The sequence below is a fragment of the Cupriavidus sp. HY129 genome, assembly GCF_059492215.1.
Genome location: NZ_CP083254.1, coordinates 3,482,945 through 3,540,615, shown reverse-complemented (window position 1 = coordinate 3,540,615; position 57,671 = coordinate 3,482,945). Strand labels below are relative to the sequence as shown.

General features: G+C 64.8%; 47 protein-coding genes and 1 tRNA gene (2 of these 48 running past the window's edge). 21 read left to right on the top strand and 27 right to left on the bottom strand.

Annotation, left to right across the window (positions count from 1 at the left end; translation table 11 throughout):
• Positions 1-757 carry the 5' portion of a cache domain-containing protein gene (locus K6G35_RS16260; protein ID WP_286882267.1) on the bottom strand. The gene continues 632 nt to the left of window position 1, outside the view, so 757 of the gene's 1,389 nt are visible here — the first part of the coding sequence; the start codon lies at positions 755-757; its stop codon lies beyond the left edge, outside the window.
• Between the two features lie 387 nt (positions 758-1,144).
• Here K6G35_RS16260 and K6G35_RS16255 point away from each other — a divergent pair, with 387 nt between their 5' ends.
• From K6G35_RS16255 to K6G35_RS16245, 3 genes are all read left to right on the top strand, one after another.
• Complete coding sequence (locus K6G35_RS16255; protein WP_495675948.1) at positions 1,145-3,220, top strand: carbon starvation CstA family protein; 2,076 nt, start codon at positions 1,145-1,147, stop codon at positions 3,218-3,220.
• A gap of 16 nt (positions 3,221-3,236) precedes the next feature.
• Positions 3,237-3,431 carry a YbdD/YjiX family protein gene (locus tag K6G35_RS16250; protein ID WP_008642754.1) on the top strand — a complete coding sequence of 65 codons (195 nt, stop codon included), beginning with the start codon at positions 3,237-3,239 and terminating at the stop codon, positions 3,429-3,431.
• Positions 3,432-3,667: 236 nt separating this feature from the next.
• Entirely contained in the window at positions 3,668-4,111 is a 444-nt protein-coding gene (locus tag K6G35_RS16245; protein ID WP_008642753.1) for a membrane protein, read from the top strand.
• Between the two features lie 129 nt (positions 4,112-4,240).
• Here K6G35_RS16245 and K6G35_RS16240 read toward each other — a convergent pair whose 3' ends face one another.
• Positions 4,241-4,489: a hypothetical protein gene (locus K6G35_RS16240; RefSeq protein WP_008642752.1), complete on the bottom strand. Its 249-nt coding sequence runs from the start codon at positions 4,487-4,489 to the stop codon at positions 4,241-4,243.
• A 192-nt stretch (positions 4,490-4,681) separates the two neighbouring features.
• Between K6G35_RS16240 and K6G35_RS16235 the strand changes: the two genes are divergently transcribed.
• Positions 4,682-5,614 (top strand): LysR family transcriptional regulator, encoded by a 933-nt coding sequence (locus K6G35_RS16235; RefSeq protein ID WP_008642751.1) that lies wholly within the window; start codon positions 4,682-4,684, stop codon positions 5,612-5,614.
• A 58-nt stretch (positions 5,615-5,672) separates the two neighbouring features.
• Here K6G35_RS16235 and K6G35_RS16230 read toward each other — a convergent pair whose 3' ends face one another.
• The 4 genes from K6G35_RS16230 to K6G35_RS16215 form a co-directional block, all read right to left on the bottom strand.
• Positions 5,673-8,348 carry a DNA topoisomerase III gene (locus K6G35_RS16230; RefSeq protein WP_008642749.1) on the bottom strand — a complete coding sequence of 892 codons (2,676 nt, stop codon included), beginning with the start codon at positions 8,346-8,348 and terminating at the stop codon, positions 5,673-5,675.
• Between the two features lie 175 nt (positions 8,349-8,523).
• Positions 8,524-8,913 carry a thioredoxin family protein gene (locus K6G35_RS16225; protein WP_186425579.1) on the bottom strand — a complete coding sequence of 130 codons (390 nt, stop codon included), beginning with the start codon at positions 8,911-8,913 and terminating at the stop codon, positions 8,524-8,526.
• Positions 8,914-8,949: 36 nt separating this feature from the next.
• On the bottom strand, positions 8,950-10,065 hold the full coding sequence (gene dprA, locus K6G35_RS16220; RefSeq protein ID WP_495675947.1) for a DNA-processing protein DprA: 1,116 nt from the start codon (positions 10,063-10,065) through the stop codon (positions 8,950-8,952).
• A 38-nt stretch (positions 10,066-10,103) separates the two neighbouring features.
• Complete coding sequence (locus K6G35_RS16215; protein WP_024569234.1) at positions 10,104-11,279, bottom strand: LysM peptidoglycan-binding domain-containing protein; 1,176 nt, start codon at positions 11,277-11,279, stop codon at positions 10,104-10,106.
• Between the two features lie 164 nt (positions 11,280-11,443).
• Between K6G35_RS16215 and def the strand changes: the two genes are divergently transcribed.
• The 8 genes from def (at position 11,444) to K6G35_RS16175 (ending at position 19,834) form a co-directional block, all read left to right on the top strand.
• Positions 11,444-11,950 (top strand): peptide deformylase, encoded by a 507-nt coding sequence (def, locus tag K6G35_RS16210; RefSeq protein WP_008641024.1) that lies wholly within the window; start codon positions 11,444-11,446, stop codon positions 11,948-11,950.
• Positions 11,951-12,065: 115 nt separating this feature from the next.
• Entirely contained in the window at positions 12,066-13,064 is a 999-nt protein-coding gene (gene fmt, locus K6G35_RS16205) for a methionyl-tRNA formyltransferase (protein ID WP_495675946.1), read from the top strand.
• 164 nt (positions 13,065-13,228) lie between these two features.
• A complete protein-coding gene (gene htpX / locus K6G35_RS16200; RefSeq protein ID WP_008641022.1) occupies positions 13,229-14,089 on the top strand; it encodes a zinc metalloprotease HtpX in 861 nt (286 codons plus the stop codon).
• Between the two features lie 145 nt (positions 14,090-14,234).
• Positions 14,235-15,608 carry a 16S rRNA (cytosine(967)-C(5))-methyltransferase RsmB gene (rsmB, locus tag K6G35_RS16195; RefSeq protein WP_495675945.1) on the top strand — a complete coding sequence of 458 codons (1,374 nt, stop codon included), beginning with the start codon at positions 14,235-14,237 and terminating at the stop codon, positions 15,606-15,608.
• A gap of 9 nt (positions 15,609-15,617) precedes the next feature.
• Positions 15,618-16,448 carry a DUF4390 domain-containing protein gene (locus K6G35_RS16190; RefSeq protein WP_008641019.1) on the top strand — a complete coding sequence of 277 codons (831 nt, stop codon included), beginning with the start codon at positions 15,618-15,620 and terminating at the stop codon, positions 16,446-16,448.
• On the top strand, positions 16,445-18,928 hold the full coding sequence (locus tag K6G35_RS16185; protein WP_008641018.1) for a sensor histidine kinase: 2,484 nt from the start codon (positions 16,445-16,447) through the stop codon (positions 18,926-18,928). Before K6G35_RS16190 ends, K6G35_RS16185 begins: the two co-directional genes overlap by 4 nt.
• Before the next feature lie 56 nt (positions 18,929-18,984).
• Positions 18,985-19,701 (top strand): response regulator, encoded by a 717-nt coding sequence (locus tag K6G35_RS16180; protein WP_495675944.1) that lies wholly within the window; start codon positions 18,985-18,987, stop codon positions 19,699-19,701.
• A gap of 57 nt (positions 19,702-19,758) precedes the next feature.
• A tRNA-Phe gene (locus K6G35_RS16175) sits at positions 19,759-19,834 on the top strand.
• Positions 19,835-19,951: 117 nt separating this feature from the next.
• Here K6G35_RS16175 and K6G35_RS16170 read toward each other — a convergent pair.
• From K6G35_RS16170 to K6G35_RS16160, 3 genes are read right to left on the bottom strand one after another with little or no spacing between them, the layout of a single operon-like run.
• Complete coding sequence (locus K6G35_RS16170) at positions 19,952-21,337, bottom strand: sodium:solute symporter family protein (RefSeq protein ID WP_495675943.1); 1,386 nt, start codon at positions 21,335-21,337, stop codon at positions 19,952-19,954.
• An 18-nt stretch (positions 21,338-21,355) separates the two neighbouring features.
• On the bottom strand, positions 21,356-21,565 hold the full coding sequence (locus tag K6G35_RS16165) for a DUF3311 domain-containing protein (RefSeq protein ID WP_008641015.1): 210 nt from the start codon (positions 21,563-21,565) through the stop codon (positions 21,356-21,358).
• 13 nt (positions 21,566-21,578) lie between these two features.
• Entirely contained in the window at positions 21,579-23,000 is a 1,422-nt protein-coding gene (locus tag K6G35_RS16160; protein WP_495676362.1) for an amidase family protein, read from the bottom strand.
• Positions 23,001-23,193: 193 nt separating this feature from the next.
• Between K6G35_RS16160 and K6G35_RS16155 the strand changes: the two genes are divergently transcribed.
• The gene (locus K6G35_RS16155; protein WP_495675942.1) at positions 23,194-24,102 is read left to right on the top strand and encodes a LysR substrate-binding domain-containing protein; all 909 of its coding nucleotides are present in this window, start codon (positions 23,194-23,196) and stop codon (positions 24,100-24,102) included.
• A gap of 9 nt (positions 24,103-24,111) precedes the next feature.
• Here the strand turns inward: K6G35_RS16155 and K6G35_RS16150 are convergent, their stop codons facing one another.
• The 6 genes from K6G35_RS16150 to K6G35_RS16125 form a co-directional block, all read right to left on the bottom strand.
• A complete protein-coding gene (locus K6G35_RS16150; protein ID WP_495675941.1) occupies positions 24,112-25,593 on the bottom strand; it encodes a dihydrolipoyl dehydrogenase family protein in 1,482 nt (493 codons plus the stop codon).
• Positions 25,594-25,674: 81 nt separating this feature from the next.
• The gene (locus K6G35_RS16145; RefSeq protein ID WP_495675940.1) at positions 25,675-26,586 is read right to left on the bottom strand and encodes a patatin-like phospholipase family protein; all 912 of its coding nucleotides are present in this window, start codon (positions 26,584-26,586) and stop codon (positions 25,675-25,677) included.
• An 8-nt stretch (positions 26,587-26,594) separates the two neighbouring features.
• Entirely contained in the window at positions 26,595-27,011 is a 417-nt protein-coding gene (locus K6G35_RS16140) for a PaaI family thioesterase (RefSeq protein WP_008641008.1), read from the bottom strand.
• Between the two features lie 105 nt (positions 27,012-27,116).
• Positions 27,117-28,631 carry a tripartite tricarboxylate transporter permease gene (locus K6G35_RS16135; protein WP_008641007.1) on the bottom strand — a complete coding sequence of 505 codons (1,515 nt, stop codon included), beginning with the start codon at positions 28,629-28,631 and terminating at the stop codon, positions 27,117-27,119.
• Positions 28,632-28,659: 28 nt separating this feature from the next.
• Positions 28,660-29,133 (bottom strand): tripartite tricarboxylate transporter TctB family protein, encoded by a 474-nt coding sequence (locus K6G35_RS16130; protein WP_008641005.1) that lies wholly within the window; start codon positions 29,131-29,133, stop codon positions 28,660-28,662.
• A gap of 229 nt (positions 29,134-29,362) precedes the next feature.
• Positions 29,363-30,331 carry a Bug family tripartite tricarboxylate transporter substrate binding protein gene (locus K6G35_RS16125; RefSeq protein ID WP_008641004.1) on the bottom strand — a complete coding sequence of 323 codons (969 nt, stop codon included), beginning with the start codon at positions 30,329-30,331 and terminating at the stop codon, positions 29,363-29,365.
• A 412-nt stretch (positions 30,332-30,743) separates the two neighbouring features.
• Here K6G35_RS16125 and K6G35_RS16120 point away from each other — a divergent pair, with 412 nt between their 5' ends.
• The gene (locus tag K6G35_RS16120; protein ID WP_495675939.1) at positions 30,744-31,238 is read left to right on the top strand and encodes a hypothetical protein; all 495 of its coding nucleotides are present in this window, start codon (positions 30,744-30,746) and stop codon (positions 31,236-31,238) included.
• Between the two features lie 61 nt (positions 31,239-31,299).
• On the opposite strand, the gene K6G35_RS16115 is transcribed toward K6G35_RS16120, so the two are convergent.
• The 5 genes from K6G35_RS16115 to K6G35_RS16095 form a co-directional block, all read right to left on the bottom strand.
• Positions 31,300-33,081 (bottom strand): cellulose biosynthesis regulator YedQ, encoded by a 1,782-nt coding sequence (locus K6G35_RS16115; RefSeq protein WP_495675938.1) that lies wholly within the window; start codon positions 33,079-33,081, stop codon positions 31,300-31,302.
• Positions 33,082-33,225: 144 nt separating this feature from the next.
• Positions 33,226-34,422, bottom strand: coding sequence for an MFS transporter (locus tag K6G35_RS16110; protein WP_008640996.1), 1,197 nt, complete (start codon positions 34,420-34,422; stop codon positions 33,226-33,228).
• 60 nt (positions 34,423-34,482) lie between these two features.
• Entirely contained in the window at positions 34,483-35,664 is a 1,182-nt protein-coding gene (gene dinB, locus K6G35_RS16105) for a DNA polymerase IV (protein ID WP_035881155.1), read from the bottom strand.
• A gap of 115 nt (positions 35,665-35,779) precedes the next feature.
• Positions 35,780-36,694, bottom strand: a complete 915-nt coding sequence (rarD, locus tag K6G35_RS16100; protein WP_495676361.1) for an EamA family transporter RarD — start codon at positions 36,692-36,694, stop codon at positions 35,780-35,782.
• A gap of 150 nt (positions 36,695-36,844) precedes the next feature.
• Positions 36,845-37,984, bottom strand: coding sequence for a TRAP transporter substrate-binding protein (locus K6G35_RS16095; protein ID WP_011517961.1), 1,140 nt, complete (start codon positions 37,982-37,984; stop codon positions 36,845-36,847).
• 336 nt (positions 37,985-38,320) lie between these two features.
• Here K6G35_RS16095 and K6G35_RS16090 point away from each other — a divergent pair, with 336 nt between their 5' ends.
• Complete coding sequence (locus tag K6G35_RS16090; protein WP_495675937.1) at positions 38,321-40,060, top strand: carbohydrate porin; 1,740 nt, start codon at positions 38,321-38,323, stop codon at positions 40,058-40,060.
• Here K6G35_RS16090 and K6G35_RS16085 read toward each other — a convergent pair.
• From K6G35_RS16085 to K6G35_RS16075, 3 genes are all read right to left on the bottom strand, one after another.
• Positions 40,044-40,796 (bottom strand): aquaporin, encoded by a 753-nt coding sequence (locus K6G35_RS16085; protein WP_495675936.1) that lies wholly within the window; start codon positions 40,794-40,796, stop codon positions 40,044-40,046. The two genes, K6G35_RS16090 and K6G35_RS16085, sit on opposite strands and share 17 nt — an antisense overlap.
• Before the next feature lie 294 nt (positions 40,797-41,090).
• On the bottom strand, positions 41,091-41,984 hold the full coding sequence (locus tag K6G35_RS16080; RefSeq protein WP_186425470.1) for a DUF2272 domain-containing protein: 894 nt from the start codon (positions 41,982-41,984) through the stop codon (positions 41,091-41,093).
• Positions 41,985-42,309: 325 nt separating this feature from the next.
• A complete protein-coding gene (locus K6G35_RS16075; RefSeq protein WP_008640984.1) occupies positions 42,310-42,588 on the bottom strand; it encodes an HU family DNA-binding protein in 279 nt (92 codons plus the stop codon).
• An 834-nt stretch (positions 42,589-43,422) separates the two neighbouring features.
• Between K6G35_RS16075 and K6G35_RS16070 the strand changes: the two genes are divergently transcribed.
• Positions 43,423-43,935 (top strand): SET domain-containing protein, encoded by a 513-nt coding sequence (locus tag K6G35_RS16070; protein WP_008640983.1) that lies wholly within the window; start codon positions 43,423-43,425, stop codon positions 43,933-43,935.
• Positions 43,936-43,968: 33 nt separating this feature from the next.
• Here K6G35_RS16070 and K6G35_RS16065 read toward each other — a convergent pair whose 3' ends face one another.
• The 4 genes from K6G35_RS16065 to phhA form a co-directional block, all read right to left on the bottom strand.
• A complete protein-coding gene (locus tag K6G35_RS16065; RefSeq protein WP_008640982.1) occupies positions 43,969-45,651 on the bottom strand; it encodes a sensor histidine kinase in 1,683 nt (560 codons plus the stop codon).
• Between the two features lie 34 nt (positions 45,652-45,685).
• Entirely contained in the window at positions 45,686-46,390 is a 705-nt protein-coding gene (locus K6G35_RS16060) for a response regulator transcription factor (RefSeq protein WP_008640981.1), read from the bottom strand.
• Positions 46,391-46,490: 100 nt separating this feature from the next.
• Positions 46,491-46,790 carry a 4a-hydroxytetrahydrobiopterin dehydratase gene (locus tag K6G35_RS16055; protein WP_017514891.1) on the bottom strand — a complete coding sequence of 100 codons (300 nt, stop codon included), beginning with the start codon at positions 46,788-46,790 and terminating at the stop codon, positions 46,491-46,493.
• 112 nt (positions 46,791-46,902) lie between these two features.
• On the bottom strand, positions 46,903-47,835 hold the full coding sequence (gene phhA / locus K6G35_RS16050; protein WP_186425468.1) for a phenylalanine 4-monooxygenase: 933 nt from the start codon (positions 47,833-47,835) through the stop codon (positions 46,903-46,905).
• A 138-nt stretch (positions 47,836-47,973) separates the two neighbouring features.
• Between phhA and K6G35_RS16045 the strand changes: the two genes are divergently transcribed.
• The 5 genes from K6G35_RS16045 to K6G35_RS16025 form a co-directional block, all read left to right on the top strand.
• Positions 47,974-48,453, top strand: coding sequence for an Lrp/AsnC family transcriptional regulator (locus tag K6G35_RS16045; protein WP_008640978.1), 480 nt, complete (start codon positions 47,974-47,976; stop codon positions 48,451-48,453).
• Between the two features lie 93 nt (positions 48,454-48,546).
• Positions 48,547-54,525, top strand: coding sequence for an alpha-2-macroglobulin family protein (locus tag K6G35_RS16040; protein ID WP_495675935.1), 5,979 nt, complete (start codon positions 48,547-48,549; stop codon positions 54,523-54,525).
• Positions 54,522-55,223 carry a lysoplasmalogenase gene (locus K6G35_RS16035; protein WP_008640976.1) on the top strand — a complete coding sequence of 234 codons (702 nt, stop codon included), beginning with the start codon at positions 54,522-54,524 and terminating at the stop codon, positions 55,221-55,223. The genes K6G35_RS16040 and K6G35_RS16035 overlap by 4 nt, the downstream gene beginning before the upstream one ends.
• A gap of 16 nt (positions 55,224-55,239) precedes the next feature.
• Positions 55,240-57,447, top strand: coding sequence for a penicillin-binding protein 1C (gene pbpC, locus K6G35_RS16030; protein WP_495676360.1), 2,208 nt, complete (start codon positions 55,240-55,242; stop codon positions 57,445-57,447).
• A gap of 60 nt (positions 57,448-57,507) precedes the next feature.
• A protein-coding gene (locus K6G35_RS16025; protein WP_454035722.1) for an aldo/keto reductase crosses the window boundary here: on the top strand, positions 57,508-57,671 show its 5' end (the start). It continues 835 nt past the right edge of the window; the window shows 164 of its 999 coding nt (coding positions 1-164); the start codon lies at positions 57,508-57,510; its stop codon lies beyond the right edge, outside the window.

Here is a 57,671-nt window from a genome sequence, read left to right as displayed (position 1 = left end):
ATCGCGCGCGTTCCTCTTCCTGCGACTGCACCACACGCTGGGCAAGCTGCCGTAGCTTGGCGTCGGCCTCACGGTGTTCGCTGACGTTGAGCGCCAGGCCGCTGGCGGCCACCAGCAGGATACTGATGGCGGCGATCACGCCGATCCAGGCCATGGTTTCGCGGATGTCGGTCTCGGCGCGCGCGTCGAGCTGGCGCAGCGTCTGCTCTACGTCGTCAAGATAAATGCCCGTGCCGAGCATCCAGTTCCAGGCCGGCACGGCGACCACATAGCCCAGCTTGGGCGCCACCTGCTGCGAGGACGGCTTTTTCCACAGATAACGCACCGAGCCACCGCCCGCCTTGGCGGCAGCCACCAGCTTCTGGATTGTCAGCGCTCCTTCGGGGTCGCGCATCAGCCAGAGGTCCTGGCCCACAAGTTCGGGCTGGCGCGGGTGCATCAGGTTGCGCCCCTGCAGGTCATACAGGAAGAAATAGCCGTCCCGGCCGTAATCGAGCCGCGCCAGCGCGTCCATGGCGGCCTGCCGGGTGGCCTCGTCCGTGCGGCCGGATTTGACCATCGGCGCGATCGCGCTTTGCGCCAGCTCTACGTAGTGGCGCAGCTCGGTTTCCTTGCTTTGCAGGTAGGCGGCCTCCACCAGCATGCGCTCGTGCCGGACCAGCGCAGTGGCCTGGAAACGGACGGCCAGCGCGATGCCGAGCATGGCAACGGCCAGCGGCGCCACGGCAAGCAAAAGTATCTTTTGGCGGAGTTTCATCTGAACCGGGGGTAAACACCGACGCCGGGAAGACCGCATGAAACCGTCGATCTACGCACTACTACGCAGGTGCGTTGCGTAGTTCCGCGCTTGTGGCGGCCTGGGCGGGTGTCAATACTACACGCCGGATTGATCCGGGGGCCCCGCCCTTGGCGCGATCTGACACAATTGGTGTGCCTCGATCCACTGCGAATCTCGGTGATCTCGCTGTCGAGCGCACTGACCACCTGCACGACAAGATCCGGTTCAGACGAGAACAGACCGGGCGCCGCGGACATCCAGGAGGCAATCTTCCAAGCGATCGTCGGCGGCCGCCATCCGGCACGCCCCCGCTGCCCGCCTCCCGTCGCCGCAGGCCTTTTCAGCCGGTCTGAGGAGACCCTTCAAATGAATCGCATCGGACAACACCTGTTGTGGCTGGCCGTCGCCGTGCTCGGCGCCTTCGCCTTTGCCACTGTCGCGCTGTCGCGTGGCGAGGCCGTCAGTGCCCTGTGGATCGTGGTTGCCGCGCTCTGCATCTACCTGATCGCCTACCGCTACTACAGCCGCTTCATCGCCGACAAGGTGATGCAGCTCGACCCCAATCGCATGACGCCCGCCTGGCGCCACAACGATGGCCTGGACTACGTGCCGACCAACAAGGCGGTGCTGTTCGGCCACCATTTCGCCGCCATCGCCGGCGCCGGGCCGCTGGTGGGCCCCGTGCTGGCCGCGCAAATGGGCTATATGCCGGGCATGTTGTGGATTCTGGCCGGCGTGGTATTCGCCGGTGCGGTGCAGGATTTCATGATCCTGTTCATCTCCACGCGCCGCGACGGCCGTTCGCTGGGCGACCTGGTCAAGTCCGAAATGGGCACCGTGCCGGGCATGATCGCCCTGTTCGGCTGCTTCATGATCATGATCATCATCCTGGCGGTGCTGGCGCTGATCGTGGTGAAGGCACTGGCCGGCTCGCCGTGGGGCACGTTCACCGTGGCGGTGACAATTCCCATCGCGCTGTTCATGGGCATCTACACGCGCTACATCCGTCCGGGCCGCATCGGCGAAGTGTCGGTCATCGGCTTCGTGCTGCTGATGCTCGCCATTATCGGCGGCCAGTACGTACATGAAAGCGCTGTGCTGGCGCCGCTGTTCACGTACGACGGCAAGGCCCTGACATGGATGCTGATCATCTACGGCTTTATCGCCGCCGTGCTGCCGGTGTGGCTGCTGCTGGCCCCGCGTGACTACCTGTCGACCTTCCTGAAGATCGGCACGATCATCGCACTGGCCATCGGCATCCTGATCGTCGCGCCGGAACTGAAGATGCCGGCGTTCACGCAGTTCGCGCAGGGTGGCGGCCCGGTGTGGTCGGGCAACCTGTTCCCGTTCCTCTTCATCACGATCGCCTGCGGCGCTGTTTCGGGCTTCCACGCGCTGATCTCGTCGGGCACCACGCCGAAGCTGCTGGAAAATGAATCGCACGCGCGCTTCATTGGCTACGGCGCGATGCTGGCCGAGTCGTTCGTCGCCATCATGGCGCTGGTGGCCGCCTCGGTGATCGAGCCGGGCGTGTACTTCGCGATGAACAGCCCGGCGGCCGTGATCGGCAATACGCCGGAAGCCGTGGCGCACGTGGTCTCCACCTGGGGCTTCGTGATCACGCCGGACGTGCTGATCCAGACCGCCAAGGACGTGGGCGAGAACACGATCATCTCGCGCGCCGGTGGCGCCCCGACGCTGGCCGTCGGCATCGCCCACATCCTGCATCAGGTGGTGGGTGGCCAGGCCATGATGGCCTTCTGGTACCACTTCGCGATCCTGTTCGAAGCGCTGTTCATCCTGACCGCCGTGGACGCGGGCACCCGTGCCGGCCGCTTCATGCTGCAGGATCTGCTGGGCAGCTTCGTGCCGTCCCTGCAACGTACTGACTCGCTGCCGGCCAACCTGATCGCCACCGCGCTGACCGTGGCGGCCTGGGGCTACTTCCTGTACCAGGGCGTGGTCGATCCGCTGGGCGGCATCAACACGCTGTGGCCGCTGTTCGGTATCTCCAACCAGATGCTGGCCGCCGTGGCGCTGGTGCTGAGCACCTGCGTGCTGGTCAAGATGAAGCGCGGGCAGTACGCCTGGGTAACGCTGCTGCCGACCTGCTGGCTGCTGATCTGCACGCTAACCGCCGGCTGGCAGAAGCTGTTCGACGCCGATCCGAAGGTCAGCTTCCTGACCCACGCATCGAAGTTCAGCGCCGCGATCGCCGAAGGCAAGGTACTGGCTCCGGCCAAGACGATGGAGCAGATGCAGCGCATCGTCTTCAACGACTACCTGGATGCCGGCCTGTGCGCGCTGTTCATGTTCGTGGTGCTGTCGATCGTGTTCTATGGGTTCAAGACCGCGATGTCGGCCCGCGCCATCTCGAAGCGCACGGACCGCGAAACGCCGTTCGAGCCGATGCCTGCCCAGGCTTCGGCAGGGTCGCACTGATCACCTGGAGGCCATCATGCTGGAACAGCTCGGAACCATGGGACGTTACCTGGGCCAGTCGCTGCGTCTGATGGTCGGCCTGCCCGACTATCAGACCTACGTGGCCCATATGGAAAGCACCCACCCCGACCGCGAGCCGATGACGTACGAGGAATTCTTCCGCGAGCGTCAGGAGGCGCGCTACGGTGGCGGACAGGGAAAGTGCTGCTGACCAGACTCACCTGACGCCTCTGGCGCTGGCAAGACAAGGCGACCCACCTGGGTCGCCTTTTTTATTGGCGGCCATATGCGACGTAAATGCCATATGGCGTTGCGCCAGCACATCGACTGCTAACGCCTTGATACCGTTTCTGCAGAGGGTTACAGGGCCTCACAACTCGTTACAGCAACGGGGGGACTCCTTCTCTACACTCTCGAACCAGATACCCGCCATATAAAGGAAAAACGATGTCTCGTCCTCTTCGCAACCTGACCCTGGCCCTTGCCCTTTCGGCAGCTGCGCTGCCGGTGTTCGCAGGGGGAGATCTGAACAACGCACTGGGCGGTGGCCTGGGCGGCGTCGCTGGCGCCGCGGTGGGCGGCGCGCTGGGTGGTAGCACCGGCGCCGTGATCGGTGGTGCCGTGGGCGGTGGTGCCGGTGGCGCCATCACTTCGAACCGTCGCGAACGCACCGGCGCCATCATTGGTGGCGCACTGGGCGGCGGTGCAGGTACAGCGGCCGGCAACGCCATGGGCGGCCGTACCGGCGGCCTGGTTGGCGCTGGCCTGGGTGGCGCTGCAGGCGCGGCGCTGGGTGGCAATGTGTCGCGCAGCAACTCGTACGACGATGATCGTCGATACAACCGTGGGTACAAGCGCAGCAAGCACCGTCACCACCACCACGACGACTGAGTCACAAAGGAATAGACTACGGGCCCTGAACGGGCCCGTTTTCTTTTGTCCGGCCGGTCTCTGGCCGAAGCCCAAACAAAAAGCCCATACCGGCGAGGGTACGGGCTTTTGCGGAATGCCTGGCTGGGATCAGAGCTTGGCGCCGTCCGAGTAGACGTCGAAGCCCTTCGCGCCATCGGTGTACGTGTCAAACTTGCCGCTCTTGGCGCCGTCGGTGTAGGTATCGAACTTGCCGGCCTTGGCGCCATCGGTGTAGGTGTCAAACTTGCCTGCCTTGGCACCGTCGGTGTAGGTATCGAACTTGCCTGCCTTGGCGAAGGCGGGAGCTGCCGACAGGGCAACGGTCAGGGCAGCGATCAGGGCGAATTGGCGCTTCATGATGGAATCCTTTTTCACATTCAAGGATGCCGGTGGTCCCAGGACCGGTGCTGCAATGCGGCATCAGATGGTGCGATATTAGGCATTTCCCTGATATGAATAAATAGCGCCGTCCACAATGATTGGTTGTGCTTTCAACAATAAATCACCCGGATCGTGTAAAAATTCACCGGTGAACAGGGAGACTATGTCATGGATCGGCTTCAATCGATGCGCGTCTTCGCCAAAGTCGTCGAACTGGGCAGTTTTGCCCGTGCGGCGCAGCAATTGGAAATGTCCAATGCGGTCGTGACGCGCTATGTCGCTGATCTGGAAAGCCATCTCGGCACCCGGTTGCTGAACCGGACCACCCGAAGCCTCTCCCTGACCGACGCCGGCGAGACGTATCTGCAGCGCTGTTCGCAGATTCTCGAAGACGTGGAGGAAGCCGAGTCGATCGTTGCCGCGCGCAGCCAGTCACTATCCGGCACGCTACGGCTTGTCACCCCGGTCATGTTCGGCCTGCATCTGCTGCCGCAGATCCTGGAACGCTTCCAGCAGCTGTATCCCGAGGTCGTTTTCGACGTGCAGCTTTCGGACCGAATGATCGACATCGTCGAGGAAGGGCGGGACGTAGGCGTGATGCTGTCCGATCTCGGGCTCGGCTCGCACCTCGTGGCGCGCCCGCTGATCTCCGCCGAAGTCATTCTTTGCGCCTCGCCGGGCTATCTGCGCGAACACCCGCCGCTGCGCAATGCGCATGACCTGTCCAACCACCGCGCCATCGCGATGCGGCTGCCCAACGCCGAGCACGAATGGACACTGTCCGGCCCCGAAGGCGAGGTGACCGTGCCGATTCGCCCAGGCCTGCTGTGCAGCAATGCCGAACTGGCGCACCAGGCGGCGCTGACCAATATGGGCATCGCGATGCTGTCGTCGTACCTGGCACGACCGAACATCGAGGCAGGGCGGCTGACGCATATCCTGCCCCAGTACCAGTTGCCGCGCCGCGACGTGAGCGTGGTCTATCCAAGCCGCAAGTTCCTGCCGACCAAGGTCAGGGCCTTCATCGACTTCCTGCTGGAGGAAAGCCAGCAACGGGCGGTGGACACGGAGAACAAGCCGCAGATGACCGCGGCAAAATGAAAACGGCGGGGCTCACGCCCCGCCGTTTTACCTTCCCGTGATGCCAGAAGGTGAGTGATTACTCTTCGGCGTCGGCTGTCTGCTTTGTGGTTGCGCGCGTCTTCTTGGCAGCAGCCGTCTTTGTAGCAGCCGTCTTTGTCGCCGTCTTCGTGGCGGCCTTCTTCGCTGCCGGCGCCTTCTTGGCGGCCACCTTTGCAGGCGCCGACTCTGCCTTGGCCGCCGACTTGGCCGCAGGCTTCGCGGTCTTGGCCGCCGCGCCCGCCTTGGGTTCACGCGCCTCAAACTCGAAACCGATCTTGCCGTCCGGCTGCTTGACCAGGAAAGCCTTGAAGTTGCGGCCCGTACGCGACGACTTGAAGCCAGTCAGCAGGTCGGTCTTGCCATCCGTCAGCAGCTTGCCGATCTGCTCACGCGAGATTTCCTGCTGCAGGATGATCTTGCCGCTGGTGAAGTCGCACGATTTCGCACTGCCCACGGCGTTCTCGCAGACGTACTTCATGCCGTGCTCGTAGACCGAGCCGCCGCACTTCGGACACTTGCCGACCGGGGTCTGTTCGCTGAAGTCCACCGGTTCGCCATCGCCTTCGTCGTCGTTCTGGCCGAAGTCGAACTCCATCTTCCAGTTGCCGTCGTCATCCTTGGCCAACTTCAGGATGGCCGCGAACGGCCGGCCCATCTTGCTGCGGAATCCCTGCAACGGGCCGATTTCCTTCTTCAGCAGCAGTTCCTCGACTTCCTCGATCTCGAACTGGCGGCCGCCAGGGATCTTGCTGATCGAGAATTCGCAGGCCGTGCAGGCGAAGCGACGGTAGTTCTCCTTGACCTGGCCACCGCACTGCGGGCACGGCGTGTCGAGCGTCGCGTAATCGCCCGGAATCGTGTCGTTGTCGTATTCCTTGGCACGCTTGACGATCTGCTGCGTCATCTGCGCGATCTCGCGCATGAACTCGTCACGCTTTAGACGTCCGCGCTCGATCTGCGACAGCTTGTGTTCCCACTCACCCGTCAGCTCGGCCTGGGTCAGTTCCTCCACACCCAGTCCGCGCAACAGCGTCATCAGCTGGAACGCCTTGGCCGTGGGAATCAGCTCGCGGCCTTCGCGGACCAGATACTTCTCAGCCAGCAGGCCTTCGATGATGGCCGCGCGCGTGGCCGGCGTGCCCAGGCCCTTGCCTGCCATCGCCTCGCGTAGCGCATCGTCGTCCACGAGCTTGCCGGCACCTTCCATGGCCGACAGCAGCGTCGCTTCGTTATAGCGGGCCGGCGGGCGCGTGGTCAGGCCGACGGACTCGACCTTGTCGGTCTTGACCTTCTCGTCCTTCTGCACCGGCACCAGATTGGCGTCCTTGTCGTCCTTGCCCTGTGCCTCGCGGCCGTAGATCACCAGCCAGCCCGGATTGACCAGGATCTTGCCCTCGGTCTTGAAGTGGTGGCCGGCAACCTCGGTGATCCGCGTGGTCACCTGGAACTCGGCGGTCGGGAAGAACACGGCCAGGAAACGTCGCACGACCAGGTCGTACAGTTTCTGTTCGGGCTCGGACAGGTTCTTGGGCGCCTGCAGGGTCGGGATGATAGCGAAGTGATCGCTGATCTTGCTGTTGTCGAAGATCCGCTTGTTCGGCTTCACCCAGCCGCTCGACAGAATTTTCTTCGCGTGCGGCAGATAGTTCGGCGAGCTGTCGGCCAGCATGTCCATGGTCTGCTTGACCGTGTCCAGGTAGTCCTCCGGCAGCGCGCGCGCGTCGGTACGCGGGTACGTCAGCACCTTGTGCTTTTCGTACAGCGCCTGGGCCAGGCCCAGCGTGTTCTTGGCCGAGAATCCGAAGCGCGAGTTGGCTTCGCGCTGCAGCGTGGTCAGGTCGAACAGGGCAGGCGACTGCTGCGTCGACGGCTTGGATTCCTCGGTGACCGTGCCTTGCTTGTCACGGCAGGCCGCCACGATGCTCTTGGCTTCCGCCTCGCTCCACAGGCGCGAGTCGCGCGCCTCGGGATCGAACTCGTTCTTCTTGAACTTCGGGTCGAACCAGCGGCCTTCGTAGAGGCCCGCGGCGGCGATGAACTCGGCCCGCACCTCCCAGTAGTCGCGGGGGACGAAGTGTTTGATCTTCTCCTCGCGCTCGACCACGATCGACAGCGTCGGCGTCTGTACCCGGCCCACGGTGGTCAGGAAGAAGCCGCCGCCCTTGCTGTTGAAGGCCGTCATGGCGCGCGTGCCGTTGATGCCGACCAGCCAGTCGGCTTCGGAACGGCAGCGGGCCGCGTCGGCCAGCGGGAGCATTTCCTCGTCCTCGCGCAGCGCGGCAAACCCGTCGCGGATGGCCTGCGGCGTCATTGACTGCAGCCACAGGCGGCGCACCGGCTGCTTGGCCTTGGCCTGCTGGGCGATCAGTCGGAAGATCAGTTCCCCTTCGCGCCCCGCGTCACAGGCATTGATCAGCGCGGTCACGTCCTTGCGCTTGATCAGGCGGTTCAGCACCTTGAGGCGTGACTCGGTCTTGGCGATCGGGCGCAGATCGAAGTGCGGCGGGATCACCGGCAGATTGGCGAAGCTCCACTTGCCACGCTTCACCTCGTAATCGTCGGGCGCCGCGATCTCTACCAAGTGACCGACGGCCGAGGACAGCACGTAGTCGTCGCTCTCGAAATACTCGTCGTGCTTGGTAAAGCCCCCGAGGGCGCGCGCGATATCGGCGGCGACCGATGGCTTTTCCGCGATGATGAGGGCTTTAGACATTCAACGGGTCCTTGTGGCACCACTGCGCAAGGGCAGTGCGCGCCTCTTGAAATTCACGACAAACTATGTAAACAGCACGGCTGGGCTTTGAGGCGCCAATAATAAGCGCGGTTCGGACGGCGGTGCAAGCTGATGCCACGCCCAAACGCGGCACCACGCAACGCCGGCCGGCTTCCTACCCAAGCAACCAGTCGAGCACTTGAGGAATCTCCGACGCCGTTGCCGGCATCGCACTACCACGCGCCAGCATCCGGTCCAGAACTTCCAGGTGGGGCAACACCGTTCCGTAAAAGTGCGGTGCCCCTCCGGCAATGGGCTGAATCAATACAGTAGGAAAGTTTTCGATATCGATGTCCTCACCCAGCCGATCGGCATGGGTTTCGATATCGACCCAGACGAAACAGTCGTCCGGATAGCGTGCCGCCAACGCCGCAAACCCGCTCACATATTCCTTGCAGGTCCCACACCAGTCCGCGCACAGGCAGGCAACCAGACGGCCGCCTGGGCGCGCCGCCAATGCCTGACGGATGGCTGCGAGATCTCGCTCGGGGAAGTAAACGGTCATTGCGCGCAAAAAATGAGACGGTTGCGATACCGCGGATCATGCCAGACGTCGGTAACGATTGCCGGCCATGCGTTCGACCGTCCCCCCAAGCTCAAGCTCCAGAAGCATTGCCGCCGCCACGTGCGGCGCGAGACCGGATCGCTCGCACAACGCATCGAACGTGACAGGATCATAGGCGAGGGCGGCGCCGAACGGATCACCAGGCGTTGGCGCCGAATCGGGTACGGTTACTGGAGAGACTGAAGCCACCCCGCCCGGATCGCCGAACTCCTCGAACACGTCGGCCGGTGTCTCGACCAGCTTGGCTCCCTGACGGATCAGCTTGTGGCAGCCTCGGGCCAGCTCGGCGTGGATCGATCCCGGCATCGCGAATACCTCCCTGCCGATCTCGGACGCCAGCCGCGCCGTGATCAGCGAACCCGACCGCTCCGCCGCTTCCACCACCAGCACGCCGCGAGACAGGGCCGCAATGATACGGTTGCGACGCGGAAAGTGGTTCGGCAACCCGGGCGTGCCCAGTGCAAACTCGCTGACGATGGCACCGCCCGCGTCGACGATCCGATGTGCCAGCGCATGATGCCTGCCCGGGTAGACGATATCGGCGCCCGTCCCGATCACGGCCACAGTGCCGCCCGGCCCCTCAAGTGCCCCGGCGTGGGCTGCGGCGTCGATGCCGAGCGCAAGGCCGGACACCACTGTCCATCCGGCATTGGAAAACGCCGATGCAAACGCCTGGGCATCGCGCGCGCCTTGCGTTGTCGCCTTGCGCGCGCCGACCATGCCAAGCGCTGGACCAGCCAGACGGTTGGGGTCTCCATTGATATAGAGCAGCAGGGGAGGGTCGGCCAGATCGAGCAGCCCCACCGGATAACCGGCATCGGCCATCGTGACCATGGCGTGGCGGGCATCGGCCAGCCACGCAAGCGTGCAGTCGATCAACGCCGACATGGCGGCATCCGGCGGCGCGTTCAATACACACGCCACCTTGGCATCCACCACTTCACGCAGGCTTGCCAGGTTCTGGGCGAGCACAGTCTGCGGCAGGCCGAACTTCGCCAGCAGGCGTCGTCCGGCCAGTGCGCTGACGCCCGGCGTCGCCGTCAGCCGCAGCCAGGCTGCGACCTCGGCGGGATCGCGAGTCGAATCGGTCATCGGCAACGATGCGGCGCGTGGCAGGGCACGCGCCCTGGTCAGCGCGGCGTCGAGGCGATATCGCCAACCTTCATCACGTTGGACGCGTCGGTCACCAGCGCGTACGCAACGCCCGGGAACACGCGGTAGACGTACGCGAGACCGTAGCGATCATCGGGCAACTCGATAGCGCGATTGCCATCGGTCGGATCGGCGACGTGGCCACCATCGCTCGAGAGCGCCAGCACGTGGCCCGGCTCCAGACCGGCGTTGGCGCCAATGTTGAGCACCACGATCTGCTTGGCGCCGCCATAGCGCACGCCGCCATACACGGCGGCGACACGTCCCTCGACTTCACCATCGGGAGCATGCGGCACATAGCGGATCAGCTCGCGCTGCGGCTGCGGCAGCAACAGCGATCCCGGACCGATCTCCTGCAGGGACTGGGTGGCCTGGACCGTGGTCACCGCGTTGGGGCCCTCGGGTCCGCGCGTCACGCGCACGCTGCCTTCGTAAGCCGCCTCGAAGCCGATGACCCGGCCGGTGACCGGATCGAGCACGGGGCTGGCCGGCCGGAATGCCTGCCAGTCGCTGCCGAGCGAGGCGTCGGCCGGCGCAATGCCACGCGCGTAGGCCATGTCACCGCGCCCCATATAGACACGGGCGTCGGGCAGAGCGACGATGCGCGCCGAGGTATCCACCGTGCCCTGGTCAACGACGAGCGGTCGGATCAGGAACGGCTCGATATCGCTGGAGGCAATGCTCTGGATGGCCTCGCCGTCGCCACCATTCCCGCGAATGCGCGGGGACAGGCGGACGTCGCCGCTGGCACCGCCCGGAGGGTTGGTGGACAGGTAGGCGCGGCCATCGCGCTGGACCAGATAGAGAATCTGGCCCGGATAGATCAGGTGAGGATTGTGGACCTGCTGCCGGTTCATGCCCCACAGCTGGGGCCAGCGCCAGGGCTGGCGCAGGTACTGTCCGGAAATGCCCCAAAGCGTGTCGCCCGAACGCACCGTATACTGACTGGGCGCATTGGGCGAGAGATCGGCAACGGGGATGCCCTGCTGTGCCGTGCGATCGGCCTCCGCAAGCTGGACCGGCGAGACGCTCAGGTCAGCGGCCTGAACCGCCATGGTCATCCCAGTTGTGATCCCTGCGACACTCAAGATGGCGAGGGTGAACGCGTGCAGCCTGCGGCCCGACGCCGCCTGTTCTTTGGTAAGATCGCGCATTTTCCTGAACCGGTCGGGAGAACGACCGGATTGACCCTAGGTAGAGCGTGCCTGCTGCGGCGCGCCTTGAATTTTTGTACTAGCGCCCCGATTCTGCATGGAAACCCCGGTCGCCGCAACGGCGGCCGGACCGTGGACAGCACCCGGCGTTGCGCCCGAGCATCATGGCAAAACTCGACATCCTCACCTACCCCGATCCTCGCCTGCACAAAGTGGCCAAGCCCGTGGAGGTGGTGGACGACCGCATCCGCCAGCTCGTGAAAGACATGGCCGAAACCATGTACGAAGCGCCCGGCATTGGCCTGGCCGCGACGCAAGTGGACGTGCACGAGCGCGTGATCGTGATCGACATTTCCGAGAGCCGGGATGAGTTGATGGTGTTCATCAACCCCGAGGTCACTTGGGCCAGCGAGAACCGCAAGGTATGGGAAGAGGGCTGCCTGTCGGTGCCCGAAGTCTATGACCGCGTGGAGCGCCCGGATCGCGTCAAGGTACGCGCGCTCGACGAGAAGGGCGAAACGTTCGAGCTCGACGCCGACGATCTGCTCGCTGTATGTATACAGCACGAGATCGATCACCTCGACGGCAAGGTATTCGTGGAATATCTGTCGCCACTCAAGCTCCAACGCATCAAGAGCAAACTCCAGAAGCGCGTGCGCTCACGCATGTAAGGATGTAACAATCGCGCGGAAGCGGAAACGCCTCTGCTAAGGTTACAGCTTCCGAAGAACACATACGTACCCGGCCGCTATGCGGCCGGTGTCGTTTTCATTGCGGAATATCGTCATGACCCAAGCCCAGCCACTGCGCGTCGCTTTTGCGGGAACGCCGGAATTCGCGCGCGTCGCCCTTGAGGCCATTCACGCCGCCGGATTTCCGGTGGTCGCCGTGCTGACCCAGCCAGACCGGCCCGCCGGCCGGGGCATGCAATTGCAGGCCAGCCCGGTCAAACGGTTTGCCATCGAGGCCGGCTTGGGCCCGGTGCTGCAGCCACGCTCGTTGCGCCGCCAGGGCAAGTATCCGGAGGAAGCCGGCGCGGCCGTCGACACGCTCGCGGAAATCGCGCCCGATGTGATGGTGGTGGCCGCCTACGGGCTGATTCTGCCGACCGAAGTCCTTGAGTTGCCGCGCCATGGCTGCCTGAATATCCATGCCTCGTTGCTGCCGCGGTGGCGCGGCGCCGCGCCGATCCATCGCGCGATCGAGGCGGGCGACCCGGAGACCGGCATCACGCTGATGCAGATGGACGAGGGGCTCGACACCGGCGCGATGCTGTCGCGCGAGTCCACGCCGATCGGCCCGCAGGACAGTACCGGCACGCTGCACGACACACTGGCCGCGCTCGGCGGGCGCATGATCGTGGATGCGCTGCGCCAGCTCGCCGCGGGCCAGCCGCTCACCGCCACGCCGCAGCCCGAAGCCGGCGTCACCTACGCGGAGAAGATCGCCAAAGATGAGGCACCGCTCGACCTGACGCGCCCGGCCACCGAACTGGCGAACCAGATCCGCGCCTTCAACCCGTTCCCGGGCGCCACGGTGCAAGTGGGCGATACCGTCATCAAGTGCTGGCAGGCGCTGCCGCTGGCCGCCGCCACCAGCCTGCCGCATCCCCCGGGCACGATCCTGGCCGCCGACTCAGCCGGCGTGATCATCGCCTGCGGCAATGGCAGCGCCCTGCAGGTCACCGAGCTGCAGAAGCCCGGCGGCCGGCGCCAGCCAGCGCAACAGTTCCTGCAGGCCATGCCGCTGCCACCGGGAACGCGCTGCCTGATTGCCGGCGCCTAGCAGGTACTCCATGGCGAGCGCCGCAGCAATGTGACCCCGGGTTATCACAATGCGTAAAACGTCGCCTCCGGCATTGAATTTCCACGGTTCGCACCCTATCTAACCGTTATCGTGTCCACGCAGGGGCGTGGCACGCGACTGACAGACGATCTGGAGATCAAGCCATGTTCAACTGGGTCAAGACCTTCATGCTGATGGCCGCGATCACGGCGCTGTTCGTTGTGATCGGCGGCATGATCGGCGGACGCAACGGCATGACATTCGCCCTGCTGATCGCGCTCGGCATGAACTTCTTCTCCTACTGGTTCTCGGACAAGATGGTCCTGCGCATGTACAACGCGCAGGAAGTGGATGCCAGCACCGCGCCGCAGTTCTACAACATGGTGCACGAGCTTTCGCAGCGTGCCGGCCTGCCGATGCCGCGCGTGTACCTGATCAACGAGGATGCGCCAAACGCGTTTGCCACTGGCCGCAATCCCGAACACGCCGCGGTGGCCGCCACCACGGGCATCCTGCGGGTGCTCTCGGACCGCGAACTGCGCGGCGTGATGGCCCACGAACTCGCGCACGTGAAGCATCGCGACATCCTGACCTCGACCATCGCCGCGACGATGGCCGGCGCCATTTCCGCGCTGGCCAATATGGCGATGTTCTTCGGCGGGCGCGACGAGAACGGCAACCGCTCGAATCCGATTGCCGCCATCGCCGTGGCGATCCTGGCGCCGCTGGCCGCATCGCTGATCCAGATGGCGATCTCGCGGGCACGCGAATTCGAGGCCGACCGCGGCGGCGCGGAGATCAGCGGAGACCCGCAGGCCCTGGCCAGCGCGCTCGACAAGATCCATCGCTACGCCCAGGGCATTCCGTTCCAGGCCGCCGAGGAGCATCCGGCCACGGCGCAGATGATGATCATGAATCCGCTCTCGGGCGGCGGGATCGCGAACCTGTTCTCGACCCACCCCGCCACGGAGGAACGGATCGCGCGCCTGATGCAGATGGCACAGACCGGCACCTACCCGGCCTGACGCGCATTGCCACGTTTCCGGGGGCTCATGCCCGGTAACAGGTAAACTGCCCGCTGTGTTCCGTCAGGAGCCGGCGGGCTTTTTCGTATCCGCACGGGCCCGACGGCCCGTACCACCCGTTTTTTGCAGATTTCCGGTATTTCCCATGCGCCTGCCACCAGATTCCCTTGCCTTCCAGATGCTCGGCGCCGCCGCTGCAGTACGCGGCGTCCATGAAGGCACGGCCCTGCCGCAAGCCATCGAGGACGCCACCAACCTGCTGCGCCTGGACCGCGTGCGCGATGCCGCGACGCGCGGCGCCATCCAGGACCTGGCCTACCGCACCGTGCGGCAGTTCGGCGCCACGCGCGCCCTGGTGACGCAACTGGTCACCCGCCCTCCCGGCGCGCTGGTCGATTCCCTGCTGGCCGTGGCGCTCGCGCTGCTGCTAGAAGGCGAGGAGGGCGATCGTAGCAAGGTCGGACGCGGCGGCTACTCCGACTTCACCGTCGTCGATCAGGCCGTCAGCGCAGCAGCCTCGGAGCCGAAGACCGCCCACGCGCGCGGGCTCGTCAACGCAGTACTGCGCCGGTTCCTGCGTGAGCGCAAGGCCCTGATGGACGCGATCGCCAAGGACGAGGAAGCACGCTGGAACCTGCCCACGTGGTGGCTTGAGCAACTCCGCGCCGCATACCCGGATCGATGGACGGCATTGGCAGAGAGCGTCAATGCCCGCCCGCCAATGACGCTGCGCGTCAACACCAAGCGCCTGTCGGTCGACGAATACCTGAAGGAACTGGCCAACGCGGGCATGGCGGGCACCGCCATCGGCCCTCAGGCCGTGCGGCTGGTTCGGGCATTTCCGGTATCGCAGGTGCCAGGCTTCGCCACCGGCGATGTCTCCGTACAGGATGCCGGCGCCCAGCTTGCCGCGCCGCTCTGCGAAGTTGCCGACGGGATGCGCGTGCTGGACGCCTGTGCGGCCCCCGGGGGCAAGACCGGCCATCTGCTCGAACTGGCCGATATCCACGTGACCGCCGTGGAAAGCGATGCGGAGCGCGCCGCGCGCATTCATGAGAATCTGGCCCGCCTGGACCAGCGTGCCGAGGTCATCGTTGGCGATGCCAGCCGCCCGCAGGACTGGTGGGATGGCCAGCAGTTCGACCGCATTCTGGCCGATGTGCCGTGCTCGGCGTCGGGCATCGTCCGACGCCATCCCGATATCCGCTGGCTGCGCCGCGAATCGGACATCGCGAAGCTTGTCAATGAGCAACGTCGCATCGTGTCGCAATTGTGGTCGCTCCTTAAGCCAGGCGGCATTCTGGTCTATGTGACCTGTTCTATTTTCCCAACGGAGGGCGAAGAGCAGGCGCTCTGGTTTGGTGCCCAGCTCCCAGATGCGATACGATTGCAGGCGCCCGGGCAGCTCCTGCCCGGCACGAAGGCGCAGGAGACGGCCGGCACCGACATGGCCGGCCAGCCAAGCCTGCCATCGGATCACGATGGCTTCTACTACGCCCGCTTCCAGAAACGCGCCTGAATTCCACCGATGCTGAGCACGCCGCGCCTGTTCGACCTACGTGTCCCCGGTCACGCGTTGCGCGAGTGCCCGGCAGACTCGCTGGTGAACACACTCCGCGCATGGTGCGCGGCCACGATGATGATGCTGATGCTGATGGTGCTTGCCCCGCACGCATCGGCGCAGCTCATCGAGACTACCGAGGCCCGCATCGAGTACCAGGACGGCGGGTTCGATCTCGCCGCGTCGTTCGACTTCGACCTGCCGCCCGCGCTGGAAGACGCCCTGCACAAGGGCATCTCGCTCTATTTCGTCGTCGACTTCCAGCTCACGCGCCCACGCTGGTACTGGTTCGACGAGAAGCCGGTCAACACCATGCGCACGGTGCGCATTTCCTATCAGCCGTTGACGCGCCAGTACCGCGTGTCGACCGGTGGCCTGCAATTACCGTTCAGCCGTCTCAAGAGCGCGCTGCAGTTCATCCAGCAAGTACGCGGCTGGCGCGTGTTCGAACGCAACCAGGTCAGGCTCGGCGAGACCTATCACGCCGAAACACGGATGCGCCTGGACCTGTCCCAGCTACCGAAGCCGTTCCAGATCAACGCCGTGAATACGCGTGAGTGGAACCTGTCGTCGGAGTGGAAGCGCTTCAACTACACGGTGCCGACCAACCTCGACGCACCGCCGCCACCGGCCCCGGTAGCACCGCCGCCCGTTGCGCCACCCGCACCGCCGGCCATGCCCGGCTCGTCACCAACGCCCGCTTCGGCCGTCAGCGCGGAACCACGCACGCAGTTCTCGCAAACGCTGTCGAATGCGTTGTCCACGAACCAACTGGTCCAGCCGGTAAGCCAGCCATGAACGGCAATCCGTGGGACAGCAGATTCCGACGCCTGCTCTATCGCGTCGTGGTGGGCATCATCGTCTTCCTGGCGTTGGTACTGGTGGGACTGCTAGCCGGGGCCTCGGCCAATACCGAGTTCTTCGACCGCTATTTCACGCTGCTCTTCAAGATCAACCTCGTTGTCGGCGCCTTGCTGGTGCTGACCGTGGGCGCGCTCGCGTTGACGCTCTGGCTGCGCTATCGCCGCGGCAAGTTCGGCACGCGGCTGATGTCGAAGCTGGCCGTGTTCTTCGGCGTGGTCGGCGTATTGCCGGGCGTTCTGATCTATCTGGTCTCGCTGCAGTTCGTTTCCCGCAGTATCGAGTCGTGGTTCGACGTGCGCGTGGAAACCGCGCTCGAGGCCGGCCTCAATCTCGGCCGCTCCACCATCGACAGCCAGTTGGCCGATCTGCAGGGCAAGGCGCGCTTGATGGCCGACCAGCTGACCGGCTCGAGCGGCATGGCAACGTCGCTGCAACTGAACCGCCTGCGCGAGCAGTACGGCGTACAGGAAGCCGCGATCTTCACCGGCAGCGGACGCGTGCTGGCAACGGCGTCGAGCAGCTATGCGTCGCTGGTGCCGGACCTGCCATCCGGCGTGCTGGCAGAGCAGGCACGCATGGCCGGAGGCTATGCGGCAGTGGAAGGTGGCACCGATCCGTCGACTGGCGACAAACCGCAGCCCAATGTCGATAGCAGCCATCTCTACCGGCTGCGCGTGATCATTCCGCTGGGACCCGCGCCGAGCGCGGCAGCCTCCGACGATCAGGCACAGGCCACTGCAAGTGCTGCCGTGGCCGCGGCGGCGCGTACCCAGCATCCCCCGCCGAAACTCGGCCTGCCCGTGCCGAGTAGTCGTTGGGCAGGCTCGGGCCTGTCCGTGGAGCGTCGCCCCGAGGATGCGCCCGCCACGGGCTTCGGCCTGGTGGGCGACACTGTGCGAGAGGAGCGATACCTGCAGGTCCTGCACCCGGTACCTGGCGTGCTCGCGCGCAATGCCGACGAGGTCCAGCGGGCCTATCAGGAATATCAGGAAAAGGCGCTGGGCCGCACCGGCCTGCGCAAGATGTACATCGGCACGCTGACGCTGACGCTGTTCCTCGCCGTGTTCATCGCCGTGATGCTGGCGCTGCTGCTGGGTGGCCAGCTAGCCCGCCCGCTGCTGATGCTGCTGCAGGGTACGAAGGAAGTGGCGGAGGGCGACCTCTCTCCCAAGCGTGAGCTCAAAAGCCGCGACGAACTCGGGATGCTGACCCAGCAGTTCAACCAGATGACACGTCAGCTTTCTGAAGCGCGCATCGCCGTGGAAGAGAATCGCAGTGCGCTCGAGCAGTCGAAGGCGTATCTGGAAAGCGTGCTGCGGAATCTGACCGCAGGTGTGCTCGTGTTCGACCGGCGCTTTGTGCTGATCACTACCAACCCCGGCGCCGAGCGCATCTTTCGCCAGCCGCTCAACGGTGTGCTGGGCCACCCGGTGGAACAGATCCCCGGCATGAACGACTTCGCGGAGATCGTGCGTCAGGCATTTTCCGAGCAGACCACCAGCGAGGTCCTGGGGGGCGCGCAGCACTGGCAGAAGCAGATCGAGTTGCCGCAGGGCGACGAGGAGCAGCCGCTCACACTGCTGGTTCGCGGCGCGCATCTTCCTGGCGGCAGCCATGACGAACCGGGCTACGTGGTGGTGTTCGACGATATCTCCGACGTGATCTCGGCACAGCGTTCGGTGGCCTGGGGAGAAGTGGCGCGCCGTCTTGCCCACGAGATCAAGAATCCGCTGACACCGATCCAGCTATCGGCGGAACGGCTGCAGATGAAGCTGTCCCCTAAACTTGAGACGTCGGATGCCGAAGTACTGAAACGTGGGGCTGCGACAATCGTCAACCAGGTGGCGGCGATGAAGCGCATGGTCGATGATTTCCGCGACTACGCGCGCACGCCGCCGGCTGTGATGCAGTCGCTGCCGCTCAACGGCCTGGTGTCGGAAGTCCTGCATCTCTACGGCATCGATGACCCTGCCGTGCACGAGCACCCCGTGATCCATCCGACGCTGGACACGGATATGCCTGAAATCAAAGGCGATCCGACCCAACTCAGGCAAGTGATTCACAACCTGTTGCAAAATGCCCAGGATGCGGTGGCGGAAAACGTTGCGGCCGGTAGGGCGGCGCCCCATATCACTCTGCACACCGAGACTGTAGAATACAAAGATTCTGCCGGCGAAGACCGGCAAGCCGTCAAGCTGTCCATAGCGGACAATGGCCCCGGCTTCGCACCACGGATTCTGAGCCGCGCGTTCGAACCCTATGTGACCACGAAGGCCAAGGGCACGGGTCTCGGGCTGGCGATGGTGAAAAAGATCATTGACGAACATGGCGCACGCATCGAGGTGCGCAATCGCATGAACGGCACCGAGATCATTGGCGCTCAGATCTCGATCCTGTTCGTTAAGCTGGCATAGTCAATCTTGCGCACCGGCAACGTCCGGTGACGCTGCGGTGGGGTTAAGAGGAACGTATGGCAACCATCCTCGTAGTCGATGACGAAATGGGTATCCGGGAGCTGCTCTCGGAAATCCTGAGCGACGAAGGCCACGTGGTCGAAGTGGCGGAGAACGCCCAGCAGGCACGCGAGTTCCGTGCAGGCGCGACGCCGGACCTGGTGCTGCTCGATATCTGGATGCCGGATACGGACGGCGTGACGCTGCTCAAGGAGTGGTCGGCACAGGGCTTCCTGACCATGCCGGTCATCATGATGTCCGGCCATGCGACGATCGACACGGCCGTCGAAGCCACCAAGATCGGCGCGCTCAACTTCCTTGAGAAGCCGATCGCGCTGCAGAAGCTGCTGTCCGCCGTCGAGGCAGGGCTGGCCCGTGGCGTCGAGCGCCCACGTGCCGCGCCTTCCGTGGTGGCCACACCTGCCGCCGTCAGCACGGGCGAAGCCGCGGTCTCCGCGATGGCAACTGCCGAAGTACCGGCCGAGGCCATCGCGAACGGCACGGCTACCCGCGGTGTGCCCGAAGGTGAAATGCAGTTCTCGTTCGACATGCCGCTGCGTGAAGCGCGCGACCTGTTCGAGCGTGCGTACTTCGAGTACCACCTGGTGCGCGAACACGGCAGCATGACCCGAGTGGCGGAGAAGACCGGTCTGGAGCGTACCCACCTGTACCGCAAGCTCAAGCAGCTGGGCGTGGAACTGGGCCGCAACAAGCCCGAGCCGACCGAGCAATAAGTGGCTCGACAAAACGCTTGACGAACCAGTTTTGCGCAGTTATAGTTTCGCTTCTTTGGCCCGGTAGCTCAGTCGGTAGAGCAGAGGATTGAAAATCCTTGTGTCGGCGGTTCGATTCCGTCCCAGGCCACCAGATTCAAGCAAAACGGACGCTTCGGCGTCCGTTTTGCTTTTTGCGTTCTGCATTCGGTCGGTTGGAATCGGGCGATGCCCGACCCCGCGACCATCAAGCATCTGGCCTGCTGTGCGACTACGCCGTCGCCTGAAGCCCCTTCGGGGTACGAAGCAGGTTCAGCACCACCATCACCACGACGTTCGCCGCGAGGCAGGGCAGTCCAAGGTTGATGCCACCCAGATCCACCTTCTCGAGATACAGCACGACCGCCATCAACTGGCCGGTCAGGATGCCCAGCACCACCGCGCTTGGCCTGACACGTAGCGAGAACAGGATGACGATCATCCCTGGCAGGAACTGCGTCACGCCGTAGTACGTGGTGTTGATCAGCGTGAGCATCAGGTTCGGCGCCATCAGCGTCATCAGGATTGACACGATCAGGTACACGACGATCACCCCCTTTGCACCCGCCTTCTGCCTGGACTCTGGCAGGTGCGGCAGCAGGTTGCGCGTGACGATGGGACCGATCGCCAGACACATGCCCGTCAGCACCAGCAGGCCCGACAGCGCCGCGGCCGCCGCCACCAGGCCCAGTAGCCAGGAGGGCAACAGGTGGGTGGCCGCCACGAAGAAGGCCTCGTTCGCCGTTGCAAGCGTGTCGCTGCGCGTCAGCGCGTAGTACGACGCCAGTACCAGGAACGGATACATCAGCATGTACAGCGGCATGGCCACTTGCGTGCGGCGGATCGTATCGGCGCTTTTCGCCGTGTAGATGAACTGCACCGAGATCGGCATCATGTAGAAGCCAAGCGACTGGAACAGGATCGTGCTCATCGAAAAGCGTAGCTGCTCGTCGTTCATCCGGTTGCTGACCTGCTCGCTCGCCACGTGGAAGACCTTCGCCACGCCGACCTCGCCCGCAACCGCCAGACCCGTCACCACGATCGCCACCACCATCAGCACGTCCTTGAGCACCGCCACGTAGGCCGACGAACGCACGCCGGATATGGCGATGTACGTGAAGGCGAGCACCGCCGCGATCAGGACCAGATGGAGCGGCTGGAAGCTCCAGCCTAGCCCCCGGAACGCGGCGATCAGGCCCGTGAACTGTAGCTGCGCCATCGGCAACAGGAACAGGATCGACGACAGCGCGACCACGAACTCCACGGCGCGGTTGTCGAAGTGGCCCTTGAACAGGTCAGCCAGTGTGATGGCATTGAAGCGCTGGCCGGCCTCCCATATCTTCGGCGCCAGGAAGTATCCAAGCGGATAGGCCAGCAGGATATAGCCCAGGAACCAGATGCCGTAGGTCGGCCCCTTCGCGTAGATGCCGCCGGCGAAGCCCACCATCGTGGCCACGCTGTAGATCTCGCCAGCCGCCAGGAAGAACACGAGGAACGCGCCGAACTGCCGGGACGCGACGAAGAAGTCATGAGCGCTTTGCGACCCCGTTCCCTTGCGCGAACGCAGGGCCAGGTACAGCGACAGGACGATGAAGCCGAGGAAAACCGCTGTCGACATAAGAGTGGCTCCCGGAAGTCAGGCGTCCAGCCGACGCTCGGCGTCGACAGGACGATCGAAGAAGCGCCAGCAGACGTAGAGGCACACCGACGTCAGCACGAACCAGGCGAACATCCACGCATAGATGAATGGCACGCCGAGCACGAAGGTGTCCACCGACGCAACCCAGGGCAGCAGCCCCAGCACGCCAACGTAGGGAATGCCGATGCCGATCAGTAGCTTGAGCATGACCGGACTCCTTTCAGCGCGCGGCCGACGTCTGGGGATCGATCGGCGTCATCACGCCGCAGCGCGCCTCGATGGCCTCGCCCGCGGACAGGATCAGGCTTTCCTGAAAGCGTCCGGCTACCAGTTGCACACCCATTGGCAAGCCTCCTGCCAATCCAGTGGGCACGGACAGCCCGGGCAGGCCGAGAATTGCCGTTGCGAGCATCGGACTCTGCGCGTCGAGGATGTGGCGCGCGGCATCAGCGCCCTGACGGTCCGCGTCGATCAGGAACGGGCGTTGCCAGGACACGGGCATCAGCAGCAGCGGGTAGCGTTCGAAGAACTGCTGCCACTCGCGCAGCAGCGTGGTGCGTCGCGCCAGGGCGTTCATGTATCCGGCGAGATCCAGCGATGCTGTCTGACGTCGTTGGGTGCCGATGGCAGCGCGCACGGCATCGTCGCCCTCACGCTCGATGATGTCGCCCAGGCCAGCGGCCAGTTCGTTCATCGTCAGTGCCAGCCACAGGTCGGTCGCCTCCTGCAATCGAGGTGGCACGACTTCCTCTATCACGCAGCCGGCATCCTCAAGCCAGCGGGCCGCCTGCCTTACGGCGGCCGTGACCGCTTCGTCAGCCGTGAAGCCCGGCAGGGTTGCGCAGACAGCAATGCGTGTCGGAAAGGTCTTGTGAGCGCTACCAACCGAGGCCGAAGCCTGCCAGGGGTCACGGCTGTCCGGCGCGGCCATCGCGGTCAGCGCCAGACGCAGGTCGCCTACCGTGCGTGCGAGCGGCCCCTGCACGGACGATAGCTGCGCGCCCATCGTGCGCTCACGCAACTGCGAGGGATTGAAGGCCGGCACCAGACCCTGTGTCGGGCGCAGCCCGGCAACACCGCAAGCATAGGCCGGATAGCGAATCGAGCCGCCCTGGTCATTGCCGTGCGCGATGGCGCCGATACCGGCCGCCACCGCAGCCGAGGCGCCGCCGCTGGACCCGCCCGGTGTATGGCTGGCGTTCCACGGATTGAGGGTACGGCCATGCAGGTCGTTGTCAGTGAACCAGCGCAGCGAGAATGCCGGCGTGTTGGTGCGGCCGATGATCACGGCGCCGGCCTTGCGGAGATTGGCAACCACCGGGCTGTCCACGCTGGCCACCGTGTCCTGGAACGCCACCACGCCATTGGTCGTGGCACGGCCCGCCATGTCGACGTTGACCTTCACCGTCACGGGAACACCATGCAGCGGCCCAAGCGACTCGCCCCGGGCCAGCGCCGCATCGGCGTCGGCCGCTGCCTGCATCGCCTCGTACGCCAGCACGTCGACGACGGCATTGATCGACGGATTGACAGCGTCCAGTCGGGCCAGGCTACTGGCAACAACCTCCACCGACGATACCTCGCGCTTTGCGATCTGGCTGGCCGCCTCGGCCGCGCTCCAACGCCACAGCTCGTTGCTCACGTTGCTCATGCGTCTGTCTCCTGTTTCCGTGTTTTGAGTTTTGTGTTCGGCCGCCTGTGGGGCTGACGGCACGTCGGAGAAAGACTAGTCCGCTATGATGCATACCAAAAGACAATACTTTTCCGATGGTGACCACTAGGAGTTGTCATCATTTGCGGCGCGGCAGGACACCTGCCCTGGGGAGACAACACACATGCGGGACCATCAATTGAAAGCGTGGCTGCGGCTGGTCGAAACCGGCAGCATCCGTGGCGCCGCGCGCAGTCTGCACCTGAGCCAGGCAGCGATCACGAAGGCCATTCGCGAACTGGAAGAAGACCTCGATGCGCCGCTGATCGTCAGAAGCTCGCGCGGTATCACGCTCACCGAGTGCGGCCGCCAGCTGACCGTCCGCGCGCGGCAGTCGCAGAACCAGCTCACGCTCGCGCGCCAGGACATCCGTCAGCTGATGGGCGGTGAAAAAGCCCGCGTGTCGGTCGCGGTGACGCCGATGGTCTTCCTGAGTGTGCTCCCCGATGTCCTGCGAGATTTCCGGCGCAGCATGCCACTGGCCGACCTGACGCTCGAAGAGGGCCTGATGCCCGCGGTATTGCCCGCGCTGCGCGCCGGCACGGTCGACTTCGCGATTGCCGCGCTGATTCCGGAAACGCTGGGCAGCGAGTTCGATTTCGAGCCCTTGAAGATGCTCGACGTCATGATCGCGGGCCGCCGTGGACACCCGCTGGCCAACGCCACGCGCTGGGAAGAACTGGTGGAGTGCGACTGGCTGATGCAGCTATCGCCAGGCAGCCAGCACACCTTCCTGCTCGATCAGTTGCAGCAACTCGGCCTGCCGCTTCCCCGGCGCATCATCAAGACCAATACGTTTGGCGTGACGTCGAGTCTGCTGGTCAGCACCGATGCGGTGTCGACGATCCCGAGCAGCATCCTGAAGGTGGGTCCCCAGTCGGAGCAGCTCACGCGCATTCCCGTGGACGTACCGCTGCGGCCCCTGGTGCTCGGCATCGTGACGCTGCGCGACAACCCGCTCTCGCTGGCCGCCACGCGATTCTCGAACCTGTTTCGCGAAGCACTGTCGCGCGTGAATCCGGCGCTGGACTAGTTCGCATCCCTAGCCGAACAGTTCCTCCGCCACCGTGGGATGCAGTGGCATCGTCGTCTTCAGATGCGCATCTTTCACGCCGAGGCGCAGTGCGACGGCAAAGGTCTGGATGATCTCCGGCGCGGCGTTGTCCATCAGGTGCGCACCCAGCACCCGCCCGCTGCGCGCGTTGAACACCAGCTTGAATACCGATGGCTGCGCCACACCGCCGAAGCGGTTCTCCAGCGACACGAATCGCTTGATCTCGGTGCGCACGCGATCGGCTCTACCGCCTGCGGCTTCGATCGCCTGTGCCTCAGTCAATCCCACCGCTCCGATCGCGGGTTCGCTGAACACGGCGGTCGGCACGAAATCGAAATCGGCGATATCACCACGTTTGCCGAACAACCGGTCGGCAAGCCAGCGCCCCTGCGCGATGGCTACCGGCGTCAGATGCAGATTCCGATCCATGCAGTCGCCGATCGCATGGATCGAGCGCACCGTGGTGCGGAACTGCCGATCGACGCAAATGCCGCCGCGTTCGCCAAGCTGCACGCCAAGCGCATCGAGCCCGAGTTCGGCGATGCTGGGCCGGCGCCCGATCGCCGCGAGCATCGCCTGTGCGCGCACGGTCTGCGTGCGGCCAGGATTGTTCTGCTGCGTGTAGCAGACTTCCGTCGCGCCGTTGGCCTGCGACAGCATCGTCACGTCGGCCCTGAAATGGAGTCGCACGCCCTTTGCCGCGAGTGCCTCGGCCAGCGCCGCGGCAATATCGTGATCGAACTTCGGCAGCAGGCGATCTCCGCGCACCAGCAGGTCCACTTTCACGCCATAGCGCGAGAGAATCGACGCCATCTCCACGGCAATGTAGCCGCCGCCGATCACGGCGATCGATGCAGGCACGGTCTGCCAGGTGAAAACGTCATCGGACGAACTCGCCAGTTCGCCGCCCGGAACGGGCAGGGCGAGGGGATGCGCGCCAGTGGCGATCAGCGTCTTGCGCGTGCGGATGATCTCGTTGCCGACCACCACCTCGTCCGCTCCACTGAGCCGCGCATCGCCATGCAGGATCTCGACGCCGGCCTCATTGAGCCGCTGCGCGTACGACGCATTGAGCCGCGCCACTTCGGCATTCACGCGCACACTGGCATCACGCCAGTCTTCCTTGCCGCCGGTATGCGACAGGCACGTCGAGAGGATCGACGCCCAGTTCGCGCCATAGGAAAGCATCTTCTTTGGCACGCAACCGCGATTCACGCAGGTGCCGCCAATGGCGTCGCGCTCGACCAGTATCACGCGTGCGCCATGCGATGCCGCGCGGCGCGCCGCGGCCACGCCACCGGAGCCTGCGCCGATCACGACGAAATCCGCTTCACGCGTGGTGGGCCGCACGGAACGCTTGCGGCGCGGCACACGCTCGACAACCGGCTCCGCGCTAACCTCGCTAGCGCGGCGCCGGGCTTTTGCCGTTGTCTTCGTGGTGGTCGCCGTTGATGCCTGACGCTTAGTCATTCATGCCTCCTTGCCTGGCAGCCCTTGGCCGCATTGCACATTGCACACACGATCGACCGGCGCCAATCTGGCGCATACCACTCAAGACGCCGGCAACAATTCCTCTCTGATCTCGGGCCACTCGCGCAGGAACGTTTCCGCATCGCGGCAGCCCAGGTCGTACGCATGCGTCATCGCCTCGGGCCGGGTGTAATCCCAGCTCGAAATCGGCACACGCATCGACGGTTGCAGATACAGGCGACGCTGGCCGTCCACCTCGAGCACGAAGCGGCGCGGGCGTGGATACAGCCTGGTCACCAGCACCAGCACATTGCCCGGCGTGGCATCGAGCGCATCGACGGGGACGTTGTCGACCAGCCCGCCGTCGAGCACCGCGCGGCCACCCCGGCGAAGTACTGGCGTGAACGGTGGCGTCGATGCCGATTGCAGCAGCAGATCGGCCAGATCCTCGGGCGACCGGCAATCCTGCGCGCGCACGAACTCCGGATGAAAGCCAAGCTTGCGGCCCAGCCTCGGATGCAGTGTCTTGAGCAGGTGCTTGTCGATGTTGTACGCGAGCAGTCCGGCCGCTACGGCCAGACGCGGGCCGCTCCAGCGCGGGATATGCGCGACGCCGATGCGAATCTCCGGCGCTTCCTGCAATCGCTCCAGACGGCTGTCGCCAAACAGCGAAAGCAATGCGTTGCGATAGATGCCGTAGTGCGGAAATACGCGTTCGCGCCGCAGCAGGTTGCCCCAGTACGCATTGCGCGAATTGTTGGCCAGCACCTCGCGGTAGTAGGCCATGGTCTGCTTCGAATCATTGGCGTAGACCATGCACGCCGTCGCCGCGCCCGCCGAGATGCCGGCGATCACGCGCGGCCGCAGTTTCAGCTCTGGCTCCACGGTGTCCCACCATCCGGCCTGCCACCAGCAGCGGTTGCCACCACCAGCGAAAACGATCTGGTCGAACGGCTGCGTACCTGTCGAAGGGAGGGAAGTGGAGGTCGACATGCCGGCGTTCAAAGCAGCGCGTAGGTGGTAGTGGCCTGCACGGCGAGCTTGCCGTCCTTGCCAGTGAGTTCGATCTCGCCGAACACCACGGTCTTGCCGAGCCGCAACACGTTGGCGCGCACAAGCACATCGCCGTCGATCACGGGACGCATGAAGTTGGTGGTGAGGCTGACGGTCGTCATCGGGCGGAAGTTGCCCAGGGCGTTCGCGATGGCGACGATCATCGCCGTGTCCGCCGCGGACATCAGCACCTGCCCGCACACCACGCCGCCGGCGTGGCGAAGGCTTTCGCTGAAAGGCAGACGCAGTGTCACGCCATCGGCATCGACGGCTTCGGCACGCAGGCCAAGCTCACGCACCCAGGGGGCCAGCACGCGTTCGAGCGTGGCGTCGATGTCGGCTAGCGTGAAAGTGGATTCGGGCACGGTCCGTGTCTCCTCGGCGCACGATGTTGTTTGCGCCAATGATACAGGGGGCCGAAGCCCCCTGCCCAAACCCGCCGGGCCGCCCCGAAGGGCGGAACCTGGGATTTATGCCGCGTTGTCCGCTTCCGCGCGCGCGGTCGTGCGGCTGGCGTGCCAGCGCAGCAGACGCGGGAGCACCACCACCGCCACGGTCATGGCCAGGATGGTTGCCGAGATCGGCTGCTTGATGAACAGGCTCCAGTCGCCCTGACCAATCGACAGCGCATTGCGAAGCTGCTTCTCGGCCATCGGCCCCAGAATCAGGCCGACGATGACTGGCGCGGTCGGGAAATCGAAGCGGCGCATCGCCATGCCGAGCAGGCCGATCACGAACAGCAGCAGCAGATCGAACCACGACTGGCGGATGCCATACGCACCCAGGCCGGCGAAGATCAGAATGCCACCGTACAGCAGCGGCGTCGGCACGCGCAGCATGCGCACCCACAGGCCGATTGCCGGCAGGTTCAGCACCAGCAGCATCACGTTGCCGATATACAGCGAAGCGAGCAGGCCCCACACCAGATCGCCCGAGGTCTGGAACAGCATCGGACCCGGTTGCAGGTTGTAGTTCTGGAACGCCGCCAGCAGGATTGCCGTGGTGTTCGAAGTCGGGATGCCCAGCGTCAGCAGCGGGGCCAGCGTGGCGGTCACCGCGGCGTTGTTGGCGGCCTCGGGGCCAGCCACGCCTTCGATCGCGCCAACGCGGCCGAACTCGTCCTTGTGGTCGGACAGCTTCTTCTCGGCGGCATACGACAGGAACGTCGGAATCTCCGCGCCGCCGGCCGGAATCAGGCCGAACGGGAAGCCGATAACCGTGCCGCGAATCCAGGCCGGCACCGAGCGCTTCCAGTCCGACTTGTTCATGTGGACCGAGCTCAGTTTGTTGAACGAGCCTTCGGGCTGCGGGAAGAAGGCGTTGAACAGCGCCTCGCCCACTGCGAACAGGCCCACGGCCACCACGACGATGTCGATACCATCGTAGAGTTCCTGCACGTCCATCGAATAGCGTGTCTGGCCGGACAGCGAATCCATGCCGATCAGGCCGATACCAAGACCCAGGAACAGGCTGGTCATGCCGCGCAGCAGCGACGAACCGAGCACGGCCGAAACGGTCGTGAAGGCCAGCAGCATGATCATGAAGTACTCGCCCGGGCCAAACTGCAGCGCCACGTCGGCAGCCACCGGCGCGAACATCGACAGCAGCACCGTGGCGATCGTGCCGGCCACGAAGGAACCGATCGCGGCCGTGGCCAGCGCGGGGCCCGCACGGCCGTTCTTGGCCATCAGGTTGCCTTCCATCGCGGTGACCATCGTGGACGACTCGCCCGGCGTGTTCATCAGGATCGAGGTCGTCGAGCCACCGTACATCGCGCCGTAGTAGATGCCGGCGAACATGATCAGCGCGGCGGTCGGTTCCACCTTCGCGGTCAGCGGCAGCAGCATCGCCACGGTCAGCGCCGGGCCGATGCCCGGCAGCACGCCGATCGCGGTGCCCAGGAAGCAGCCCACCAGGGCCCACATCAGGTTAAGCGGCGTGATGGCCACGGCAAAGCCGTGCATCAACTGGTTCAAGGTATCCATGTTTCGTTCCTCCCGTTGGGGTGCGGGCTCAGAAGCCCGCTACCGGCAGCAGCGGCAGGTTGATGCCGAGCAAGAATTCGAACAGCGCCCACATCGGCACCGTGATGAGCAGGCCGATCAGCGCGTCACGCACGATGCGGCGGCTGCCATAGCCACGCGCCACGCACACCATCATCAGCGTCGACGAGAACACGAAGCCCAGCGTGCCGATCAGCGCCATGTTGGCCACCAGCCCCAACGCCACCCACAGGAAGCCCTTGAAGTTGTGCGGCGCCGACGGCAGTTCGGCATCCTCTTCGGGCATGTTGCGGAAGCCGCCGCGCACGCCTTGCCACGTCAGCAGCGCGCCGCACACCGCCAGGCCGATGGCCACCAGCGTGGGGACGAAGCGCGGCGACAGGCCGGCATAGCCTTCATCGCCGGAAATACCCGGCAATCCGGCAAAGAAGAAGGCGGACACCGCCAGGATGGCGACGCCGATGGAGACGTGGGATGGTTTCATGATGGGGCTCTCGGATGGTCCTGCCACCCGCACGGTCACGGGGCCCGGTGACGATATGGTTTGTTTTTTCGGTGCATCGCAGGTGGCGGCACCGGGCCCCGTGCCGCTCTCCGCACCGCCGGACATGACGGTCGGCGGCCGGGCGGGAACGACAGGGTGAAACGAACTTCCGCGTGCTTGCTGGTCGTCGGGGACCGCGGCTTGCGCGCCGGGCCCCTGTGGAGCGGTCTTACTTGGCGACGCCGAGTTCGCGCAGCGTGCCACCCAGGCGGGCGGATTCCGCGTCGACGAACTTGCCGAACTCGTCGCCGGTCAGCAGGAACGGCGTCCAGTCGTTCTTCTGCAGCGCGTCCTTCCAGACCGGGTTCTCGGTGCCCTTGACCACGGCGTCGATCATCGCCTTGCGCTGTTCGGCCGAGATGCCAGGCGCGCCATAAACACCGCGCCAGTTGTAGATCTCGACGTTGATGCCTTGCTCCTTGAGCGTCGGGATATCGGCGGTGCGATCCTTCGACGTCACGGCCAGCGCGCGCATCTTGCCGGTCTTGATGAACGGCAGGAACTCGGACACGCCAGCGATACCGACGGTCACGTGACCGCCCAGGATCGATGCCGAGGCTTCACCACCGCCCTGGAACGGCACATAGTTGATCTTCTTCGGGTCCACGCCAGCTTCCTTGGCGATCAGGCCAGCCAGGATGTGGTCGATCGAACCCTTCGAACCGCCGCCCCAGCTCACGCTGCCCGGATTGGCCTTCAGCTGCGTGGTCAGGTCCTTGATCGACTTGATCGGCGAGCTGGCCGGCACCGTCAGCACCATCGTGTCCGCGAACAGGCGCGCGATCGGCGTGGCGTTCTTCAGGGTCACCGGCGGGTGGTTCGTCTCGATCGCGCCGACCATCACGGCGCCGGTCACGATCAGCGCGTTCGGGTTGCCCTTGTCGGTGTTGACGAACTGGGTCAGGCCGATGGTGCCGCCCGCGCCGCCCTTGTTGTCATAGGAGGCGCTCTTGGCCGCGCCAGCTGCCACCATTGCCGCGCCGATGGTGCGGCCAGTCTGGTCGAAACCGCCACCGGGGTTGGCGCCAATCATGACCTTGAGGGAGTCCACAGCGTAGGCCGGAGCGGCCACCACGGCGGCGGCCAGCGTCGCGGAGGCGACGAAGGCGTGCGTGAAACGGGCGAACGAGCGATTCATCAATGCTGTCTCCTGTCTTTATTGGAATGTTGTGGTTGTACTGAGAGAACGGCCACGATGTATTTGGCCAGACTGCCGAAGGCATGGACATCGGCGATCATGGCCCGAATTCTAGATGGCCGAAACTGTCAAATGCCTGTCAAAACGTCAGCAAATGTGTTGGGGTTTACGTGGTGTTGTTTGCTTTGTCTGCCGTCGCAGGTCGTTGCCGCTGTCGCATTTCGGCATCGCCGGCTGGGGGGGAAATCTGATCTAAACATCTTTGACTTGGCGGCCGACATACATCTCACTACGATGGATTTCAGTTGCCTGCCGCACGGACGGAGCAATGACAAGAACGATCCGGACCGACGCACGACGATGCGAATCGGCCGATAAAACAGAAGTTTCAATGGGTGTCACTGGGGTCAAGATGGATACGATAATCAAGGCGTCGGACGGCTGGGTGCCGGAACTTGGCGCGGCAAGCGATCGCGGCCTGTGGAAAAGCACCATGGCAGCGGCCAACCAGGCGCTGGAAGCGGCCAAAGGCATGCAGGCGGCCGTCAGCCAGTCGCTCAAGCTCCAGCGCAAGATCACCGCGCTGCGTGACGAACTGCACCGCATGGAAGCCGAACGCGATCTCTATCGCGACCTGCATTCCCGCACGATCGACGAACTCAATCACACGCTCGACCTGAGCCCCGCCGAATGGCAGCGCCTGCGCGCGGAGAACGAGACGCTGCAGATCCGCCATCGCGCCTACAAGCTGCTGGTGCAGCACTACGCGCGCAACGGCCTGGCGATTGAACCCGCAGTCTTCGCCGAGCAACGCAGCCGCGTTCAGCAACACATCCTGTTTCAGCGTCGCAAAGGGATTCCGGTGTCGGTCATCACTGCCGACGACATCGCGTTTCTCGTGCGCTGAGTTGAAATGCGCAATGGATTTGCGCGGGGCGCACTTGCCGTATCCCCGCGCAAGGAGCTGGTCATGAATTGCCTTGTCGCTGCATCGATGGCACCGCTGCACTACCGGCCGGCGCATCCGGCGCATCCGGCGCATCCGTTGCGCATACCCGATTGCGCCCCGCTTCCTTGGCGACATAGAGCCGGCGGTCGGCCACTGCCAGCATGGCGTCGAGTGTCTGGCATCCGTCGGTCCCGGCTTCTGCAACACCAATAGACACGGTGAAGCGGATGCGTCCGTCGCCCGCGTCGGGGTGCGGCGCGTCGGGTGCAGCCTCGACGGACGCGGCTTCCACGGCCAGGCGCAGGCGCTCGGCCGCTGCCACGGCTTCAACCGCCGAGGCGCCCGGGAGCAGTACCGCGAATTCCTCGCCGCCAAGGCGGGCTGGAAAATCGATCTCGCGCAAGTGCTTGCGCATCAGTTCCGCCATCGCCATGAGCACGCAATCGCCGCTGGCGTGGCCCCATTTGTCGTTCACGCGCTTGAAGAAGTCAATGTCGAGCATCAGCATGGCCAGCGGCGTGCCATCGCGCTGCCGGCGGGCCGTCTCTTTTTTGAACTGTTCGCTAAAGCGGCGCCGGTTGGCGAGTTGCGTCAAGGGATCGGTCTCGGCCATCTGCTGGAGTTTCCTGCCGGCGGCCAGATAGTGGTCAAACAGCAGCGTCACCACACGCAGCGTGACATACATCAGCACAGGCAGCAGGAACCAGATCGTCAGCAATGGCAAGCTGAGGCGCCGGGCCACCGTCGCATAGACATCGTATTCGTCGAGCGTGTCCACCATTAGCCAGTTTCCGGCATTGCCCACGCGCTGGAAATACACATACTGGCCGTTGACGTGCCGCATGCCCGTGCCTTGCGAGATGAGGTCCGACACCGCCGTATTGCGCAGGTCCCCGGCGAAATCGTCGGGCCAGCGCAGATTGGTCTTGCCTCCGGTCTGACTCGAGACGATGACATTGCCGTTGCGGTCCAGCAGGTAGCGATGAGACCCCAGGATCTCCGGCAAGCCAATCAGGTCACGCAGACGGCGAATCTCCAGGTCCACGGCCACCACGCCACGGAAGCGTTGCGCGACGTAGACCGGCACGCTCAGTGTGGTGCGCAGTTGCGTGCTTTCGAATTGCGTGTAGACCTGCGCCCAGCGCATTTCGTGGCTGGGGTCGCGATCGGGAAGCAGGCTGCGGTAATAGTCGATCCCGCTGAAGCGTTTGATCAGGGCAGGAGCCCTGTCCGGTGGCAACGCGGGATATGTCACGTAAAAGCCGTTGGTCGAGATGAACGTCACCGTGCCATCGGGACGGTCGCTGCGCTGGCTGACGCCCAGCACATGGCTGAGCTGACGCGCCGCCTGCAGATCCGCCCGCAAGTCCTCGTCGCGCCGTTCGAAACCCTGCAGTCCTTTCAGGATCTGGGGCGACACCCCCACGATCGGCGCGTCGCCAAGCGGCACCTGCAATTCCCAGACAGGTTCATTGCGTGCCGCATAGGCACGTTCGATATCGCCGTCAGTAGACGCTTTCGTACCCTGCTGGAGTTCGAGAAGCTGCTGCGCGTAATCGCGCACGAACGATAGCTTGAACCGTTCCGCATTGATAACCGCTTCCGCGCCAAGTGCGCGCAGCGCCAGATCGTGTTGATGCAGGATCAGGACGCGCTCGCGCAGCAGGTACAGGTCGCGCATCGCCACGACAAGCATCAGCAGCATCGCCAGGCCAAATCCCACCACCACCACGCGCTGCGGATATATCAGTGCCGCACGCGGCAGCCAGCGCGGCCGCGGAAGCAGTTTGTGCCATGCCATTGGACGTCTCCGGCAAGCCCGCATCTTGCGGGTACTGCGACGACGGATTCAGGAATGATGGTACCGATATGCTGGCACAGTGTAGAGCACACGACGACGTCTGGCGCACGGGAGACGAACGTCTTCCGCCTGATTCAACCGCGGTCAGGTGCTTGCAGGCTCGGTTCGGAAATAGAGCAGGGCGACGGCCGGCAAGGCGAAGCCGATCCAGCTCGCCAGCGGCCAGCCGGCACGCGCATAGGCCCATGCGCCAACCGACGAGCCAATCGCGCCGCCGACGAAGAAGATGGCCATGTAGAGCCCATTCAGGCGGCTGCGATGCTCCGCGGACAAAGAGAAGATCGCGCGCTGCCCGATCACCAGGTTGGCCGACACGGCAAAGTCGAGCACGACGGCCGCGACGGTCAAGGCCACCAGTGACATGAGCGAACCTTCGACGCCGATGCGGCTCAGCAGGAAAGAGCCGGCGCCCAGCGCCAGTGCGATGGCGGTCATCTGGCGGCTGTGGCCACGATCGGCATAGCGGCCGGCCATCGGCGCGGCAATCGCGCCGGCCACGCCCACGAGCGCGAACACGGCGATGCCGGTCTGGGACATGTGGAAGGCAGGCCCGGCCAGGTACAGCGGCGTGGTGGTCCAGAACAGGCTGAATACGCCGAACATGCTTGCCTGGTACATCGCGCGCCGCCGCAGCACCGGCTGCGTGCGCAACAGGTGCCCCATCGAACCAAGCATCTCGACATAGTTCACGCCGGGCGCCGGCTGGCGCTGCGGCAGCTTGCGCGACAGCACCACGCCAAGCAGCACCATGGCCACGGCCGACGCGGCGAAGATCGTATGCCAGCCGAACAGGTCCGCCACCAGGCTCGATACCGGGCGCGCCAGCATGATGCCCATCAGCAGACCGCTGGTCACGTTGCCGACGGCCCGGCCGCGCGCATGTTCGGGGGCGAGGTGTGCCGCGAACGGCACCAGTACCTGCACCGCCACCGAGCACAAGCCTATTGCGCAACCGGCGATCAGGAACACGCTCGCGTGGGTAGCGAGCGCTGCCGCGACCAATGCCACCGCGCAGCCGGCGATCAGCGTCAGTACAAGCTTGCGGTTCTCGACGATATCGCCCAAAGGCACCAGCAGCAGCAGCCCCACGCAATAGCCGATCTGGATCAGCGTGACGATCAGGCCGGCGATCTCGGGAGAAAGCTGGAGCGCCCGCGCGATCGGACCGACCAGTGGCTGGGCGTAGTAGAGATTGGCGACGATCATGCCGCACGCGGTGGCCAGGAGGGGAGTGATCCAGGCAGCAGGGGCGTCGGCGCGTTGGGCGGTGGCGGATGTCATGGCCGCCGATTCTACCGGGACATAGATAGGCCCGTATGACACAGGGGATTCAAACCCGCTTCAACGGAAAACAGGGGAATCCGGCTCGGCGTCGAAGCGCAATTCCTCCTGGACCGGCGCGGGGTCATCGCCCTGATCGGCGGCCGGGATCAACGCGCTGACGCGTACGCCGAGCAGCCGGATGCGTCGTTCCAGCGGGATACGTTTGAGGCACTCGGTGGCGCCATGCCGGATCGTCGCGCCGTCCGCGGTGTGGGCGGTCAGCGTCAGGTCGCGCGTGACGGTGTGGAAGTCGTCGAAACGCAGCTTGATGCCGACGGTGCGCCCCACATAGCCCTTGCGCCGCAGATCTTCGGCCACGCGCATGCAAAGCCGGGTGAATTGCTCGGACAGTACGGGACGATCGCTGCGCGGATGCAGATCACGCTCGAACGTGGTTTCGCGGCTCATCGACTTGGGTTCGGAGCTGACCACGACCTGCCGCTCGTCGCGCCCATTCGCCACTTCGGCCAGCCAGCTTGCGTAATTGCGGCCGAAATGGGCCTGCAGCAGCGCGGTGTCGGCCTCCGCCAATTGCCCCACGGTCTCGATGCCGATCGCCGCCAGCTTTTCCGCCGCCTTGGGGCCGATGCCATTGACCTTGCGGGCCGCCAGCGGCCAGATTCGTGTCGGGATATCGGCCGGCGTCAGGATCGTCAAGCCGTCGGGCTTGTCGAGTTCGGAACCGATCTTGGCCAGCAGCTTGTTTGGCGCCACGCAGATCGAACAGGTCAGCCCGGTGGCCGCGTTCACGGCTGCCTTGATGCGGGCCGCCACATCGCGCGCCTCGCCATCAACATCAGTCAGATCGATATATATCTCGTCGATTCCGCGATCTTCTATTTGTTCGGTGAATGATCTGACTGCAGCCTTGAACAACCCGGAGTAACGCCGGTAGGCGTCGAAGTCGGTCGGCAACAGGATTGCGTCGGGTGCGAGCTTGGCAGCCTTCATCATCCCCATGGCGGAGAACACGCCAAGCGCGCGGGCCTCGTAGGTGGACGTGGTCACGACGCCGCGTCCGGCGTAATCGCGCAGACGCGCATAACGGCGTGTGCCGTCGGGCAGGACCTCGGGCACGGCGTTGCGACCGCCCCCGATCACGACGGCCTGGCCGCGCAAATCCGGGTAGCGCAACAGTTCGACGGACGCATAGAAGGCATCCATGTCGAGATGGGCGATGCGCCGTGCGGATAAGGACATGGACGAAAGGGAGAATCGAGTACTGTATAAACGTACAGTATAGTGCCGCGCCCGGATTTTGCGGAGGGCCTGTCAGCGGCCTCTCTCGCAAACCATCAATTTAATAGATTTAAGTTCATATACTTTTACCGACTTCATTCTTAACGCTAATAGTTTTCCGCTGCAGGAGCTTGCTGACAAGCAGGCCTTCGGCCGCGTAGATGGCCAGCGATACCCAGATCAGCGCATAGCCAATCTGCTTTTGCGGCGGAAACGGCTCGTGATATAGCCAGATGCCGAGCGCCAGTTGCAGTGTCGGGCCGGCGTACTGCAGCAGCCCGAGCAACGACAGCGGAATGCGCCGCGCGCCTGCCGCGAAGAACAGCAGCGGCACGGCGGTAATCGGACCCGCCATTGCCAGCAGCACCTGCGTACCCGGTGCTGCGGCGCGCGTGGTGTCCTGACCCGTCAGAAACAGAAAGGCGAGCGCGGCGGCGGCAAACGGAAACAGCAGTAGTGTTTCCAGCGACAGCCCTTCCAGCGCCCCCAGGGCACCGGTCTTGCGCAACAGTCCATAGCCGCCGAACGATGCCGCCAGGCCGAGCGCGATCCACGGCAGCTGCCCGGCCGTCACCGTGAGCCAGATCACCCCCGCCGCAGCAATCGCGATCGATAGCCATTGCACGGGGCGCAGCCGCTCGTGCAGCAGCAACACGCCAAGCAGCACGCTGAACAAGGGATTGATGAAGTAGCCCAGGCTGGCGTCGACCACCCGATCGGCGGAAACGGCCCAGATATAAAGGAACCAGTTGCAGCAGAGCAGGGCCGCGCTGGCTCCGAAATTGAGCACCAGGCGTGGATTGGCCGCCACCTCGCGAAGCCAGCCGAAATGCCGGCGCCACAGCAGGATCGCCCCAAGAAACACGAGCGACCACACCATGCGATGCAGCAGGATTTCCAGCGGCGCAACGCCGTGCAGGGATTTGATGTAGAGGGGCAGCAGGCCCCAGATGATGTACGCGAGCAGCGCGTAGAAGATGCCGAGTTGCATGGGGAAATGTCCCGGGTAGATGTCCGGTTGTGGGCGGATTCTACCGGGGCGGGAGAAAGCGCGTGTGAGCGCCTTGCGGGCGTGGCTAGCGGATAAAGTGCCGGCCCTCTCCACTCGCCCCTCTCCGCGCGGGAGAGGGGCGTTTGCTGCTTACAGCTTGCGGGCGAAGCTGAACTGCGAGAATGCCTGCTCGGCCACGTTGAACCACGCGGCTTCGTTGTTACGGAACACGCGCCAGTCGTCGAAGATCTTCTTGAACGACGGGTTCTTGGCGCTTTCGTCCGCGTAGGCTTCCTGGGTGGCCTTGAAGCAGGCTTCCATGATTTCCTTCGAGAACGGACGCAGCTTCACGCCGTTTTCCAGCAGACGGGCCAGCGCCTGCGGGTTCACGGTGTCGTACTTCGCCATCATGTTCGTATGGGCCTCGATGGTGGCCGTTTCGAGCGCGCGCTTGTACAGCGCGGGCAGCTTCTCGAACTCGGGTGCCGACGCATAGAACGAGAGCTGAGCGCTGCCTTCCCACCAGCCCGGGTAGTAGTAGTACGGCGCCACCTTGTAGAAGCCGAGCTTCTCGTCGTCGTACGGGCCCACCCATTCGGCTGCGTCGATCGTGCCCTTTTCCAGCGCCGGGTAGATATCGCCACCGGCGATCTGCTGCGGCACCACGCCCAGGCGCGACAGCACCACGCCAGCAAACCCGGCGATGCGGTACTTCAGGCCCTGCAGATCCGCCACGCTCTTGATTTCCTTGCGGAACCAGCCACCCATCTGCGCATTGGTGTTGCCGCCCAGGAAGTTGACGACGTTGTATTCCTTGAAGAACTCGCGCATCAGCTTCATGCCGTTACCCTGCAGCATCCAGGCGTTCTGCTGGCGCGCGGTCAGGCCGAACGGAATCGTCGTATCGAAGCACAGCGTCGGGTTCTTGCCGAAGTAGTAGTAGCCGGCGGTATGGCCGATCTGCACGGTCTGGTTCTGCACGGCGTCCAGCACCTGCAGGCCCGGCACGATTTCACCTGCGGCAAATACCTTGATGTTGAACTTGCCGTCCGTCAGTTCCTTCACACGTTGCGCCAGCAGTTCGCCGCCGCCATAGATGGTGTCCAGCGACTTCGGAAAGCTCGAAGCCATCCGCCATTCCACTGCCGGGTTGCTGCCGATGACAGCAGGGGCGGCTGGGGCGCTGGCCGATGCTGCCGGCGCGGCGGGCTTTTCTTCCTTGCCGCAGGCGGCGAGCGCTCCGGTGGCGGCCACGGCGGACGCTTTCAACAGGAAGGAACGACGTTCCATGGACATCTCCTCGTTATTGATATGTATGTATGCAGAACTGTCGGGAATCCGGATGTGTTGTCGGAAAGACAGGCCGGTCGATTATAGCGGTGGCGTTTTGGGCACGGAGCCCCATCAGAATGGGGGTTTTCGCTAGGAATTCGCACTTCTGCAACGGATAACGGGCATGTTCGGAAATGATGCACGGGGCATGGCCGGATCGTCCCGCAGCCTTTCGTAATGTGAAAAGCTGGGCATTTCGGCGGATTTTGTAACCCACCTTGTAGTCCAACAGTTCACCTGATAAAACCTGAGCCCTTGTTCCGGTGTTCGTACCAAACCGGTTTCGTCGTTGCCATGCTGCGTCCTGCTTTGCGCCCCCATCGTCTGCTTGCCCGTCGTCGCCTCACGTTTGCCGTACTGGCCGCGTGGGGACTGGGTGCGTGCGCGCATACCGGCAGTTCCGTCACCCCGCCACCGTTCATCGCGGAGAGCACGGTGCCGCCCGCTGCCTCGGTGATGGCGTCCCTGGAGCCAGCGGCGGCAGTTCCTGAATCAGTTGCCGCACCGGCAGCTTCGGCACCTTCAGCCGATCCGCTTGGCGACCTGATTCTGTCGTCTGCACCGACGGATGCGGCTGCCAAGCCCGCCGAGGCGGCCAGTTCGCCCGAGGCCTCGCCGCCCGCTAACGCGGCAACTTCCCCGGAAGCAGCCACGCCCGCTGATAGCGCGAAGCCCGTCGAAGCGACGAATGCCGTCGATCCGGATTTCGTCGGCCCGCCCGACTCGCTGGCGCCGCCGCCACCACCTCCGCCGCCGCTCGTCCTGTTCCCGCACCGCCTGGGAGAGTTCCCCGCGCAGGCCGCTGCGCCGCAAGGGGAAGGGACCGGCGACCCTGCATCCGCGCAAACCCCTTCCGACGCCCCGCCGGTCCTGCGCTCGCAGTTGCCGGCAGGCGATCTGGCCGGGGATTCGGTCTGGCAGCTCGGCTACAGCGGCCGTGCGGCCGTGGAGGACCGGTCAGGCCTGCAGCACGCCTGCACCGCCGGTGGCACGCCTTCGGCCGGCTTTGGCAAGGGGCTTGCCTGCACCAGCTCGGGCGAGGTCAAGATTCGCGAGTCTCTGGTGGATATGGGAGGCGGCACGCAGGTCCAGCTCGTCGCGCAGGCCAAGGGCACCGATACGACATCGGTCAACGGCAATGCCGCGGCGGTGGACCCTTACGCGCTGGTGCAGAACTTCTATACCTCCGTCAGTGGCCTCTCGGGAACACCCATGCTGCAGGAAGCCAGCGTCTGGGCTGGCCGCCGCGACAGCAATCCATTCCTGATGTCGTCGGGCCTGCTGCCACCGAGTTCGCCATCGATGCGTTTCGGCGTCGACAACGCCAAATTGGGCGACTTTGGACTGAGTTATCAATACACCGCACGTAACGAACTAAATGGCGCCAAGCTGCCCAGCTATCACACAGTCCGATCGGCACCGATCGGCACCAATGACAAGGGTTCGGTCCAGGTAGGCTTCACCCGCGTGGAAGCCATGCAGGAAATCGAGAATTCGGGCGGCGCATGGTGGGCATCGGCCATGCACGAGCAGAAGGGCGTGCTCTATGGCACCAATCGGCTTGGCCTGCAGTATGGACAGGGGTCGCGCGTGGCCATGACCGGCTATTCGGGCATGGGCAACGATCTGTCACGCGTCCGCGTGTCCGATTCGGTGGAATGGAAGAGCCGGACAGGCCTGGCGGGTTCGGTGGAGTCCAGCCTGCAGCTCGATCATTCCGGCGTTGGCACGCTGCAATGGGCCGCCACGCGCGTCCGGCCAGCATTCGTCGCCAACGACCAGTTCCGGCTGACGTTCGAGGTCGCGCACGACCAGATCTCGTCGGGGTTTGGCGTTGGCGGGCAGCGCACGGCGTTCACCGTGGCACCGACACTTACGCTCGGCAAATCGGCCGGCAACGCCAACCTGCGTGCGTTCTATACCTACAGCCGTGCCAATGATGTGGATGGCATCACCTTCGCCTCGCCAGCCGATGCCTGGGCATCCCAGACATCCGGCTCGATCTTCGGCGTCCAGCTCAATCGGCGCTGGTAAGCTCCGTGCGGCCTTGCCAGCGTTGGGCTGGCGGGTTTGAGACCGCTGCCATGGGTGCAGGGCAGAGCCACTGGAACAGCAACGCGGCATTCGTTGCACCACATATCTGCGCCAGAATAAACATCGGAACATCAATCCCACGAATACCAGTAAAGGTATCGGTCAGCGCGCAGGCAATTGTCAGCGCCGGATTGGCGAATGACGTGGACGATGTGAACCAGTATCCGGCGGTGATATAGCCCGCCACGACAAATGGCACGAGTCCCGGCCGATGGCGGCTGGTGGCCAGACCCAGCCCAATCAGCCCGAACGTCGCCAGAAATTCGCTCCACCACATGGGCGGACCCGTGCGCGCCTGTGTGGCCGCGGCCAGCAGCGGCAGACCGAACATGGCGTGCGCGGCCATCACGCCGAACACCGCGCCGGACAACTGCGCCAGCACATACCCAAGCGCTTCGCGCGGCGACAGATTGCCCTGGATCAGGTTCGACAGCGTGACCACCGGATTGAAATGACCGCCTGACACGGGGCCAAGCGACACCAGCAGCGCTACGAGCCCGGCACCAGTGGCCAGGGCATTGCAGAGCAGGGCGAGCGCGGTATCTCCAGCGGCAAGCCGCTCGGCACGAATGCCGGACCCCACTACGATCGCAATCAGCAAGGCCGTACCCAGTCCTTCGGCAACGAGCCGGCGCGCGGTCGTCGGGGTACGCATCGTGGGGGTGGTGTCTGGCATGGCGCGGGCTGAATCGTGGGGGAACTGCGACCGCGCAGTGTTCCGCGCGGGAGCAAACCCCGTCAATGCCGCGTCAGGATGTAGTGAACGAACTACCGGTATCGAATGGTAGGCGTCAAACTATTCCCGCAATAAATCAAACCAATCGACAAACAACAAAGTTCATCCATTCTGCTTATGGAAAAGAGTCGTGCGGGCTGATGGATTGCAAGCACTAACTGCATAGTTATTTTTCGCACGAATGATCTAAGATAAAATTCATCATCGATCATCCATACTAATTATTAAAAGCAGCTACTGCAGGTTGTTGCGCATCAGGAGCAGCCACGGCATGTGCGAATTCGTGAAGCCGTCGAGCTGGCCAGCATCGTTCATGTCGATCACGTCCATCGACACCGACTGCTGGACGTTGCCGCCAATCGCCTTGACCACGCGCGCGGCGGGGTCCACTTCGACCACGATGTCGCAATGCATCGGCGTGGTACCGAAACCGATCTCCGCCGCGCTGGAGATGTACTTGTCGCGTCCGCGGGCGGCGCAAATGACGTCGCCCGGCCTCGGTACCGCCGGCATCGGCTCGATATGGAAGGCAGGGCGGGGCAGGATGCCATCGCGTGCATCCACCACATACATCGAATGTGACTGGCCGGTCAGGAACTGGTCATTGTCGAGTCCCGCCTTGCGCATCACCCACGAAATGAACACGGCCGACCACGCCCAGGCGCCCTGGGTGATCTGACGGCAATTCGGCGCCTCACCGACGATGCCCCAGTACCCCTGTGCCATCTGGCAGCCCCGGGGCGTGGCTTCCATGCCGGTGCCATCGGGAAAGCGCACGCAGTCCGCTTCCCGGCCGTTCTCGTCATTCTCGGTATCCGCCGACGCCTGGCTGCTGACATCACCGCCGTCCGATGCCTTTTCGGGTCCGGCAATCACCGGAGCGGGCAGCGGACTCTGTGTGACGCAGGCGCTGTCGTCACGCCCGATGTGCACGACCTGCTGCCCCCATTTGCGCCATTCCTGCATGGCGATATCGACAATGCGCTCGCGCGGCGTTGCGCCAGGCGGCGTGGTCACCTGCTGATAGTCGGGGAGCGGCACGGCCTGCGGACGAGCCGTTTTCGGAGGCGTCGTGGTACAGCCGCAAAGCACGGCGAGGGCAACTGCCGCCGTCAGTCTCTGCGCCATGGCCTGTGGAGAAGCCTGTGGAGCCTTGTGTGGAAAGCGCTGTGAATAACGCTGTGGAAATCTGCGCAGCAGCAAGCGGGGCAGCATGTCGGGTCCATGCGTCGCGACATCCCGCAATGCCTTGATCAGACAAGGCTGGATGGCATTTTTCAGGGATTTTCGGCCATCACGAAAGTGGCGATGCCGACTGTGAGATTCTACCCGCGGCGTCGCGGGAAATCCTTTGTGGATAACGTCCCCCGCCTGGCGCGCACCTGCGCCAGTTCTGGCGTCTGGCGGCGGCACGGCGGGGTCATGCGATACGGGCTGGAGACGCCCGCAGGCATTACTGGTTGACTGCGTCCTTGAACTTCTGACCGGCCTTGAACTTCACGGTCTTTGCAGCTTCCACCTTGATCTCTTCGCCGGTACGCGGGTTACGCGCCATGCGCTCGCCACGTTCGCCCTTGCTGAAGGTGCCGAAGCCGATCAGGCTCAGGGTCTCACCCTTGGCCACGGCGTCCATGATGGCGCCCAGGGTCACGTTAAGGGCTTGCTCGGCCTTCGCCTTGGTCAGACCGTCCACGCCTGCTGCAATTGCGTCGATCAGTTCAGTTTTCGTCATGCTTCACTCCGTATCGAGTTGAAAAAACACCAGCGTCCAAGCCCGCGACTTCACCCTGGAAGCCGCTCTGGCAAAGACGCCGCGGGCCACATCATACCGTGTCGGGCAAAGTGCACCGGAAACAAGATTGTTACCGGTTACGTTTGCACGGCCGCGTCAGCAAAGGGATGGCGGGGATTGGAGACGTTCTGGAAGCCCTGTGAGCGCGTATACGGCGTATACGGGCACAGAGGCTCCTGGCCCCTCCTGGAGGCTGCCAGGGACGTATACGGCCCTTTGAGCGCGTCCTGGGGCGTATACGTTGCCTGGGAGGCGTAGCGGAGGGTTGGGAGAGGTTCAGGGGCCTGCTGGGCACCCTGCCTGTTTTTTGATCGGCCTTCTGAATGCCGGATTCGGGTCGTTGGGCTGCGATGTCTGGAGGTATACGTCTCGACGGCGCAGCTCATGCGTATGGTTTACATCTTCTTTTCATGTATACAGATAGTAGTAGTAGGTAAACGGCGCCCGATTCTGTGGATAACCGCGTATACGTCAAGCGAATCAAGCGTTTACGTATACCAAAACCACAGGGATGAACAGCCGGGCGACGTGGATGACTCAGTCATTCGCATGAGGCAGTGCGCGTATACGTACCGAGTTGTTCCAGCGCCGTCCCCATGTCAGCCCCAGTAAACCCACACCAAACGCGCGCGCTTATCCACAGAAATAGCCTTGGTTATCCACATTGGTGGCGGCGAGGTATACGTCCGTCGTGCGTATACCTGAGTGGGCAGCACGGGTATCATCCGGTTCGCGCCGGACTGGACCGGCCGCCATCGCCACGGGAATCAGCACATGTCGGACAAGGGCACGGACACCAAAGATAAAGAGAAGAAGGCGGGAAAGAAGAAGACCGCCAGTGATCGCATCGAGGTGCGCCAGTCGGGCGTGCATGGCAAGGGCGTTTACGCGATCGGCCAAATCGCCGAAGGTGAGCGCGTGATCGAGTACAAGGGCGAGCACATCTCCTGGAAGGAAGCGCTCAAGCGCCATCCGCACGATCCGAACGACCCGAATCACACCTTCTATTTCAGTCTGGACGACGGCGACGTGATCGACGCCAAGTTCGGCGGAAACCGCGCGCGCTGGATCAATCACGCCTGCGATCCGAACTGCGAGGCGCGCGAGAAGAAGGGGCGCGTGTTCATCCACGCGCTGCGCGATATCGAGCCGGGCGAGGAACTGTTCTACGACTACGGCCTGGTGATCGACGCGCGCTACACAAAGAAGCTCAAGCAGGAATACGAGTGCCGCTGCGGCAGCCCCAAGTGCCGTGGCACGATGCTGGCGCCGAAGGACAAGAAGTAAGGCGATCGGGGCGCAAGGGCCCCGCGTGACGCATCAGGCTGCGGTGCCGGGGGCTTCGCACGGAATCCGGATCACGAAACGCATGGTCGGCGGGCGCCCCGGCTGCTCGCCCGTCGCCTCGTCGCTCTCCTCGTCGATCTTCTCGGATCCGACTGCCAGCGCTGTCCGTGAGCCAGCAGGCGCCGGCACATCCTCGATGCGGATCGTGCCCTGGTGCAGGGTCACGATTTCATGCACGATGGCCAGCCCGAGGCCGGCGCCGCTCGGCGCGGCCTGTGCCGGCTGTGCGCCCGGCGTGTGATCGCCACGGAAGAAGCGCTTGAACACTTCCTCGCGGCGTGTCGCTGGAATGCCGGGCCCGTTGTCTTCGATCATCACCACGGCCATGCCGCGATGACCCAAGGTCTCGCCGCCGGCGCGCACCGTGATCCGCCCGCCGGCAGGCACATACTTCACCGCGTTGTCGATCAGGTTCGATAGCGCCTCGCGCATCAGCAGACGATTGCCACGCACCACGGCCGGCGCGCCGCCGGTGAAGGTGGGGCCGGGCAGCACCTCGAATCCAAGATCCACACGCCTTGCCAGCGCCTGCGGCACCCATTCGGCACCGATCTCGAAGGCCATTTCGGCCAGATCGAAATGCTCGACCGGTCCTAGCCGTTCGAGCGACAACCCCGGTTCGGCGCGGGCCAGCGACAGCAACTGGTTAGACAGGCGCACGGCGCGATCCGCGGCGGTCTGTACCTCCCGCAAGGCCTGGCGGGCCACCTCGAGCGAATCGGCATCAACCGCGCGGTCGGCATGGAGTTTGACGGCGGTCAGCGGCGTGCGGAGCTGGTGGGCGGCATCGGCGATGAACTTGCGCTGGGCGTCGAGCGCGTCGCGCAGCCGGGAGAGCAACGCGTTCAGGGCGCGAATCAGCGGCTCGACTTCGGCGGGCATCTGGGATTCGTCCAGCGCCGCCAGCGAGCGCGCGGTCTGGCGGTTGAGCTTGTCGGTCAGGATCTGCAGCGGCACAAGCTCTTCCTTGAGCACGTGCGACAGGATCAGGCTACCCACCAGCAGCAGCAGGATCAGCGGCACCGACACCGACAGCAGGATCTCGTTGGCTGCAGTTTCCCGCCGGTCGAGGAGTTCGGCTACTTCGATGACGATCGGCCCACGCATCGTGCTGGTCTCACCGCCCGTACCCGCTTCATCGGGGCTGGGTGGCGGCAGGTTGACCGGGAGCCGCACCGCGCGCACCTGCCGGCCGCTGAACCAGGCATAGAACAGCCGGGCGTCATGCAGCGTGGTCTGGCCTGTGCCGTAGCCAAGCCAGGTATCCATCCCGCCGATCAGCCCGTCGGGCCCGTGGATGCGCCAGTAGATCCGGTCGGAGCCTTCGGCTTCCACCAGGGTCTGGGCGATCATCGGGATGTCCTGCTCCAGGCGTGGGCCGGCGATGCGGATCTGCTGGGCGATGTTGTTCGCCACGCCATACAGCGCACGGTCGAATACCTGGGTGGTGTAGTGGGCCGCCAGCCAGTACGACAGCGAACCGCTGGTCAGAACGAGGGCGAACAGCGGCGTGGCCAGCGCGCGCAGCAGGTGGACACGCAGGCTTGGATTCGACGTCGGTTTGGGATTGCCGCCGCCGCGCAGGCGCTTGCCGGTCGCGGTCGTTGCGGGCGTGTCACCGGCTTGCGCCGAGGAGGAAGACGAGCGCGGCCACATGGCGATTCAGGGCATCCCGGGGAATCTGCTTCCCTCAGTGGCCGGCACGAATCTGGAGCAGGTATCCGAAGCCGCGCACGGTGACGATCTCGACGTCGCCATCCTCGAGCTTCTTGCGGACGCGGTGCACGTAGACCTCGATGGCGGTGTCGCCCACGGTGTCGCCGCCTTCACCGGCCGGGTGCGCGAACGTGGCCAGATGGTCCTGCAATTGTGCCTTGCTGACCACGCGGCCCTGTCGCTGCAGCAGCAGTTCGAGCACGGCGAATTCGCGGGGCGACAGTTCCAGCGGGCGGCCATCGACGAACATGCGGCGGTCGTTGCCGGACAGGCGGAGCCTGCCCAGGCGCACATCGCGTTCCGGCGCGGCCTCGCCGTGCTGGCTGCGGCGCAGTAGCACGCGCACGCGTGCTTCCAGCTCGGGCAGTGCGAAGGGCTTGACCAGATAGTCGTCGGCGCCGGCGTTCAGGCCGGAAAGCTTGTCCTCGAGTTCATCCCGGGCGGTCAGGATGATGACGGGGGTGGTGCGGTTACGGGCGCGGTAGCGGGCCAGCAGCGTCATGCCGTCGATGCCGGGCAGGCCCAGGTCGAGGATGACGAGATCGTGCTGCTCGCGCAGCAGATGGTCGGTGGCGTAGACACCGTCGTGCACCACGCGCACCTGATGGCCGGCGCGGGACAAACCGGCCTCCACGCCGCTGGCGATTTGACGGTCGTCCTCGATCAGCAGGATACGCATGGGAGCAAGACAACGAGACTCGTAGGAGGGATGCCGCTGATTGTACAGGGACGCCCCGTTGTCTGCCTTTCAGTTGCCCTACAGCGCCTTCCCCGGTGTGTTAGCGCGCCAGACCGGCGGCGGCTTTCTCGATGAACGTGGCCAGGTCGATGTCGCGCTGGGTCAGCCCGTTGGCATCGTGGGTGGACAGGGTGATGTCCACGCGGTTGTACACGTTGAACCACTCGGGGTGATGGTCCACCTTGTCGGCTTGCAGCGCGACGCGCGTCATGAAGCCGAACGCCGCGTTGAAATCGGCGAAGCGGAACGATTTCTGGATGGCGTCACGGTCCTGGACCGGGGTCCAGCCAGGCAGGCCGGCGAGCAGGCTCGCGCGGGCCTCTTGGGAGAGAGGAGTCATGATGGGGGCTCGATCTGAAGAGTAGGGTAAGACGAAGGCCGGCCCGCCCGGGCCGCGAGCGGCCGGGCTTGCCGGCATTGTTTCACAAAGCGGCTGGCGGGATGCGCGCCGCTCAGATGTCGTCGCTGTCGGCCCAGCCTTCGCGGGTGCCGACGTTGATCACGCGATCGCCCTCGACAATATCGCCGGCGCCCAGCGTCGGCAGGGCGCGCAGGTCCGGGTACAGCGCGGTGAAATCGGGGCGGGTAGCGTCGAACAGCTGTTCAAAGCTGTCGATCACGAAGTAGGTCTTCTGGAACGTGTCGATGCGGTAGCGCGTGCGCATGATCCGGTGCAGGTCGAAACCGATGCGGTTCGGGCTGGCCGAATCCAGGCTGTAGATCGACTCGCCCTGGCTGGACAGGATGCCGGCGCCGAAGATGCGCAGGCCTGCGGGCGTGCGGATCAGGCCGAATTCCACGGTGTACCAGTACAGGCGCGCCAGCATGTCGAGCGCGCCGAGCTTGGCCGCCTTGAGGCCACCCTTGCCGTACGCCTCCATGTAGTCGGCGAAGATCGGGTTGATCAGCAGCGGCACGTGGCCGAACACATCGTGGAAGCAGTCCGGTTCCTGCAGGTAATCAAGCTGCTCGGGCTTGCGCATCCACCAGCTTGCCGGGAAGCGGCGGTTGGCCAGGTGGTCGAAGAACACCTCGTCCGGCACCAGGCCCGGCACGGCCACGACCTGCCAGCCGGTGGCGCGCATCAGCGTTTCATTGAGCTGGTCGAATTCGGGCACGCGGTTGCGTTCCATGCCCAGCGTGGCCAGTCCCTGGAGAAATTCGTCGCACACGCGGCCCTGGAGCATCGAAGCCTGGCGGTCGTACAGCTTGCGCCAGATCGCATGGTCGGTATCCGTATAGCGGTGCACCGGCTGGGCGATGGTGAAGTCCGGGCGCAGTTCCTGGCCTGATAGCAGGCCATCGTCGAACTGTTCCTTGAGCTTGGCGGTCATCGTGCCGGCAAAGGCGGTGGCGCTTTCCTGCGGGGCGGCCGTGGCGATCATCTATGTCTCCTGTATGCGGAATTTATGCATAGTCTAGCGACCAGATGCTGCATTCAGGCCGCAAAATCAGCCTGATTACGGTGATGGATGCATATAATCCGCGCATATCTAACATTCAATGCGAGATTGATGCGAATCATGAGCCATGCCGACCTGGACCCCTTCGACCTGGCCCTGCTGGCGGCGCTGCAAGCCGACGGCAGATCCACCCATCAGCAACTGGCCGAGCGCGTGCACCTGTCGCCGAGCCAGGTCGGCCGGCGTCTGGCGCGGCTCGAGGCCGACGCGGTGATTACCGGCTATCGCGTAAACCTGTCGGCACAAGCCTTGGGCCTGGGGGTGCTGGTCTTCATCAGCGTCAAGCTGGCGCACCACGGCGACACGATCATCGAGCGCTTCGCCGAGGAAATCCTGCTGCTGGAGGAAGTGCAGGAGTGCTACTCGGTGGCGGGCGAGGCCGATTATCTGATCCGCGTGGTGGTGGCGGATCTGCCCACACTGGCCGAATTCACGATGAAACGCCTGATGCGCGTGCCCGGCGTGGAGAGCATCCGGTCGAACATTGTGCTGACCGCGCTCAAGCGCGAAGGACCGCTGCCACTTTCACATTTGCGCTGAAACGGTCACGCGATCTGAACAAAATGTGCAGAGGCTTGCGCTTGCCATCCGCGCATGTCACCCTCGCCCGGTGGCAAATCCGGAAAGGGCAAGATGATGTCGAAGATCGTCACGGCGGTTGGAACCGCCGCCGCAGGTCTCGTGCTGGGGGCAGTGCTGTGGGCGCCGATGGCGTCAGCCGCGCAGATCACGCGCTTTTCACCCGAAGGGGTGGTCCCGCAGGTACGGCAGGTGGCGATCCGCTTCGACGAGGCGATGGTGCCGATGGGCGATCTCAAGGCCGCGCCGCCAGCGGCTGTGTCCTGTACCGGCGGCAGCGTTGGCGGCAGCGGGCGATGGGTCAACGCCACCAACTGGGTCTACGACTTCGAGCGTGACCTGCCCCCGGGCGTGCGGTGCTCGGTGCGGATGTCGGCAGGCCTCAAGAGCGTGGCCGGCAAGGCCTACGCAGGCAAACCGGAATACAGGTTCGAGACCGGCGGCCCGTTCGTGATCTCGGCGCGCCCGTCGGGTGGGCAGATCGAGGAAGACCAGGTGTTCGTGCTGCGCTTCAATGGCGCGGCCACGGCGGGATCGATCCGTGAACATGCGTGGTGCCAGGCCGAAGGCCTTGGCGAGCGGATTCCGGTTAGGCTGCTGACGGGCAAGGAGCGGGATGGCGTCATCGAAGCGGTGCGCTGGAACGACATCGTCAAGCAGAACCCCGAAGCCGTACATCTGCTGGCCTGCCAGCAACGCCTGCCCGCCGGCGCGCGCATGCAGCTCGTGCTCGATGCCGGCATTTCCACCCCGTCCGGGCTGGCCACCACTGCGCCGCGCCGCTTCGACTATCAGGTACGCGAACCGTTTGCCGCGGGCTTCACCTGCGAGCGCGAACGTGCCGAAGCCCCATGCACGCCATTGCGGCCGCTGGTCGTCACGTTCACCGCGCCGGTACCGCGCAAGCTGGCCGAGCACATCGTGCTCAAGACGCCGTCCGGCCCGCGCGCACCTAAGTTCGATAGCGACGATGCCAGGGACGCTCCGGTGTCGTCGGTCACGTTCCCGGGCCCCTTCCCGGAGAAGGCCAGCCTCACGATCGAGGCGCCGAAGGATCTGAAGGACGAGAGCGGTCGCTCGCTGTCCAATGCCGACCTGTTTCCCATCAAGCTGACCACCGCCGCGCTGCCGCCGCTGGCCAAGTTCGCCGCCGCGCCGTTTGGCGTGGTCGAACGTTTTGCCGATGTGCCGCGCGGCAAGTCGCCGGCTGACTATCCGCCGCTGCTGCCAGTCACGCTGCGCAACGTCGAAGCTGATCTGCCGGCGCTGTCGGCGCGGGCCGAAGCCGGCACGGTCGCACGACTCAAGGTCGATGACGATGGCGCGATCCTGCGCTGGTTCGGCATGGTCAAGCGTATGCACGAGAACTCGTGGACGCGTCAGGAGCTTGATGCGATCCGCGCAGGCAAATCGCCGTCGGAAGCACGCAGCCCGCGCAACGCGCCATCTATCGAGACCCGCTCGGTGTCATTGCTCGAAGGCGTATCCGGCGCGAAGAAGCTGGCAATTCCGAAATCGAACGACACCTCGCCTCGACCATTCGAAGTGGTCGGAATTCCGCTGCCGGAACCTGGCTTCCATGTGGTTGAGATCGCTTCGCCGATGCTGGGCGAAGCACTGCTCGGGCGGAAGGCGCCGATGTATGTGCGCACAGCGGTACTGGTGACCAACCTCGGTGTGCATTTCAAGCTGGCGCGTGGCCTGGCCGATGGCGACATGAGCGGTCTCGCGTGGGTCACCTCGCTGGATGACGGCAAGCCCGTGGCCAATGCGAAGGTGGCCGTGCGTAGCTGCGATGGCGAGTTGCTGGGCGAAGGCGCGACCGATGCCACCGGCGTCGCCCGCTTCGCAAAGCTGCCCGATCGCCGCTACAAGGATTGCGCGAACGGCATGGACGGCTACTTCGTCTCCGCGCGCATTGCGGCGGACCACCCGCAGGCGCGTGGCAAGGCCGACATGGCGTTCGTGATGTCCGACTGGAATCGCGGCATCGAGACGTGGCGCTTCAACGTGCCGACAGACCTGAGTCCGAACCAGACCGTGCGTGCGCATACGATCTTCGATCGCACGCTGCTGCGCGTGGGTGAAACGGTGTCGATGAAGCACCTGATCCGCACGGAGACCGCACAGGGATTCGCGCTGCCTGCCGCGATGCCGGACAAGGTGGTCATTACGCACGAAGGTAGCGGTCAGACCTATGAACTGCCGCTGGCGTGGCGTAACACGGCCACGGGTGGCCGCAGCGCCGAGAACACCTTCCAGGTGCCTCAGGCGGCCAAGCTGGGCGTCTACGATGTGGCGCTGGTCTATGGTGATGGGCGCACGCTGAGCAGCGGCAGCTTCCGCGTGGAAGCGTTCCGACTGCCGGTGCTGGCTGGCACGCTGTCGGTGACCAAGGATCCGAAGGCGAAGGGCAATGCCCTTGTAGCGCCCGCCGAGGTACCGGTTGGCGTGGAGATCCACTACACGAACGGTGGTGGCGCGGCCGGGCTGCCGGTGAGCGTGTCGGCGCTGATGCGCAACAAGTACGTGAACTTTGCCGACTACGACGATTTCTCGTTCAACCCACCACGCCCGCAGCAGCAGAGCGCCAGCGGTGACGAGGAGGAAGACCAGGAAGGCGAGAGCTCGCGCGACGAAGCGGAGAAGCTCGTCGCCGACAAGCTGCCGTTGACGCTCGACAAGGACGGCAATGGCAAGGTCACGATCAAGAAGCTGCCGAAGGTGAACGTGCCGGGCGACCTCGTGCTCGAAGCGGGCTTTGCCGATCCGAATGGCGAGATCCAGACGCTGCGGCAGACCGTACCGGTGTGGCCTTCGGCGGTGGTGGCGGGCATTCGCGCCGCGAACTGGGTATCGGTGTCACAGAAGCTGGCCGTGTACGGCGTGGTGCTCGACACGCAGGGCAAGCCGATTGCCGATACGCCGGTACAGGTCAAGGCGAGCGCGCGGATCACCACGTCAGCGCGCAAGCGCGTGGTGGGTGGCTTCTATCGCTACGACAACCGCAGCGAAACGAAAGACCTGGGCGTGGTGTGCGAGACGCGTACCGACGCACAGGGTCGCGCGCGTTGCGAGGTGGCGTTGTCGCAGGCGGGTGAAGTGGAACTGGTAGCCAACGCGCGCGATGGCGATGGACGCGTGGCACAGGCCGCGACGACCGTCTGGGTCACGCGCCAGGGCGAACTCTGGTTCGGCGGCGAGAACCACGACCGTATGGACGTACTGCCGGAGAAGAAGGCCTACGCGCCGGGTGACACCGCGGTGTTCCAGGTACGGATGCCGTTCCGCCGCGCGACGGCGCTGGTCGCCATCGAGCGCGAAGGCATCCTGGACACCGAAGTGGTCGAGCTGAACGGCACCGATCCGACCATCAAGCTCAAGGTCAAGCCGGAGTGGGGCCCGAACGTGTATGTCTCGGTGCTCAGCATTCGCGGACGTCTGCGCGAGGTGCCCTGGTACTCGTTCTTCACGTGGGGATGGCGTCAGCCGCTGGACTGGTGGCACGCGTTCCGCAGCGAGGGCAAGGAATACGTGGCGCCGTCGCCGCTGGTCGATCTGTCGAAGCCGGCGTTCCGGCTCGGTCTGGCGGAGATCCGCGTCGGCAACGAAGCGCACCGGCTCGACGTGACCGTCACGCCTGACAAGGCCACGTATCCGGTGCGCGGCAAGGCGCATGTGGTGGTGCAGGTGAAGCTGCCCGACGGCAAGCCGGCGGCGAATGGCGAGGTCGCGCTGGCGGCGGTCGATCAGTCGCTGCTCGAACTGATGCCGAACACAAGCTGGAACCTGCTCGATGCGATGCTGCAGCGGCGCAGTTATGGGGTGGAGACCTCGACCGCGCAGATGGAGATCATTGGTCGCCGCCACTATGGCCGCAAGGCCGTGGCCGCGGGCGGTGGTGGTGGCAAGAGCCCGACGCGCGAGCTATTTGACACGCTGTTGCTGTGGAATCCGCGCGTGCAGCTCGATGCGGAAGGCAAGGCCGCACTCGACGTGCCGCTCAACGATTCGCTGACCAGCTTCCGCATTGTCGCCGTGGCCGATCTTGGCGCGGGCCGCTTTGGCAGCGGCAGCGCGTCGATCGCCGCGACGCAAGACCTGCAGATGATCGCCGGCCTGCCGCTGCTGGTGCGCGAGGATGACAAGTACCGCGCGATGTTCACGCTGCGCAATACCACGCAGCGTGCGATGACCGTGGAAGCCACCGCGCGCGCGACGCTGGTCGACGCGCAGACGCTGCCCGCCCAGACCGTGCAGATTCCTGCCGGTGAAGCGCGAGAAATTGGCTGGGACATCACCGCGCCGGCACTGCTGGCGTTCAGTCGCGGTGGGTCGATCCTTTGGGAAGTGGGCGCGACCGAGAAGGGCACCGGCACCGCCAGCGACAAGCTCAAGGTCTCGCAACAGATCGTTCCTGCCATCCCGGTGACGGTGCAGCAGGCAGTGCTGGCGCAATTGACGCCGAACGCCTCGATGCCAGTGCAGGCGCCGGCTGGTGCGCTGACGGATCCAAAGGGCCAGGTGCGTGGCGGGATGCAGGTGTCGCTGCAGTCGTCGCTGGCTGGCGGCATGCCCGGTGTGCGCGAATGGTTCCGCAACTATCCGTTCACGTGCCTCGAGCAACGCTCGTCGAAGGCGCTCGGCCTCGGCGATGCCGCCGCGTGGGATGCATTGATGGTGCAGTTGCCGTCCTACCTGGACAGCAACGGGTTGGCCGCGTACTTCCCGCTGCGTAGCGATGGAAGCTACGGCAGCGAAGTGCTGACGGCCTATCTGCTCTCGATCTCCGACGAAGCTGCGCGTGCTGGCCTGCCGATGCGCGTGCCGGACGCGCTGCGCGATCAGATGGAGCGCGGACTGACCGCCTTTGTCGAAGGCCGCATCACGCCGCCGCGCTGGGCGCCGTCTTCGGCGACGATGGATCTCGACGTGCGCAAGCTTGCCGCGCTGGATGCGTTGTCGCGCACCGGTCATGCGCAGGCGCGGATGCTCGGATCGATCCAGATCCTGCCCGAGCAGTGGCCGACGTCGGCGCTGATCGACTGGCTCGGCATTCTGTCGCGCGTGCAGGATATCCCGCAGCGTGACAAGCGCATGGCCGAAGCCACGCAGTTGCTGCGCAGCCGCCTGACGGTGCAGGGCACGCGACTGGTGTTCTCCACCGAGCGCACCGACAACTGGTGGTGGCTGATGTCTGGTGGCGATGCGAACGCCGCGAAGCTGCTCGCGCTGGCGACACAGTTGCCGGACTGGAAGGGCGATGTGCCCGAACTGGTGACCGGGCTGCTCGGCCGGCAGACGCGCGGCGCGTGGATGACGACCACGGCCAACGCCTGGGGCGTGCTGGCGATCCAGCGCTATGCGCAGGTGTACGAGAAGACGCCGGTGGCAGGCGCGGCGCGCGTGGCGCTGGGCGATGCGTCACGCACGTTCGAATGGTCGAAGGCCACGCAGAAGGACGGCGTGACCAGCGGCATGGTCGAATTGCCGTGGCCGGCCAAGACATCGACGGCACCCGCCACGCTGCAGGTCGAACAGCAGGGCTCGGGTCGTCCGTGGGCCACGGTGCGCGCGCTGGCGGCCGTACCGCTGACCGAACCGGTGTCGGCGGGCTATCGCGTGCGCCGTACCGTGACGCCGGTGGATCAGGCGGTGGCAGGCAAGTGGTCGCGTGGCGATACCTATCGGGTGAAGCTCGACATCGACGCGCAGGCCGACATGACGTGGGTGGTGGTCAGCGATCCGGTGCCAACCGGGGCGACGATTCTCGGCAGCGGCCTGGGCCGCGATTCGGAAATCGCAACGCGTGACGAAAAGAAGTCGTGGTCTGCCTTCACGGAGCGCACACCTGCGGTCTATCGCGAGTACTTCGGCTATGTGCCGAAGGGAGCGTTGTCGGTCGAGTACACGGTGCGCCTGAACAACGCCGGCGAGTTCACGCTGCCACCTACGCGCGTTGAAGCGCTGTACGCGCCTGATGTGTTCGGTGAGACGCCGAACGCCAAGATGACAGTGGGGGCAAAACCGTGAGCTGGATCGCCATGCGGATGCCCCCACGCGTGCGCGAATGGTGGATTGCCGGCGTGCTGGCCGGCGTGACATACGGCGTGATGCTGATCCAGGTGTCCGCGTACTTGCCTCCCGGCACGCCGTTGACGGGCCAGATCGCCTATCAGCCGATCTGGAAAACCGCGATGGCGGTCATGCTCGCGCGCGCGGCGTGGTTCCATCGCCCGCTAGGAGAGCGGCGCTGGCTCGTGACCGCGCTGCTCTTCTCCGCGCTGGGAGATCTGTTGCTGGCGCTGCCCGGTCTGAAGATCTCGTTCATCGGCGGGCTCGGGGCGTTCCTGATGGCGCACCTGGCCTATCTGCGCCTGTTCGTGCCGATGATGGGAGACCTGCGGCCGCATCGGCTGATCGGCTGTGGTCTGATCATCGGCGCGGCGGGCGCATTGCTTGGGCGCTTCTGGCCGAATCTCGGCGATCTGATGTGGCCGGTCACGGTCTACATCTGCGTGCTGGCGGCGATGGCCTGCACGACGATGCTGGCATCGCTGCCTACGGCGCTGGCGGCAATCGGCGCTCTGTTTTTCGTGGCGTCGGACGCGATGATCGGCATCGCGAAGTTTCTGTCGTTGTTCGACACGTACCAACTCGGCATCTGGTGGACCTACGCCATCGCACAGGTGCTGCTGGTGGCGGGCGTGGTGGCCGAGCGGGACGCGTGAGAGGTTGGGGTTCGTGATGAAGCGTGGTGGGATTCATGTTGCTGTGGCGCTGCTGTTATTCGCGGGCGCCGCGCAGGCCGTGCCCACGTTTCGAGAGGTTCGCGCCAACTGGCGCAGCGCCGATATCGTGGTGGTGGATCGCCACGGCGAAACCGTGGCCCGCGTGCGTGACGACTTCCGCGCGCGGCGCGGCGACTGGGTGACGCTGACCGATACGTCGCCGGCCTTGCGTACTGCCATCGTGCTATCCGAGGACAAGCGCTTCTACGCGCATAGCGGCGTCGACTGGCAGGGCGTGGCGGCTGCCGCATGGGCCAATCTGTGGAACACCCGCACACGTGGCGCTTCGACGCTGACGATGCAGCTCGCCGGGTTGCTCGACGAGGATCTGCGCGCGGGCCGTGGTCGCAGCATCGGACAGAAAGTCGAGCAGGCGGTCAGCGCGGCGTCACTCGAGCGTGGCTGGAGCAAGGACCAGATCCTCGAGGCATACCTGAATCTGGTGCCGTTCCGTGGCGAACTGGTGGGGCTCTCCGCGATGTCGCAGACGCTGTTCGGCAAGGTGCCGAGCGGGCTCGACGCGCGTGAATCGGCAGTGGCCGTCGCGCTCGTGCGCGCGCCCAATGCCTCGGCCGCGCAGGTGTCCAAGCGTGCGTGCGGCATTCTGCGCGACATGGGCCAGCCGCGCGAATGCGAGGGGCTCGACGGTTTCACTGCGCTGGTGCTGGTGAAGTCAGCCAGTGCGCAGACCGGCCCGCAGGCACGCAACGCCAATCTCGCGCCGCATCTGGCGCGTGCCGTTATCGCGCAGGCACGAGAGTCCGGCAAGCCGGTGCCGCCGCGCATCACCTCGACGCTCGATGCCGGGCTGCAACGCGTGGCGGTGACCAGCCTCGATCGCCATCTGCGCGAGCTGGCGGGGCGCAATGTCGAGGACGGCGCCGTGGTGGTGATCGACAATGCCAGCGGTGACGTGCTGGCCTACGTCGGCTCTTCAGGCATCCTGTCCGCGGCGTCACAGGTCGATCACGCGGCCGCGCTGCGGCAGGCCGGTTCGACGTTGAAGCCATTCCTCTATGAACAGGCTATCGAGGAACGCAGGCTGACCGCGGCTTCGCTGCTTGACGATCGTCCCGTGAATCTGCCCACCGGCGGTGGCCTCTATATTCCGCAGAACTATGACCATCACTACGCGGGCTGGGTCAGTCTGCGCGCCGCGCTGGGTTCGTCGCTGAACGTGCCGGCTGTGCGCACGCTGGTGATGGTGACGCCGCACCGCTTTCATCAACGGCTGGTGGCGCTCGGTCTGCCGCTGACGCAATCAGGCGACTACTACGGCTATAGCCTTGCGCTGGGCAGTGCGGATGTGTCGCTGCTGTCGCTGACCAATGCCTATCGCAGCTTCGCGAACCAGGGCGCGTATGCGCCATCGCGGATGACGCTGAATGCGATCGCACCGTCGAAGCAGAACGTGATGATGCCTGCGGCGACGTTCGTGATTGGGGATGTGCTGTCTGATCGCCACGCGCGGGCGCGCACGTTCGGGCTCGACAGTCCGCTGACCACGCGATTCTGGACCGCCGTGAAAACCGGCACGAGCAAGGATATGCGCGACAACTGGTGCGTCGGCTGGTCGGAGCGCTACACAGTGGGCGTGTGGGTCGGCAATGCCAGCGGCGCGAGCATGCACGACGTGTCGGGAGTGTCTGGCGCGGCGCCTGTATGGCACGAGGTCATGGAGGCGCTGCATCAGCGCACGTCGAGCCGCGCACCGGCGATGCCATCAGGCGTCGAACGTGTGCCATTGACGTTCGATGACGAACTCGAGCCAGCACGGCAGGAGGTATTCCTGAGCGGCACCGCGATGCGGCGCGTCAGTGTGGGCACGACGGAGCAGGGCAACACGATGCCGGCAATCGCCAGCCCGGCCGACGGCACGATCTTCGCGCTCGATCCCGATATTCCTCCGGCCGCGCAGCGGATCTGGTTTCATGCCGATGGGCTGACGGGTCAGACCGCGCGCGCGGTGAGTTGGCGCATGGACGGCAAGCTGCTCGGCAATGGCGGGCAGGTTGCCTGGTTGCCATGGCCGGGCCGGCATCGCGTGCAACTGGTCGATGCGGCGGGGAAGGTGGTGCACGAGATCGGCATCGAGGTGCGCGGCGCGGGCGTCCGTGAGACGGCCGCGTCACGGAAGACGCCTGTTGGGTCGGTCCGGCAGTAGCCGCACGACGCGCGTATCATCGCGGGGTTCGCTGAAGTACCTATCCTGAGGAGCTTCCAGATGACCACACCACGCAAGCTGGGCCGTAACGGCCCCGAGGTATTTCCCATCGGTCTGGGCTGTATGGGCATGAGCGAGTTCTATGGCGCGCATGACGATGCCGAATCCATCCGCACGATTCACCATGCGCTCGACCACGGCGTGAATCTGCTCGACACCGCCGA

Excerpts from the sequence above, each read along its gene's own strand:
- K6G35_RS16255 (WP_495675948.1), top strand. The coding sequence starts at position 1,145 with ATGAATCGCATCGGACAACACCTGTTGTGGCTGGCCGTCGCCGTGCTC.
- K6G35_RS16250 (WP_008642754.1), top strand. The coding sequence starts at position 3,237 with ATGCTGGAACAGCTCGGAACCATGGGACGTTACCTGGGCCAGTCGCTG.
- K6G35_RS16245 (WP_008642753.1), top strand. The coding sequence starts at position 3,668 with ATGTCTCGTCCTCTTCGCAACCTGACCCTGGCCCTTGCCCTTTCGGCA.
- K6G35_RS16240 (WP_008642752.1), bottom strand. The coding sequence starts at position 4,489 with ATGAAGCGCCAATTCGCCCTGATCGCTGCCCTGACCGTTGCCCTGTCG.
- K6G35_RS16235 (WP_008642751.1), top strand. The coding sequence starts at position 4,682 with ATGGATCGGCTTCAATCGATGCGCGTCTTCGCCAAAGTCGTCGAACTG.
- K6G35_RS16230 (WP_008642749.1), bottom strand. The coding sequence starts at position 8,348 with ATGTCTAAAGCCCTCATCATCGCGGAAAAGCCATCGGTCGCCGCCGAT.
- K6G35_RS16225 (WP_186425579.1), bottom strand. The coding sequence starts at position 8,913 with ATGACCGTTTACTTCCCCGAGCGAGATCTCGCAGCCATCCGTCAGGCA.
- dprA (WP_495675947.1), bottom strand. The coding sequence starts at position 10,065 with ATGACCGATTCGACTCGCGATCCCGCCGAGGTCGCAGCCTGGCTGCGG.
- K6G35_RS16215 (WP_024569234.1), bottom strand. The coding sequence starts at position 11,279 with ATGCGCGATCTTACCAAAGAACAGGCGGCGTCGGGCCGCAGGCTGCAC.
- def (WP_008641024.1), top strand. The coding sequence starts at position 11,444 with ATGGCAAAACTCGACATCCTCACCTACCCCGATCCTCGCCTGCACAAA.
- fmt (WP_495675946.1), top strand. The coding sequence starts at position 12,066 with ATGACCCAAGCCCAGCCACTGCGCGTCGCTTTTGCGGGAACGCCGGAA.
- htpX (WP_008641022.1), top strand. The coding sequence starts at position 13,229 with ATGTTCAACTGGGTCAAGACCTTCATGCTGATGGCCGCGATCACGGCG.
- rsmB (WP_495675945.1), top strand. The coding sequence starts at position 14,235 with ATGCGCCTGCCACCAGATTCCCTTGCCTTCCAGATGCTCGGCGCCGCC.
- K6G35_RS16190 (WP_008641019.1), top strand. The coding sequence starts at position 15,618 with ATGCTGAGCACGCCGCGCCTGTTCGACCTACGTGTCCCCGGTCACGCG.
- K6G35_RS16185 (WP_008641018.1), top strand. The coding sequence starts at position 16,445 with ATGAACGGCAATCCGTGGGACAGCAGATTCCGACGCCTGCTCTATCGC.
- K6G35_RS16180 (WP_495675944.1), top strand. The coding sequence starts at position 18,985 with ATGGCAACCATCCTCGTAGTCGATGACGAAATGGGTATCCGGGAGCTG.
- K6G35_RS16170 (WP_495675943.1), bottom strand. The coding sequence starts at position 21,337 with ATGTCGACAGCGGTTTTCCTCGGCTTCATCGTCCTGTCGCTGTACCTG.
- K6G35_RS16165 (WP_008641015.1), bottom strand. The coding sequence starts at position 21,565 with ATGCTCAAGCTACTGATCGGCATCGGCATTCCCTACGTTGGCGTGCTG.
- K6G35_RS16155 (WP_495675942.1), top strand. The coding sequence starts at position 23,194 with ATGCGGGACCATCAATTGAAAGCGTGGCTGCGGCTGGTCGAAACCGGC.
- K6G35_RS16150 (WP_495675941.1), bottom strand. The coding sequence starts at position 25,593 with ATGACTAAGCGTCAGGCATCAACGGCGACCACCACGAAGACAACGGCA.
- K6G35_RS16145 (WP_495675940.1), bottom strand. The coding sequence starts at position 26,586 with ATGTCGACCTCCACTTCCCTCCCTTCGACAGGTACGCAGCCGTTCGAC.
- K6G35_RS16135 (WP_008641007.1), bottom strand. The coding sequence starts at position 28,631 with ATGGATACCTTGAACCAGTTGATGCACGGCTTTGCCGTGGCCATCACG.
- K6G35_RS16130 (WP_008641005.1), bottom strand. The coding sequence starts at position 29,133 with ATGAAACCATCCCACGTCTCCATCGGCGTCGCCATCCTGGCGGTGTCC.
- K6G35_RS16125 (WP_008641004.1), bottom strand. The coding sequence starts at position 30,331 with ATGAATCGCTCGTTCGCCCGTTTCACGCACGCCTTCGTCGCCTCCGCG.
- K6G35_RS16120 (WP_495675939.1), top strand. The coding sequence starts at position 30,744 with ATGGATACGATAATCAAGGCGTCGGACGGCTGGGTGCCGGAACTTGGC.
- K6G35_RS16115 (WP_495675938.1), bottom strand. The coding sequence starts at position 33,081 with ATGGCATGGCACAAACTGCTTCCGCGGCCGCGCTGGCTGCCGCGTGCG.
- K6G35_RS16110 (WP_008640996.1), bottom strand. The coding sequence starts at position 34,422 with ATGACATCCGCCACCGCCCAACGCGCCGACGCCCCTGCTGCCTGGATC.
- dinB (WP_035881155.1), bottom strand. The coding sequence starts at position 35,664 with ATGTCCTTATCCGCACGGCGCATCGCCCATCTCGACATGGATGCCTTC.
- rarD (WP_495676361.1), bottom strand. The coding sequence starts at position 36,694 with ATGCAACTCGGCATCTTCTACGCGCTGCTCGCGTACATCATCTGGGGC.
- K6G35_RS16095 (WP_011517961.1), bottom strand. The coding sequence starts at position 37,984 with ATGGAACGTCGTTCCTTCCTGTTGAAAGCGTCCGCCGTGGCCGCCACC.
- K6G35_RS16090 (WP_495675937.1), top strand. The coding sequence starts at position 38,321 with ATGCTGCGTCCTGCTTTGCGCCCCCATCGTCTGCTTGCCCGTCGTCGC.
- K6G35_RS16085 (WP_495675936.1), bottom strand. The coding sequence starts at position 40,796 with ATGCCAGACACCACCCCCACGATGCGTACCCCGACGACCGCGCGCCGG.
- K6G35_RS16080 (WP_186425470.1), bottom strand. The coding sequence starts at position 41,984 with ATGGCGCAGAGACTGACGGCGGCAGTTGCCCTCGCCGTGCTTTGCGGC.
- K6G35_RS16075 (WP_008640984.1), bottom strand. The coding sequence starts at position 42,588 with ATGACGAAAACTGAACTGATCGACGCAATTGCAGCAGGCGTGGACGGT.
- K6G35_RS16070 (WP_008640983.1), top strand. The coding sequence starts at position 43,423 with ATGTCGGACAAGGGCACGGACACCAAAGATAAAGAGAAGAAGGCGGGA.
- K6G35_RS16065 (WP_008640982.1), bottom strand. The coding sequence starts at position 45,651 with ATGTGGCCGCGCTCGTCTTCCTCCTCGGCGCAAGCCGGTGACACGCCC.
- K6G35_RS16060 (WP_008640981.1), bottom strand. The coding sequence starts at position 46,390 with ATGCGTATCCTGCTGATCGAGGACGACCGTCAAATCGCCAGCGGCGTG.
- K6G35_RS16055 (WP_017514891.1), bottom strand. The coding sequence starts at position 46,790 with ATGACTCCTCTCTCCCAAGAGGCCCGCGCGAGCCTGCTCGCCGGCCTG.
- phhA (WP_186425468.1), bottom strand. The coding sequence starts at position 47,835 with ATGATCGCCACGGCCGCCCCGCAGGAAAGCGCCACCGCCTTTGCCGGC.
- K6G35_RS16045 (WP_008640978.1), top strand. The coding sequence starts at position 47,974 with ATGAGCCATGCCGACCTGGACCCCTTCGACCTGGCCCTGCTGGCGGCG.
- K6G35_RS16040 (WP_495675935.1), top strand. The coding sequence starts at position 48,547 with ATGATGTCGAAGATCGTCACGGCGGTTGGAACCGCCGCCGCAGGTCTC.
- pbpC (WP_495676360.1), top strand. The coding sequence starts at position 55,240 with ATGAAGCGTGGTGGGATTCATGTTGCTGTGGCGCTGCTGTTATTCGCG.